Genomic DNA, 57,671 nt, shown 5'->3' on the forward strand with positions numbered 1-57,671 from the left:
CATTGTAATCATGCACCGCGAACTGGAAGACATAGCTGTCATCCAGGAAATTACGTGGATCCATAAAATAGGCGACGATTTCCCGCGATGCGCCGACCCAGGTCGCGCCATCGAAGCCAGGCCAGGTCGAGCTCGTCCAGTCAAACTTCCCGGCGTCGGTCGACTTCCAGGAGGATTTCGATCCGGTTTCGACCAGACTCGAGGTACCCTGCAGCTCGGAAGCGACGGCGGTATTCCAGTCGAGACCGGTCTGTACGGCATTGAAGATCCAGGTCGGATGCTGTGCATGCAGCGTCCGAAGTCCAGCCTTGTAGCTTTCCGGGAAGCCCTGCTGTGCGAGGTACGCCTCGAAATTTGCATCCGTGGTATAGGCCACGCTCTGCGTAGACACGAGATCCGAACGAACGTAACCGGTCACTCCGCCGGCTGAAATCTGATACCAGGCCTTGCCATCACTGCCCGTCGTCTGATTCAGAATCGAGACCGTTGTGTTGTTTCCGAGGGAGGTCAGCAGCTGGCTCGAGGTACTGGCGGACGCACGGACATTGACGTTCGTCCCGCGGATGACCGCCGACTGTGCCGCATAGGCAGAAGGAAGTGCATTCAGCGCAGTGCCGGCCGGTGTCAGCAGAAGGCAGAGCGAAAGCAGTGCCGTACCGACGCTGTGCTGAAGGGATTTCGTTTTATGTTTTTTCATGAATATATGCTCCATTACTATAGATTACGTAAAAAGAAGTGCTAGGCGGATGTTCTTCTGTCCGCACGTAGGCATCACTTCCAGGCTTTTCGATCCAGTCTCGTACTTCGAGGCGTTCGAAAAACGGACGAAAACGCCCAAAATCACCTCTACAGTATATCGATTTCTGCAGCATGCTTCAATCGCAAAACGAATTATTAATATAAGCGATCAGTTTTTGTAAAGAATTTGTCAGGAAATCCGGACCCCTACGCCAGAATGATAGACAAAAGAAGCCCCGGACCTTTCGGCCCAGGGCTTCGATATGGAAAGGATAAATCAGTTCAGATTAAACTGGATACGCCTTGTTCTCCTTGTCACCAGCGGTTGCGGCGAAGCCGGTCTGCTGTGCGTCACGGTAAGCAAAGAAATCCTTCGCTACAGCCGGGAACAGAGCATAATCAAGTACGTCCTCCGGTGTCGGGTTCTTCACGAGCTTCTTGGTCTCCTCGGTGAACTGAGCCATCTGCGGAGCGATATGATCTGCAGGACGGTCGGTCATCTGGGTCTCACCTGGCTTCAGAACCTTCTTCATCATCTCCGGATCCATCGGCTTTACGGTACGGCCGAACTCACCGGCAACGAGCTTATGAGACTCCTTCGGAACCATCTTATAGCGCTCGCCGGTCAGGACGTTCATCACCGCCTGTGTACCCACGATCTGAGAAGACGGGGTTACGAGAGGTGGCTCACCGAAGTCCTTACGAACTCTCGGAACTTCCTCGAGAACGGCGTTCAGCTTATCGATCTGGCCAGCCTTGTCAAGCTGAGAGATGAGGTTACTGAGCATACCGCCCGGAACCTGATAACGAAGGGTGTTGACATTAACGCCAAGCACCTTCGTGGACATAAGCCCAGACTTCAGGCACTCCTCACGATACGGCTCGAAGTACTTGGAAACCTCGATGAGCTTGTTTACATCGATACCAGTATCGTACTCTGTACCCTCAAACGCCTTTACCATAACGTCGGTAGAAGGCTGAGAAGTACCAAGAGCGAACGGAGTGGAAGCGGTATCGATGATATCTGCACCCGCCTCTACGCACTTGAGGTAGGTCATGGAAGCCATACCGGAGGTGTAATGGGTGTGGATCTCGATCGGAAGGGAGGTTCCCTTCTTGAGTGCCTTCACGAGGTCATAGCCTGCCTGCGGAAGCAGAAGGCCTGCCATATCCTTGATGCAGAGGGAATCTGCGCCGAGAGACTCAACATCACGTGCGAGGTTCTCCCAGTACTCGAGGGTATACGCATCACCCAGTGTATAGCAGAGTGCGATCTGCGCGTGACCGCCCTCCTTCTTGGTTGCCTTTACAGCCGTCTCGAGGTTACGAATATCGTTTAAGCAGTCGAAGATACGGATGATATCGATACCGTTTGCGATGGAACGCTCTACGAAGTTCTCTACGACATCATCTGCATAGTGATTGTAGCCGAGGATGTTCTGACCTCTGAAGAGCATCTGAAGCTTCGTGTTCTTGAAGTGCTTACGAAGCATACGAAGTCTCTCCCATGGATCCTCCTTCAGGAAACGAAGGCAGGAATCGAAGGTCGCACCGCCCCAGCACTCTACGGCGTTGTAACCGATCTGATCCATGGTGTCCAGAATCGGCTCCATCTCGGAGCTCGGCATACGGGTTGCAATTAATGACTGATGTGCATCACGCAACACAGTCTCAGTGATTTTTACTTTAGCCATTTTATCTCCTCTTTCATTACTTCACGCCGTAAACAGCCATGAAGGTACCGGCTGCTACAGCAGTACCGATAACACCTGCTACGTTCGGGCCCATGGCCTGCATAAGCAGGAAGTTTGTAGGATCCGCCTCAGAAGCCACCTTCTGGGATACACGCGCTGCCATCGGGACGGCAGATACACCGGCAGAACCGATGAGCGGGTTGATCTTATGACCGGAAACGACATACATGATCTTACCGAGCACAACACCGGCAGCGGTACCGAATGCGAAGGCAATCAGTCCGAGTGCAACGATCTTCAGGGTATCCAGGTTCAGGAAGGCCTCCGCAGAAGTTGCACCGCCGACAGACGTACCGAGCATGATAACGACGATATACATCATCGCGTTCGATGCGGTCTCTGTAAGCTGCTTTACGACACCGGACTCCTTGAACAGGTTACCGAGCATCAGCATACCTACGAGCGGAGCCGTGGTCGGAAGAAGGATACATACGATGGTCGTAACGATGATCGGGAAGAGAATACGCTCGAGCTTCGATACCGGACGAAGCTGTGGCATTCTGGTCTTTCTCTCCTCCTCGGTGGTCAGCGCCTTCATGATCGGCGGCTGAATGATCGGAACGAGGGACATATAGGAATATGCCGCTACGGCGATCGGTCCGAGCAGAGAGGTCTGTCCGAGCTTGTTGCACAGGAAGATGGAGGTAGGTCCATCGGCTCCACCGATGATGGAGATGGCTGCCGCAGCGGCTCCGTTGAAGCCCATGAAAATCGCCATGAAATAAGCGGCATAAATACCAAACTGAGCAGCAGCACCGAGCAGGAAGGTGATCGGGTTTGCAATCAGCGGGGAGAAGTCGGTCTGTGCGCCTACACCCATGAAGATCAGGGACGGAAGAATCGTCCACTCATCCAGATGGAAGAAGTACCAAAGCAGTCCGCCTGTTCCATTGATCGAATCCTCCGGGCTCAGCATGATGTCCGGATAGATATTGACGAGCAGCATACCGAAGGCGATCGGAACCAGAAGAAGTGGCTCGAAGCCCTTAGCGATGGCAAGATACAGGAAGACGAATGCGACGATGATCATCAGCACATTTCCCCATGTCATGCTTACGAATGCTGTCTGCTGGAGCAGGTTTGTTAAGGTTTCTAATATATTCATATGTTTTTATAACCTCCAGTACAGCAAAATCAAATCAACACTTGACACGATCTGATCAAAGATCAGTTCAGAGTTGCAAGGGTTGCACCTGACTCTACTGAATCACCAACAGAAACGTTGATGGAAGCTACGGTGCCATCCTGAGGTGCTACGATATCGTTCTCCATCTTCATCGCCTCAAGAACGAGGATCACATCACCGCTCTTTACAACATCGCCGACGTTCTTCTTAACTGCGAGGATCTTACCTGGCATCGGGGACTCTACCTTTACGGATCCCTGTGCGCCTGCAGGTGCTGCGGCTGGAGCCGGAGCGGCTGCTGGTGCTGCTGGAGCAGCTGCCTTCGGTGCAGATGCTACGCTGCCACCCTCTTCTACGGTTACGTCATAAGCGACGCCATTTACGGTAATAGTATATTTCTTCATCTTAATACCTCTCGAATTCTAAAGGGCTATCGCCCATCTCAGTTTAATGTTGCAAGTGTTGCGCCGGACTCTACGGAATCACCGACGGAAACATTGATCGATGCTACGGTACCATCCTGTGGAGCCACGATCTCGTTCTCCATCTTCATCGCCTCAAGGATGAGGATGACGTCACCGCTCTTCACCGTGTCGCCGACACTCTTCTTTACTGCGAGGATCTTACCTGGCATCGGGGACTCCACCTTTACGGATCCCTGTGCGCCTGCAGGTGCTGCGGCCGGAGCCGGAGCGGCAGCTGCGACTGGTGCAGCCACTGGAGCCACGGAAGTGACAACCGGTGCGGAAGCTGCGGCTTCGGAAGCGGCTGGTGCGAAGCTGCGTGAACGAAGCGGACGTACGAAGAGACCATTCTGAAGTGTCGGTCCTGGTACGAAGCCGTTCTCATTCTGCGCGCCGGCGGTATCTGCCTCATAAGCGGCGATCGCTGCGGCGATAACCGCCTGCATCACATCGTCCTGCTTTGCAGCCGGAGCTGGAGCTGCGGCCTTCGGTGCCGGTGCGGCAGCCTTTGGTGCCTCTGCCGGTGCCTTCTTGCCCTTCATCTTCTTCTCAAATACACTGATGTACTTGAACATGGAGATCACCCAGGCGATGAAAATGAGAACTACGAAGACGGTACCCATACCTACCGCAAGGTTCGCGCCTGCATCCTCCATCTGCTCAGCGAGTGAGTAGTACGGCTCGAAGGTCATCTCCGTCGTCTTACCGGTCAGCTCGTTGAGACCGAGGGTAAGCTTCAGGGTTCTCTTCTCAAAAGTTGAATTAATTACGATGGAATAGCCATCTTCTGTCTTGGATGCAACTGCATCGTCTACACTGACGAAAGCACCGAGACGATCCTTGTCATTTAGATAATTGGTAAGGCCGTTATAGGTGATTTCATCCTTTGTCTTGTATGCGGACTTGATCTGAGACTCGATCTCAGCATCGCTCAGAGCATAGATGCTCTGCTCCGCATACTGCTTTGCCTGCTCCTCAAGTGCGGACTTTACGGATGGCTCGATCGGCTCAACCGTGTCCTTCGATGAGTTTCCGCAAGCTGCCAGTGTAAGAACGGAAAGTGCAAGAGCAAAACAGAGAGCAGCTTTTCTAAACCACTGTTTCATTCTGTCTCCTCTCATTAAACGGTGCCACTCTTCTTGTCAGGTCTGTATACACTCTTATAGCCGAGCATCTGAAGAGCAGCTGCGATTCTCTGTCTGGTCTCCTCCGGAGCGATGATCTCATCGACATAACCACGCTTTGCAGCAGCGAGTGCCGTATTCTCAGAGGCGAACTTCTTCTCTGCCTCTGCATCGCCGTCAGCGACTACCTTTGCAGCCTGTGCAGCGTCCATAACACCGATCTTTGAGCTGTTAAATGCATAAACCACGTCCGCGCCGAGTGCCTTTGCACCGAAGCTGAGGCCCGCTGTACCGAGTGCGTTCTTTACAACGGTGATCATCGGAACATCTGCATTTGCATATGCATATGCAAGCTTGGCAGCAGAGGTCGGCATATGGCTCTCTGTGCACTCTGTATTCTTATAGGAAGTCACGTCAACGACCGTGATGACCGGAAGGTCATAAGCATTGGCGAAAGTAACCAGCTTGGCTGCCTTCTCTGCGCCCTTCCATGTAAGTGCCTTCTCCTTGTTTGCAACGATCGCAACGGTCTCGCCACCGATCTGTGCAAAGCCGGTTACGACATCATGGGAATAGCCCTTCTTGGTCTCGATAAATACACCGTTATCTGCGAGCTGCTGTACAGCCTCGTCTGCAGACAGGGTATCGAAGCCGGTTACGGCACGGTTCAGATCATCGGTGCACTCGTCGAGTACGCCGCCGTCCTCACAGTTGCCCGGAAGTACGGAAACGACCTTACGGATCTGAGCGAATACCTCATCCTCTGTGCCATCGAAGTCTACGAGACCATACTCCTCGCGCTTTGCAGCCTGTGCGATCGCGTCGTCCTTGTTACCAAGAACGGCATCCGGAGCATTGACATATGCCTTTGCGCCCTCTGCCATCAGTACGTAATCGGAAAGACCAGCGAGAATCGTAAGTCCGCCACCACAGTTTCCGAAGATGGCTGTGATCTGTGGGATCTGACCACTGGCGAGCGTCTGCTTCTTGTAGATACGGCCGAGACCGAAAAGTGCGTCGTTTGCCTCCTCGAGACGTACGCCGGTGCAATCGAGAAGAGCGATGACCGGAGCCTGATTCTTCATGGCCATAGAATAGATGCTGGCGATCTTTCTCGCATGCATCTCACCGATCGAACCACCCAGAACTGCAGCGTCCTGTGCATATACATACACGAGGTTGCCGTCGATGGTTCCATAACCGGTAACAACACCGTCAGATGGTGCCTTCTTCTCAGCCATGTTAAAGTCTGTTGATCTTGCTTCTACAAGACGGCCAACTTCAACGAAGCTGAATTCATCGAGCAGTGACTGAATTCTCGTCAGAGCGGATGATGTTGACTGATTATCCATTTTTTATCCTCCATTTCGTATCTAAACAAGGGGAAAAATCCCCGGTTTATGACGTTTATATTGTATATGAAGCACATTTATAATTCAACCCGAAATGGGTGCTTTTTTCAAACTTCGTGAAAGTAATATCAGGTATAATGCTGACATTATAAGCCCGAGAATATAGGGTTTATAAGGATTTCCTTATACAATTATGGCTTTTCGCAAAACACAGGCACATATTTTTGACGTTTTGAAATGGAATTTATTTTCATTTTCAGCGGCTTTTACCGTTCTATTTTTTATCCTGAATCCCAGGCAGAAAGGAAGCAGCAAGATGCCGCTTCCTTTCTGCCCGCTGTGTCTTTTTATACGAAGCGCAGTCCCTTCGGGAAATGATTCTTCACCTGTCCGTTCACCAGCTTCCCGAGTCCGAGGGCAACGCCGTCTGCACAGACGATGCACCAGCCCTTTCCGTCGACGCCCTCCGGTGCCGTGATCTGCAGTCCGCGAAGATACTGGTCGATGCGCGGATCGGTCGCCGGATAGCTGCAACGCTCGAGATCAAACTGCCGAAGCCCGGCGACATCCGCCGGATTCAGCACATGGCTCAGCGCATGCGCCGGCTCTGTTCGGTTTTTCAGACTCATTTCCGACTGGATGCCGGCACGGAGACAGCGCAGGCCACGAAGCTCCGGCAGCATCGATGGTACGAGGTACCCCTGATCCTTCACCTGCTGCCTTCGGTAGTCCTTCTCCTCGAATGCTCGATCCGGTCCCGAAATGCACGTACCATACGTCTTCTCCAGTGCGGCCAGCGGATCGCTGCCGGACTTACGGAAGATCGCCATATAGTGTCCCTCCCCAGGCTCACGGTGCGGCCACACACGCTTCTCGTAGAGAAGGCTCAACTCCGGGAAGGAGCTGAGGAGGTAATCCCGTATATCCTCATCCTCTTCCTTTTCGAAGGTACAGGTACTGTAGGCGAGGATACCGCCCGGTGCCAGCATGCGATATGCATTAGCCGTGATCTCCCGCTGACGCTCAGCACACATGTGGACATTCTCCGGTGACCACTCTGTGATCGCCGTATCATCCTTTCGGAACATACCTTCTCCGGAGCACGGCGCATCCACGAGCACCCTCGTGAAAAACTCAGGAAAATGATCTGCAATTTTCCCTGTATCCTCGTTCAGTACGACCGCATTGCGTATACCCATACGTTCGATGTTTGAGCTCAGTGTCCGGGCGCGCAGGGCGACGTATTCGTTGGAAATCAGGAAGCCACCGGCATCACCCGACAGCAGATCCGCAGCCTGGGTTGATTTTCCGCCAGGGCTCGCACAGAGGTCAATCACCCGGTCGAAGGGACGGATCTGCATGTGCTGTACGACCTGCATCGCCTCCGGTCCCTGGATATAGTAGAGTCCGGCCTCATGATAGGGATGCTTTCCCGGACGGATACCGATGGACTCGAGATAATGGTCGTCGAGATAGAAGGACGCATACATCGTCTGTCCACGGAAGGAGATACGGCTGCTCTCCGGCATGGGCTCGAGATGCCAGTCCGCGACGAGCTTCGCGTAGCGGATCGCCTCCGGATTCCCGCTCTCCTCGAGCTCCATCAGCTTATGAAGATTTAGCCTCAGCCCGCGGACGGCCGGCTTTTCGAAGCTCTCGAGAAATGCGTCATATTCCCCTTCGGAAAGAAGGGCTTTCATGCGGGTACAGAACTCCGCCGGTAATTGCTTCATATTCACCTCTCACTCATGATTCGTTCCTGTGATCACAGCCTGTTGCAACGCTCGTATTTTATCAGATAACGGCATCCTGTGTATATAAAAAAGAACGATTCACCCTTCGATGAATCGTTCTCTATGATCGAAATGCTGAATTACAGGTTTACTCTGTACTCCGGCTTACCCTCACCATCGACGGTGAAGTATGCAGCCTGATCGTTTACATTGATGTAGATATGTACATCCTTGACATCCTTCTTGATCTTCTCAGCCGCCTTCTGTGCGTCTGCAACGATCTTTGCAGGATCGAAATCTCTGCCATCGATCTGTAATGTAACAGCTGTCTTCACTTCTGCCTTCGCCGGAGCGGTCTTCTCTGCCGGCTTCTTCTCTTCTGTCTTCTTTGCTGGAGCTGTCTTCTTCACTGGAGCGGTCTTCTTCGGAGCGGCTTCCTTCTTCGGAGCCTCTTCCTTAACTGCTTCCTTTGCAGGAGCGGCCTTCTTCTCAGCAGCCTTCGCAGTCTCTGCTACAGCCTTCTTGATCTCAGTGAAAGACTCCTTCAGAGCTGCGTCCTTCTTTGCTTCTGTAGCCTTTGTCTTCTTCTCCATTTGATTATCTCCTTCTAAAATAACTATAAAAAAATATTTAATTTTTAAGAATTATATTTCGTACCATCTGATTTGTCAATGTATTCGCCGGGAAGCGTGTATGAATCCCGCGATCTGCCTGTAAAACTTCTCTCACGTTTTCCATGAATAAATCACTGCACACGGATACCCGGAGATGCGTTTACAGGAAGGAGATCAGGTCCCGATAGAGTGCCTGGATCGAGGCCGTCATCTTCTTAAAGGCGCCATAGCGGTAAAAGCACATCACGAGCATACCGACCGGAACCGCGAAAATCAGCCCGACGAAGCCATAGAAGCGGTAACCGAGGTACATGAACAAAATCGTCAGGAACGGGGAGAGCCCCATCGTATCACCCATGATCTTCGGCTGCATGAACTGGCGCACGATCTGGGTCGCGACATAGATCACGACGAGCCAGAGCGCCTGCACCAGATTCCCGCTGAAGAGGTCGAGCACGATCCATGGCCACAAGATGAAGCCGACCCCAAGCATCGGCAGGAAGTCCAGAAAAGCGGTCAATGCAGCAAGCGGAAGTGCATAGCGCACACGCAGCAGGAGGAAGCCGATCGCCAGCACGAGGAAGACGACAAACATGATCTTAAACTGTGCCAGCAGCCAGCCCTGGATGATCCTCCGTATATCTGCCTTCAGCAGCTCATAGTAACGGAACAGCTCCTTCGGAATCCACGCCTTCACCCGCTCGACATAGTGTTCGCCATCCTTACAGAAGCAGTACGCAGAAAAAATCGTTACGACCGAATATACAAGGACATTCGGAATCGAGCGAACCGCACCGATGGAGACATTGGCGATCGGCGCAGAGATATTCGTTACGAAGCCGAGCAGCGATTCCTCGATGCTGCTGTTCAGCTTATTGAGATCCAGTATAACCGCAGCGCCATCCGCTCCCGTCCCCGGCAGATTCAGCGACAGGTGCTGCAGCAGACTCTGGTGCGAAAGCAGAAACTCCCTGAGAAGCTGTGCGAGGTCCCGCACCATATCCGGCAGATCCTTTGCGAAGCCGACGCAGAAACGGACAGCTACGCTGAGGACGAGATACAGGATCGCGCCGATCAGTACGAGCATGAAGATGATGATGACAACCGACGCATGCTGCCGTTCCATCAGCTTCGTTTTCGTATTCAGAAAACGAATCAGCGGATTGGCGATCCATGCGATGACGGCCCCGATGATAAACGGGATAAAAAAGATGATCAGCTTCGGAACGAAGATGACGACCGCCGCCATCATCAGGATCGGTACCAGGATATTTAAGATCAGCTGCGTATAACGCTTCATTCTCTTCTCCTTTTTCGCACAGTACATGCATACGCGAGGTACAGCAGGAAACTGATGCCCAGATAAAACCAGGTGGCCGGGTTACTGAACCAGGTGGTAAAAAACGAAACCAGATAATAGAAAGCGAGCTGTGCATACAGAAGCACGGAGAACGGGTTCTGATCCTTTCGACAGGTACGTGTGACCCGCCCTGAAACGAGGCCGAGCACGAGTGCGAACACAGCGATCCCGCTGAGACCGAAGTCATACCATGCGTCATAGAGCATCGTGACGGTCGTGAGCTCTTCCTTCGTCACGAAGAGCGGAAAGCCCTGCGCCAGTGACGGGACGAAGAACTTGATCCCGCACAGCGTCACAAACGGATAGAGCATGCGGAGTCCATGCGCGTGGACCGTCAGCTCACGGGTCATGACATTAAAATTATCATAGTTGTTTGCGATGTACATGTACGGCTGGGTGATAAAGATCGGGGTCGACGGATCCTTCATCTCGAAGATGCCGTTCAGGTACTCGACGGAATGCGCACGCTCGATCGTGATGAAGACATAGGCAGCGATCATCAGCGCGAGGAGCAGCAGAAGCTGCCACAGCTTATAACGGCGGCCTGAAAGCAAGGCCACGAAAACAGCCAGAATCACCGAAATCATAAACTGAAAACGGGACACCATCAGGATCGTCAGGATGATCGGAAGCAGCAGTCCGAGGAGTGTCAGCACATCCGGGCGAAGTCCGTGTTTCCGCCGCGCACCGAGATACAGCATCGAGACCGCCGGAGTAAGCACAGCCAGCGTCGTAAAGTAGTGCACACCCTTTACATGGAAGTAGCTGTAGGCATGTGGCGTATCGACCGTAAAGAGCGGTACGAAGCCGAGCCGTCGCGCCTCAAAAAGAAACGCCGCCCAGGAAATACCGAGCAGACCGAGGATCGCATACCGAAAGAAACGAAGATCCGGTCCTGCGCTCTCTCCTGTCGCCAAGCGACCGGGCACCCCACCGACATCCCGGACATCTATAGAAGCTGTGGACGCCAGCGGATCCGGTACCACGCTGCAGGATGCACTACGATCCGCATCGTCTCCAGATCGGGCGGATCGGATGGCTCCTGCATGATCGGCGAGCTGTGCCGAAAGATCAAAAATCAGATAAAAAAGATAGAACGAAAGCCAGGTTTCCAGCGTCCAGTCGGTGCTCAGCCGGCTCAGCTGAAAACGGGCGATGCCTTCCCCGCCGAGGAGACCGAGGGCGAGCAGGCCCCGAAGATTCAGCAGATACGCCGTTCTCCGGTACTCTGAAAGATATAAAAAAGCAGCAGCGAAGATCAGGCACAGACCGGAAGGGGCGGAAAGACCCGCCTCTCCCAGCACGAAGCTCATGACATACGCTGCTGTATAGATACCAAGTTTAAACCATTCTGTTTTCATGAAATTTATGCATTCTCCGATCAGTGTCCGGACTGGCTGAGCAGTGTTTCTTCATGTGTACTGCCCGACTCATGCGAAGCGCCCGTCACCTCCGGCTCGGTATCTCTGTCCTGGGCACTGCTCTCCGGCAGCTTCGCTTCTGCCGCCGTAGTCTCACTGGTATGCGCACTCTGTGATCCGGAGATGAGTGCCGTCGTCGCAGCGGTCTCGTCGCTGTCGGTCGACGTCTCCTCTGTCTCCGGTATCTTTTCGATGCGGACCGTCACATTGACCTCGGCGTCCTGATCCTCCGCCAGCATAACACCGGCCGGGAGATAGTCTGCCAGATTAAAGGTGATGGTCTTCGTTCCGCTGGCACCGCTGATATCGATCTTCGGAAGCTCGAACACCGTCATGCCATCAATGATGTAGGTCGACGCCGCCAGATTCACGGTCGCTGGTGAAACCGCGGTCGACTCATACTGATACCCCGCGGCCGGTGTGCCTCTGACACTGGATAGAAGGTTGATGGACTTCTCCTTATACAGGGTCACGGCATAGTGGATCGAGCTCGTCGACGCACTGACGTTCTTCAGGTCAAAGAGCTGATTTCCATTTGCATCATAGTATACGAGCTCAGCAACCCCATCCTCATTCTGTGCGATGCCTTCTACATTCACATCGATTCCGACACTGGACACGCGGCCGATTTCAGATTGCGGACCACTCAGATAGACATATTCCGGACTGACGATCACATTCGCGACCTTGTAGCCGCTCTTCGGTGTACCATGCACGGTATTTTTGATTTCAAATTTCTTTTCCTGGATATCCTCGATGATGACCCGGGTGACCGTCGGACGGACCGTCACATCTCCGATCAGCTCGTCCTTGTCATTCAGTACATCCACATAGATCGGGACGGCTCCGGTGATGCTGTAATCCTTCAGATCCACGTAGGCATGAAAATCCGACGCACTGATGAGGGAGCGGCTGTTCGTGCGGACACTGTAGCTGATGGTCACACTCGTGCGATCGATTTCCCAGGATTTATTCTGCGCCGCAAAGGTCGACTGATTCTCGACCTCGAGCGGCACCGTTTTCGTATCCGTGACCTCCGGATGCGAGACATTGACCACCAGCAGCCAGAGGAGCAGCGCGATCAGGAGACTCAGCACCTTGAGCGGCAGATTTTCCGTAAAGAAATGTTTCATCATGCTTTGCCTTCCTTTCGTGTATTACGGAAGATACGGAAGCGTGTATTCTTATCCATCTCCTTCTGCTCTCTCGTCGGAAGCATCGAGCGCAGAGCTTCAGCATCCTGTGCACGGCAGAGCTTCCCGTTTGCAGCGACTGACACACGACCGGTCTCCTCCGAGACCACGATCGTAACGGCATCACTCGTCTCAGACATGCCGAGCGCAGCACGATGACGTGTACCGAAGTCCTTCGAGATATCGGTATCGGACAGCGGCAGATAGCAGGTCGCGGCCGTAACCTTATCACCGACGATCGTGACAGCACCGTCATGCAGCGGTGTGTTCTTCTCGAAGATGTTGATCAGCAGTGCCGACGACACGATACCGTTGATACGGATACCGGTCTCTTCGATTTCCTTCAGTGGCTGATTCTGCTGGATCACGATGAGTGCTCCGGTCTTCTTCTTCGCCATCTCGAAGGTCGCACGGATGATTTCGTTGATCGTCGTCACACTGGCGTCATCGATCCCGTCATCCGGAATCAGATTGGCGATGAAGTTCCGGCTGCCGAGCTGTTCCAGCGCTTTTCGGAGCTCCGGCTGGAAGATGACGACGGTCGCGATGATGGCCGCCGTCGAGATCCGTTCGATCAGCCACATGATGGTCGTGAGATGAAGGATCGCCGCTGCAGTGATGAAGGCGGCGATGACCAGCAGACCCTTGAGCAGCTCCCAGGCTCTCGTATTTTTGATCCAGAGAAGGATCTCATATACGAGCACCGCGAGGATGATGATCTCGAGGATGTTGGTATAGCCGATCGGTGGCAGGAGGCTCACCCAGCTTTTCATTTTTTCAATCATTCCTGTCATTCGATTTATGCCTCATTTCCTGATTTCAGCTTCGGAATCGCCTTTACAAAATAGAAATAGTCATCATCTTCGAAACGTAAGCGCTCCGTCCCCTTATAGTCTGCACCATGGAAGGCCAGTGCATACAGAAGGGCGAGGATGCCGGAAAGTATCACGCCGATCAGTGCCGTGCTGAAAGAGAAGGTGGCTCCGAGCCGCGCGGATCCGATGGCAGAAACCACCAGGATCGAGAGGAGTCCGACGATGACCGCGACTCCCCAGTTATACGAAAACACCATCTGATGAAGGATAAACACCAGCACGATGCAGATGGCGAAGGCCATGATGGACACGATCATCGTACGGTTCTGAAAGTAGCCCTGAAAGATGCTGGCATACTGGCTCGCCATCTCCATCGGATCCTTCGTCGATACACTGAGCTTAGATGCGTTCTCCGAGATATACTCGATAAAATAATACATCATCACACCGATGGATACCGGTACGATGGACATCAGTCCGAGGCTGAGCCCTGCGATGACCGGGAGTACATAGGGTACATGCAGATAAAACAGCAGGGGAACCAGGACGATCAGAATCGCATTTCCTGCACGGAAGGCCGACTGTGCGAGCGCCATCAGCAAGAGGATGAAGGCCGCCAGAAGGGCGAGCTCCATCGACGTGCCATAGGCATTGCCCAGCACAAAAACCGCCGACATGACCGTCACGGCCGTCCACGGAAGGAACGAGCACAGCGCAGCAGCGGCGATCGCGATCAGCAGACTGCCGAACATGCTGTCGGAGCCTATGCGAATCCGGATCATGAAAAAGCACAGGAACGCGGTCAGCGCCTTCAGTACAGGTGTGAGCCAGTATTCATTTTTGATGTAAAACTTCTGTAATTCATCCTTCATATCGACCAGCTGTGTCATCTTTATCTTCCTTCGTGATGTTTTCTGAAATCCATGAGCTGTATGCCATCCATAGAGGCTCTGCCCGTGTCACTATGCGGCTTCGGATCGACCGGATCGTCCAGCCAGTCACCATCGTCGCCTGTGGTTACTGTATCGTTTCCGTCGTCCAGCCAGCCGTCTTCCGGTTCAACCGGATCATCCAGCCAGCCGTTCTCTGGCTCGATCGGATCATCGAGCCACGCCTCTTCCTGCCGGTCCGTGTCCTGCACCGCACTCTTTCGCTTCACAGGCTGTGCTTCTACCTGTTTCGGAGCCGCGCTCGCGCTGCCCCTTCTGTCCGGCGCTGTCTTCGAACACTTCGTCTGCCGCAGAGGCGCATCCTCCATGACGCGGATCTTCCCGCCCTTCTCCTTATAAAACTCGGAGCCGGCGCTCTCGATGTCAAGTTTCGTATCCGGTGCCTCCTCGATCTGCAGAAGCTTGTCGAGCTTCGCCATATAATAGAGACTCTTCCGGTGAAGATCATCGTAGGCCCGTGCATAGCGCACATAGGAAAAGGCCATCATCCCGACGAAGCCGAGCACATAAATGAAAAGAAGGACCCGGACCGCTGCCACGATAAACGGGATGTTCAGATGCATCAGAAGCTCTTCGATATTGATCAGCATCAGCAGCATAGACACCAGAATAAAGCACAGTGTATAGTGCACGAGTGCCATGAACATCCTCCGGGAGAGATAGTCTCCCTTGAAATATCTGCTTACATCCCGTATCGCCTTCCCCTCTTTCCTGTCATAAATCGAAAGCTGGGTCATCAGGCGGATCTTCTCAACATTCAGCATGGATCAGTACCCTCTTGCCTGTCTCGCGCGCTCGGCATAATTTGAATCCGGGTGTGCGCCGATGATTTTATCAAACAGTGTATTTGCTTCCTCCGTTCGTCCCATACTCTGGTAGAGACGTCCGAGGAGATACATATTTTCCGGTTCCTCGCGGATCGCCAGGCTCAGATTATACAGCTCGGCTGCCTGATCCTGGTTTCCGCTGTTCCAGGCGTTGGTCGCCTGGTCGGCGAGCTCCTGATAGATCGAGCCCTCCATCTCCACCTTGATGCTCTGAAGCTGCTGCAGCATCGTCGCATCACTGATCTGCGTCTGATCGAGGTCCGTATAGAGCTTCGCCGCCTGAAGGACATCGCCATTTGCAAGCGCTGTCCGGATCTCGTTCAGTGCCTGGTACTGCCCCATGAAGGAGGCATTGGCATTCTCAAACTGTGAAACCTGCTGAGCTGCCTCGGCGTACTGCGACTCCAGCGTATCATATGAGTCCTTCAGCTCTGCATATTCACGGTTCGAGGCATCGAGTTTCTCGGTATAGGAAATCAGCTCACGGTTGTTCTCCGCATTGAGCGCCTTCGTCTTCGCCGGCATGATCAGCAGATAAAATGCGAAGAGTGCCAGGATGACGCCGACGAAGATGTAGCCGACGACCATCCACGGGGACACCTGCTTCACCTCCTGGGGAATCAGCACATCATCATCCGTCATCTTGCGGTGGGAAAATGCATTCTTCAGGCGGCTCTGCTCGACCTCCTTCCGGCCGGTGTTATGCTTGACCTCATCCATCAGCACGAGGGCCTTCGGGTTGTTGCGATCGATTTTCAGCACGAGGTAGAGGCTGCGTCCCGCCTTCACCCAGTCCTCTCTCTTCATATACAAAAGAGCGAGCAGGATGTGTGCCTTGATATAGTTCGGACTGTCCTCGATGACCTGATTAAGCTGCATGATGGCGAGGTCCTCGTTGTTGTTCTGCGCGTAGTCCAGCGCCTGATTGTAGCGCTTGACATTGTCCGAACAGATTCGGAGGATCGCCGGCTTGCGCTGGACCTCATCGAGATAATGATCCGCGATGTTATCCTGTGGGAGCAGGTTCATACTGATGACCCACTGCACGAGCGCATCCGCGGTCTCACCACACTCGAAAAAGATCAGCCCCAGCAGATTTCGCGCATCCTTCTGATACTTATCGAAGGTCAGCGACTTCTTCAGCAGCTCGGCGGCGCCACTCAGATCGCGCAGACGTGCACGCTCGAGTCCCAGATTATAGTAGCAGTTTGCGATCTGCTCCAGCATTACGTCATACTTCATTTAACGCTCTCATCCTTTTTATGCTTGATGGCCTCCTCGATGAGACTGGTCATGATGTCGTTCATATCGGTGAGATCCACCTTCGCGATCGCATCCTCGATCTGATCGACATCGAGACTCGGCTTAAAACGTTTGATTTCTTCTTCGTAACTGATCATACTATTCTTTCTACAGCTGTTCGGGGACCTGTGGTACCGCGTCAACGCCCGTGATTCCCGGATGGCAGACATCGGTTAGACCGTCTCCCGGCTTACATTTCCTTGTTTCAGTGAGCTGAAATCTGCGCATAGCTTGACACTGTGGGACGCAGTCGATAGAATCGGCATTGTGCCTTTTATGGCGTCGGACAATGCAGGCGACCAGAACTGCCAGCACGCCGCGGGAGACCTCGTTATCTTCCAGATGACGTGTGCGCGCACTTTCAAATCATCTGTTTAGTCTATCACATTCCATAGGGGCATTCAAGAAAACTGAATTACGATATTATTAGGAAATTGAGGTCAAAAATGGAAGCACTTGTAAGCTTTGTCACTACTCACCTGACGGGACTCCTCTCGAAGGACGCCATCGTCTTCATCATTTCCTTGATGCCGATCCTGGAGCTCCGTGGCGGACTCCTCGCATCCTCGCTGCTGGGCGTGCCATATCTGCGTGCACTGATCCTCTGCATCGTTGGAAATCTCCTGCCGATCCCGCTGATCCTTCTCTTCATCGAGAAGATCGTACTGGCCTGTGAGCATTTCGGACCGACACAGGGGATCGCGCGAAAGCTCCGTGAGAAGGTCGAGAAGAACCAGGCATCGATTCAGAAGTATGATTTCTGGGGCCTCGTGCTCTTCGTCGGCATCCCGCTCCCGGGCACCGGCGCATGGACCGGCTCCCTCGTCGCAGGCCTCCTGCACATGCCGCGGAAGAAGTCCTTCCTCGCCATCATCGTCGGCGTACTGCTCGCCTCCGCCATCATGTCGATCGTCTCCTACGGCGTGCTCGGCGCGTTCCTCCACTGAATTCAAATGTGGTGGCCCGGCAGTGGACTCCGTGACCGATCCCACCGCAAAGTCCAATCAAAAAAAGTGAAAATTAGTTGTTGACGAACCCATCTCACCATGCTATTATATACGAGTTCGCGGAAGTGGCGGAACGGCAGACGCGCACGGTTCAGGTCCGTGTGAGGTTACACTCTTGAGGGTTCAAATCCCTTCTTCCGCATCAAAGAATCGATTCATAAGAATCGGTTCTTTTTTATGTGTTTTTCCGAGTTAGATATTTGATTTTTCATCGGGAAACGGAAATCGGCCAGTGCCCATGAGGACCGGCAACAGAAGCCATACGTAGAGGACGTGTAAAATCAAGCCAGGTCCCCTTAGCGGCACTTGGTGCTATCTCTCCTTGGAACCCTCTGCAACGCTGAGTTTTCCTCAAGAAAACTCAGTGATTGCAGAGGGCCTAGTGCCGCTTAGGGTCCCTGGCTTAGAGTTTACCGGCCTCGGAGTACTGTGCTTCTGTTGCCGGCCCTCCTGGGTGCTGGCCGGATTGTCATCGAAATGCGTGTTCGGCCACAGAGTCCATCGCCGGCCTCTTCACGTCCGCACGGCAAACGAGCATTAAAAAACCGACAGGACGAATCCTGTCGGTCGAACATTACTTTGCGAGGTTAGCCTTTGCAGTCTCAGCGAGCTTTGCAAATCCCTCCGGATCAGCGATTGCGATCTCGGAAAGCATCTTACGGTTCATATCGATGCCGGCATTCTTGAGGCCGAACATGAACTTGCTGTAAGAAAGACCATTCAGTCTTGCAGCTGCGTTGATACGAGCGATCCAGAGCTGTCTGAACTGTCTCTTTCTCTCCTTACGGCCTCTGTAGGACTCCGTAAGTGCTCTCATTACGCTCTGCTTCGCTACTCTGTAGTGCTTGGAGCGAGATCCTCTGTAGCCTTTAGCAAGCTTGAGTACTCTATTATGCTTCTTCTTAGCGTTTAATCCGCCCTTAATTCTCATTTTAATTTCCTCCTCTAAAGTCTACAAATCAAAGGTATGGAAGAATCTTCTTCATCGTCTTAACGTTGGTCTGATCAAGGACAGTATCCTTGCGCAGGCCTCTCTTACGCTTCGTTGTCTTCTTGGTGAGAATGTGAGACTTGTAAGCCTTATTTCTTACAAGCTTTCCTGTGCCAGTAACTTTAAAGCGCTTAGCAGCAGCTCTCTTTGTCTTCAGCTTTAACTTTGCCATAACAGCCTCCTGTGATTTTACTTTTTCGGGCTTATTACAATCGCCATGTTTCTGCCTTCTACCTTCGCCGGCTTATCGAGGACAGCGATGTCCTTCAGCTGCTCGGCGAACTCGTCAAGGATGTACTTGGACTGATTCATACGAGACATCTCACGGCCTCTGAATCGAAGAGCGACCTTGACCTTATTGCCCTTCTCGAGGAACTTACGTGCAGCGGATAACTTTGTGTTGAGATCGTTCTGATCGATGTTCGGTGTCATACGGATCTCCTTCAGCTCAGTTACGCGCTGATTACGCTTGGCTTCCTTTTCCTTACGCATCATCTCGTAACGATACTTACCGAAGTCGGCGATCTTTACAACAGGCGGCGTTGCAGTCGGCGCGATCTTAATAAGATCCAGGTCCTTCTCCTTCGCCATCATATAAGCGTCCTTGGAAGACATGATACCGAGCTGCTCGCCCTCTGCACCAATGACTCTTACCTCTCTGTCACGGATCTGCTCGTTAATTTCGATGCTTGCGTTTTTCTTAATAGCCATAAACTCCTCTCCACATACACTGGTCGAATTCAAAAAAATGGCGGATTGTAAGCCAATCCACCATAATGAAAATACACGAAGTAATAATCAAATATGAACCCGGGTCAGCTACAACTGCCAAGGTGAGGTGGATACCTACTTTCCTTTGTCTTTACGACCTTTATAGACTAGCACCAGTCCGCACCGATGTCAAGCCCGTTTTCGGAATTTTGCAATTCCCGGTTTACATCAGATGTAACAGTTCAGACAGGTAAGGGGCCCGGAGGGTCCACTACCTGAGCCCTTACTACATCCAGGCTCACACCTGTGTCTCTGGAGTTTCCGGGGCATCCATAATCTCGTCGATGATCGCATAGATGCTCTCGAGTCCCTGCTTTGATTGGGAGGAGAACGGGATCATCGTACAGTTTTCCGTCGCGTGCAGAGCCTTGCGGATCGCAGCGGTCTGCTTTTTGATCTGTGAGCGATTGATCTTATCCATCTTCGTCAGGATGACGATCGGCTCGAAGCCGGTGACCTGGGTCACGTAGTCGAACATCTGGATGTCGAGCTTCGATGGATCGTGGCGGATGTCTACGAAGAGGATCACCTCCTCGATGTCGTCCGAGGTTTCGAGATAGCGGTTGATCATCCGACCCCACTTCTCCTGCTCGACCGCACCGGTGGATGCATAGCCGTAGCCAGGGAGGTCGACGAGATAAAACCGTTCGTTGATGTTATAAAAGTTGATCGTGCGCGTCTTACCCGGTGTCGAGCTCGTACGGGCGAAGTTCTTTCGATTGACGAAGGCATTGATAAAGGAGGACTTTCCGACATTGGATCGTCCCGCCATGACAAATTCAGGTTTTCCGGTCTTCGGAAGCTCGGATTTTACGCCCAGCACTCTCTCCAGCTCTACAGAAGTGATCTTCATGGAATCTCCTTTTCTTAGTGATGATTGATACCTGACGGATCCAGCTGGTTCAGGATCAGGAAACCCGGTCGGCACATAACCGATCGGGTTTCGTCAAACTCATACAGCCGTATCTGCTGCATCTGCACGAGGGGCTGTTTTCTTCTCTTTACGGGTGATGATCGGTTCGCCCGTGCCCTTCACCACATCCTCCGTGATCTCCACGCTCTGGATGTCCGGCTCGGACGGAATCTCATACATGATGTCCATCATCATATCTTCCATGATGGAGCGGAGTCCTCTGGCACCGGTCTTGCGCTCGGCTGCCTTCTCGGCGATGGCGCTGACTGCCTCATCCGTAAATCGGAGCTCGACACCGTCGATCTCAAACAGCTTCTGATACTGCTTCACGAGCGCGTTCTTCGGGGTCGTCAGAATACGCTTCAGGGTCGCCGCATCATGTGACTGCAGGGTGACATCAACCGGTACTCGTCCGATAAACTCCGGGATCAGACCGAAGCGTACGAGATCCTCCGGCTGTACCTGACGAAGGATGTCATCGTAGTTGTCGCGATTCTTCTCGACGATGTCCGCACCGAAGCCCATCGATCCGGAAGCGACACGCTTCTCGATGATGTGCTCGAGGCCGTCAAATGCACCGCCGCAGATGAACAGGATATTCGTCGTATCGATCTGGATGAGCTCCTGCTGCGGATGCTTCCGTCCGCCCTGAGGTGGTACGGAAGCGACGGTCCCCTCGAGGATCTTCAGCAGTGCCTGCTGAACGCCCTCGCCGGAGACATCACGGGTGATGGAGACATTCTCCGACTTCTTCGTGATCTTATCGATCTCATCGATATAGATGATACCGATCTCCGCACGCTTGATATCATAGTCTGCCGCCTGAATCAGCTTCAGGAGGATGTTCTCGACATCCTCGCCGACATAGCCGGCTTCGGTGAGCGCCGTAGCATCTGCGATTGCGAACGGAACGCCGAGGATGCGGGCCAGGGTCTGTGCCAGGTAGGTCTTACCGGTACCGGTCGGTCCGATCATCAGGATGTTCGACTTTTGAACGTCGATGTCCTTGATTTTAGAGGTGATGCGCTTGTAGTGGTTATAAACCGCTACAGACAGCACCTTCTTCGCCTCATCCTGTCCGATGACATACTCATCGAGGAAATCATGGATCTCCTTCGGCTTCAGAAGATGGATGTCTGAGGTGTCGCTGTCCTCTCTGAAATCACCATCCTGCTCGTTCAGGATCTCCTCGCAGAGCTCGACACACTCGTCACAGATATAATTATTATTTAAACCGGCGATGAGCTTATGTACCTGCTTCGCCGATTTACCGCAGAAAGAACAGCGGATTTTATCGTCTGGTTTCATTTGCATGAATGCAGTCCTCTCGTTCTGGTTAGTCTGATGATGCTGCTACCGGTACTAAGTTCCGTACCTCAGCTGCTTCGCGTGATTCGAAGATATGATCGACGATGCCGTACTCCAGCGCCTGCTGTGCCGTCATCCAGTGATCACGCTCCGTATCCTCCATCACCTTCTCCACCGGCTGTCCGCAGTTCGCTGCGAGGATCTCCGCCATGTGCTTCTTCGTACGAAGGATCCACTCTGCCGTGATCTGGATCTCCGTGGCCTGGCCCTGTGCACCGCCCGACGGCTGGTGAATCATGACCTCAGCATTCGGAAGGATCATACGCTTGCCCTTCGTACCGCCGGCCAGGAGGAAGGCACCCATCGATGCAGCCATGCCGACACAGATGGTGGATACATCGCACTTGATGTAACGCATGGTATCGTAGATCGCCATACCGTCCGTGATCACGCCACCCGGGCTGTTGATGTACAGGCTGATGTCCTTATCCGGATCCTCGGACTCGAGGTACAGAAGCTGTGCGACGACGAGGGAAGCGGTATCATGATTCACTTCATCTCCGAGGAAGATGATACGCTCATTCAGAAGACGGGAGAAGATGTCATAGGAACGCTCTCCTCTGGATGTCGACTGAATGACATACGGAATCGTTGTAATATCTCTAGGTGTTAAATTCATAATGAAACCTCCCTATGAATCTTAAAAAAGGCGGTGCAGTTACCTGCACCGCTAAAAATCTTTAAATCTTCGATGAAGCGATACAGGAATTACTCCTCAGTCTTCTCCTCGTCCTCAGCAGCCTTCTTGGACTTCTTCTCTGCCTTTACAAGGTTCGCCTCAGCTACGAGCATATCGATGGTCTCCTGGAAAGCGATCTCTCTCTTCATGCTCTCCTTCTGCTCCTCGGAAACCGTCTTCTTGAGGTCATCATACTCCATCTTGTACTGCTCTGCGATCTTCTTGAACTCCTCATCTACACGCTCTTCAGCGACGGTGATGTTCTCCTTCTCCATGATGGCTTCGATCACAAGGGACGTCTTGAGATTCTTCTCAGCGCTCTCCTTCATCTGGTCCTTGATCTGCTCTACAGTCTGGCCGGTGATCTTGAGATACTGATCCATCGGGATGCCCTGCTGAGCAAGTCTGGTCTGGTAATCATAGAGCATGTTGTCCAGCTGTGCCTCAAGCATCGGTGCCGGGATCTCTACGGAAGCGTTCTCAACGACCTTTGCGATGACATTTCTCTCATTGGTCGTGGTTGCAGCCTTCTCCTTCTCCTCCTTCAGGGTCTTCTTCAGATCCTTCTTATACTCATCGAGGGTGTCGAACTCAGAAACCTCGGATGCGAACTCGTCGTCAGCAGCCGGAACCTGCTTCTCCTTAACCGTCTTGATGGTGGTTACGAAAAGTGCTTCCTTACCTGCGAGATCCTTTGCGCCGTAGTTCTCCGGGAAGGTAACCTTTACATCGACGGTCTCACCAGCCTTGTGGCCGATCAGCTGATCCTCGAAGCCCGGGATGAAGGTGCCAGAGCCGATGGTCAGCGGGTAATCCTCGCCCTTGCCACCTTCGAACTCAACACCGTCTACGGAGCCCACGAAATCGATGTTTGCGATATCATCCTTCTTGATCTCACGATCAACCTCAACGACACGTGCATTCTTCTCAAGCTCAGCAGCCAGCTTCTCGTTGACTTCCTTTGCGCTTACCGTGGTCTCTGCCTTCTCTACCGTAACGCCCTTATACTCACCGAGGGTAACCTCCGGCTTTACAGCAACGGTTGCTGTGTAGATCACGTTCTGATCCATACCGATCTGTTCTACGCCGATCTCCGGTCTGGAAACGATCTCGAGGCCGGACTCCTTCGCAGCCTCCGGATAGGTCTTATCAAGAATCTCATTGAGCGCATCCTCGAAGAATACCTGTGGTCCGTACATCTTCATGATCATCTCCTTCGGTGCCTTGCCCTTACGGAAACCAGGAAGATTGAACTTGTTACGGTTCTTCTTGTATGCTACATCGATGGCCTTTAAAAACTCAGCATTGTCCACCTCAACGGTCAGCTTAGCCATATTCTTCTCAAGATTTTCAACTTTAACGCTCATTAAGAGTACCTCCGAAACTTTCGTTTTATATATTATGCAAACGCACAGGGGAAATGCGCATACTTCTCCCATGAGTCAACATATCCGAATCAAGAGTATAGCACGTAAAAAAGTCCCACGCAAGGATTTTAAAAAAAGAGAGCCGGACATTTCTGTCCGACCCTCTGTCTATGCGGATTACTCCTCGTCTACGCGCTCAGCCTCAGCCTTGCCTACAGCCTCGATGTCAACGTCTGCAACATCGAGATCCTCCTTGCGCTCCGGCTCAGAAAGAGCCTTCATGCTCAGGGAAATCTTGTGACTGTCTACGTCGAGATCGACGATCTTCGCCTCGATCTCCTGGCCAACCTCGAGAACGTCTGACGGCTTGTTCACATGCTCTCTGGAAATCTGAGATACGTGAAGAAGTGCATCGATGCCCTTCTCAAGCTCTACGAATGCGCCAAAGTCGGTCATACGTGCAACCTTGCCGCTTACAACCGTACCAACAGCGAACTTGGTCTCTGCATCCTTCCACGGGTTCTCATCCGGGAACTTACGTGTAAGAGCGATTCTCTCACCGTTGATCTCCTTAACAAGTACCTTAACCTCCTGGCCGGACTTGAAAAGCTTCTTCGGGTTCTCGATACGGCCCCAGGACATCTCGGAGATATGAAGGAGACCATCAGCGCCACCGAGATCGATGAATGCACCGAAATCAGTAAGGTTCTTAACAACACCGGTACGAACATCGCCGACCTGAAGCTCACTGAAGAGCTTGTCGTGCTGCTCCTTCTTCGTAGCTGCCATAAGCTGCTTACGATCACCGATGACTCTGCGCTTCATCGGATTGAACTCAGTGATCACAAACTGGATATCCTGACCCTGATACTTGGTGAGATCTCTCTCGAAGGTATCAGATACGAGGGATGCAGGGATAAATACACGTGCACCATTTACCTCAACATTCAGGCCGCCCTTGACAACCTGAACAACCTTGCCGGTAAGAACGGTCTGGTTCTCAAATGCATCCTTGAGCTCCTCGGAAGCCTTGGAAGCAAGAGCCTCTCTGTGAGAAAGAACAACCTGTCCCTCTCCATCGTTTACCTTCTTTACCTTGCACTCGATTTCATCGCCGACATTGACTACTGTGGTGAGGTCTACAGTGTTATCTGCGCTGTAATCACTTCTGGTCATGATACCATCGGACTTGTACCCAATGTTGAGTGCAATCTCGTCAGGCTTTACACTAATAACCTTACCAGTAACAATCTCCCCTGCATGAATAGACTTTAATGATGCGTCAAGCATCTGTTCAAAACTCATCTCTGACATAATTTTGAACCTCCTCAATAATTTCTTTCGGGGTGCTTGCCCCAGCTGTAATACCTACGTTTTGAACCGCTTCATCCTGAACGAAGTTAAGATCTCCAACCGTTTGTATCAACTGGGTGTTACGACACTGGTCTTTACAAATCTCAAAAAGTTTCTTCGTGTTGGAGGAACTGCGTCCCCCAATGACAATCATGGCGTCGGACTGTTTCGCCAGTTCCTTCGCCTCCGACTGTCGCTCAAACGTTGCGTTGCAAATCGTATTAATAGCATTAACATAATAATGCTTTTTTTTCAAAATATCAATAATCAGTTTGAATTTATCGATATTAAACGTGGTTTGTGACACAACGACCACGCTTCTGCCCTCTCCGTTTGGTAATTTTTCAGCGGTTTCGATGTCCGGAATCGCAGAAATGCCGCCTTCCGCCCAGCCCATGATGCCGATCACCTCCGGATGCTCCGGGTTTCCGGTCACGAAGACCTCTTCACCGGCTGCTGTGTGCTGCTGCACGAGGCGCTGGATCTTCTGGACGAAGGGGCACGAAGCATCGACGGCTTCGACCTTCTGCTTTTCAAGCAGCTCATAGATGTGCTTCGGCACCCCATGTGCACGGATGATGACGATGCCGTCGTGAAGCGTCGCAAGCTCCTCCTCGGATTCGAGTACCTCCACGCCCTCTGCGGCGAGCTTCTGGATCACGGTTTCATTATGCACGATCGGTCCGTACGTATAGATCGAACGCTGTTCATCGAGCGGTTTTTCATGCTCCTCCTCGAGTACGCGGTACACGGTATCAACCGCGCGCTGCACGCCGAAGCAGAAGCCGGCGGTTTTTGCAAGTGTTACCTTCATATCGCGCCGACCTCAATGCTGCATACAGATCTCGAGGATACGGTCGATCGTCTCATCGATGGTCAGTGTCGAGCTGTCGACGAGCACCGCCTCCGGCACCTGGATGAGTGGGGAATGCTGACGATGCATATCGCGGTCATCCCGCGCACGGATCTCCGCCTCAACCTCTGCGATGTCACAGGTCTCTCCCTTTTCACGGAGTTCGTTCGCACGACGATGTGCGCGTTCCTCGACGGATGCAGTGAGATAGATCTTCGTATCCGCATGCGGAAGCACCTTCGATGCGATATCCCGGCCATCCATCACGACCGAGGTATGCTCCGCGAGGCTCTGCTGCAGCTTCACCATCTTCTCCCGCACGGCCGGATACTGGGACACCGTGGATGCGGCATCACCGACCTGCTGGGTACGAATCCGGGTGGAGACATTGGCGCCGTTCAGGAAGACCTGCTGAGCTCCTTCCTCATCATAGGCGATCGTGATGTCGATGTCGCGCACCGCCTCCGACACGCGCGCCTCATCCGTGAGGGCGATAGCCTGATCGAGACAGAACAGACCGACGGCACGATACATGGCACCGGTATCGATATAAACATAGCCGAGTTCTCGCGCTACGGCCTTCGCAATCGTCGACTTGCCGGCACCCGCCGGCCCATCGATGGCAATACTATATGGCATAACAGCCTCCTTCATATTTCACATTGTTACAATTCAGGTCAGTGCTCGCAGGGGCGGTGACCTGAATTGTTCCATTTATCTAATATTTATAATTGAGTGCTTCAGCGGCAGACTTACCGGCGAGGTGGCCGGTGGAGAAGGCCATCTGCATATTGAAGCCGCCGGTATAGCCGTCGACGTCGATGACCTCGCCGGCGAAGTACAGTCCCTTCACCTTCTTCGCTTCCATCGTTTTCGGATTCAGCTCCTTCACAGCGACGCCACCCTGGGTGACGATGGCCTCCTTGAAGCTGCCGGTACCGCGGATCGTGAAGCTGAAATCCCGGATGAGGCCCGCGATCTTCTTCCGTGTCTCGCGATCGACCTCGGTGACCTTTCGATTGATATCGACCCCCTGCGCGGCGAGTCGTGCCGTGAAGACCGGAATCAGCTGCGATGGGAGGAGCTCGGAAAACGCATTGCGGAGCTCCTTATTCCGATAGGTATCAAAATCACGGAGCAGGCGACGGTCGAGCTCTGCATCCTCCAGCGCCGGCTTCAGGTCGATGTGCACGGTGAGGAGCTTCCACTTTTTATGGTCGGAAGCATTGACGAGCTTCGTTACGACCGCCGATGCCGAGATGATCACCGGGCCACGCAGTCCGCTCTCCATAAACTCGAGCTCACCGAAGTCCCGGTAGTAGCTTTTTCCATCCTCGTCCCGGATATCGATCGCGATGTTTCGGAGGCTTAAGCCCTTCAGACGGTAGGCATCCGGTTCATGCACCTCGAGGGCGACGAGGGACGGATAGGTTTCCGTCACCTGGAGGCCAGCCTCCTCGGCGAAGCGATAGCCATCACCGGTAGAGCCGGTCGACGGATAGCTGCGGCCGCCGGTCGCGACGATCACCGCATCCGCCGGCAGGAAGCCACGATCCGTCACCACACCACGGACCTGCCCGTCCCGAAGCTCGATCTTCTTCACCTCGGTCTTATAGCGGATCTCGACGCCCAGTTTCTTGATAGAGTGCTTAAGTGCATCCGTGATACTGTAGGCATGATCCGATACCGGGAAGACTCGGTCGCCACGCTCAACCTTCGTCCGGCAGCCGTGCGCCTCCAGCAGCTCGATCGTATCCTGATTCGTGAAGTCATACAGTGCCGAGTACAGAAAACGCGGATTCGTCACATACTGCGGAAAGAAATCCTCGATGGCCACCGCATTCGTCAGATTGCCGCGCCCCTTTCCCGTGATGAAGATCTTTTTTCCGAGTTTATCATTCTTTTCTATTAAAACCACATCGGCGTCCGCCGCGGTTTCCTTCGCCGCGATCGCCGCCATCAGTCCGGCAGCTCCGCCGCCGATCACAATTATTCTCATCGTTTTATCCTCGCTTCGCGCATTATATCATATGTCCGGGCATGATAAAAGTCCCGGGGCGGCCATTGAAAGCCTGCCCCCGGGACTTATGTCAAACATTCATATTATTTAGCGCTCATGACGAACATCTTGTAGATGGCACGGATGGCTTTTTCGAAATCCTCGTTCCGTACACCGATGATGATGTTGTACTCGCTGGAGCCCTGGTCGATCATCTTGATGTTGATGTACTCATGGGCGAGTGCAGAGAATACACGACCGGCCACACCACGGGATGACTTCATGCCACGTCCGACGACCGCGATCAGAGCGATGTCCGACTCGAGCTCGATGAGGTCCGGATTCACGGCACGCTGGATGCCGTTCAGGATCTTCTGCTCACAGTGCTCGAGCTCCTCCTGATGGATGACGAGGGTCATCGTATCGATACCGGACGGGATGTGCTCGAAGGAGATGTTGTTGTCCTCGAGGACGGAAAGAAGCTTCCGGGCGAAGCCGATCTCCGAGTTCATCATCGCCTTTTCGATGTTGATCGCACAGAAATCCTTCTTTCCGCTGACACCGGTGATGATGAAACGCGGCTTCTTCAACGTATTCTGCACGATGAGGGTACCATGATCCTCCGGACGGTTCGTGTTCTTGATCTGGATCGGGATACCCTCACGGCGTACCGGGAAGATCGCGTCCTCATGCAGTACACCGGCACCCATGTAACTCAGCTCACGAAGCTCACGGTAGGTGATGTAATCGATGACCTCCGGATTCGGCACGATGCGTGGATCCGCAACGAGGAAGCCGGATACATCCGTCCAGTTCTCATAGAGATCGACATGCTCCGCCGCTGCGATCAGGGAGCCGGTCACGTCTGAGCCGCCACGGCTGAAGGTAACGACCTCACCCTTCTCGTTCGCACCATAGAAGCCCGGGAATACCGCATAATCGATATCCTTCAGTGCTGCGCGGATGCCCTCTTCCGTCTTCTGGTAATCACAGCACCGGTCCTCCTTGAAGACAAAGCAGCTTGCAGAATCGATGAAGCTGAAGCCGAGATAGGCCGCCATCAGCTTCGCATTCAGAAACTCACCGCGGGAAGCCGCATAATCACGATCTGCACCAGCCTTGAGATCCTGCTCGATCCGATCGAAGTCCGCTGCCAGACTGAAATCGAGCCCGAGGCCGTCAATGATCTCCTGATAACGATCCTTGATCGTCTGAAGCGTCTCCTGGAACTTCTTCTCATCTTCGACTGCATCCTGGAGACGATAGAGAAGATCGGTCACCTTCGTATCGCCGGAAGCCCGCTTACCTGGTGCCGAAACCACGATATAGTGTCTCGACTTATCAGAAAGAACGATGTCCTTTACTTTTCTGAACTGTTCCGCGGAGGCGCAGGAGCTTCCGCCAAATTTTGCAACCTTGATCATTTCGTACTCCCTCCAAATTTGGCATTTTGCCGCATTATATCATCGTGCTTCAAAATACTCAATATAATTAATAATCATGAGAAGTATAGAAGGGCGTCGGAAGACCGGCTATAGAATCATTCATTTCGGATCGCTGCCAGCGGACTCAGCTTCATCGCACGCGCCGCCGGAACATAGCCGGCGATCGTGCCGACCGCGATGGCGAAGCCGATCGCGAAGGCCGCGAGCCAGAGCGGAATGCTGGACAGCCCGCCCGTCGAGCCGGAGCCGAACATCATCGAACCGGCATTTTTCGTAAAGGAATTGATGATATAGGAAATCAGATAGCTGACAGCGAGTCCCGCGATACCACCCATGAGCCCGATCATACCGGATTCACAGAGGAACATGTTCCGGATATCCGGCATCGCACAGCCCAGCACCTTCATAACACCGATTTCCTTCGTCCGCTCATAGATCGACATCATCATGGTATTCATGATACCGATCGCCGCGACGAGAAGCGATACACCGCCGATACCGCCGAGCACGAGCTGCACCATATTGAGCTGCTGCTGCGCCTGCTTCAGCCACTCCATACTGGAACTCACACTGAAGCCCATGTCCGAGATCTGCTTCTGTACTGCACTGACGTTATCCATGTCATCGACGAAAACATAGACATTATTGTATACATAGTACGGATACGGCTTCCCGTTTTTATTCGTCCTCGGATTCGGCACCAGCGCCTTCTTATAGATTTTCTTCAGAAAACGCTTCAGACTGTCGATGTCCGTGTAGACATTATACGAGCCATCCGACCAGTCCTCAGCGCCGCCCTTCATGATCCCGGCCACCGGGAAGATGTACTTCTTCTGCTTCGGCTCCTGCGTACTGCCCTCACTGCTTTGTGTTCCCTGCGAGGTGCTCGGCTGCGGGAAGGTGATGAATACCGTATCCTTCTCCGGGTCGATCTCGACATTCTCCCAGGTTTTCTGCTTATAGAAGCTGCTGTACAGAATCTGATTACCATACAGGAGCTCCAGCGTATCCGAGTTCGCCGCCGGCAGATGTCCGCCGTCCCGGAGCTCAAGCTGCTGAAGATAATCCTGGGTGACACCCACAATGCTGAAGGAGCCGCTGACGCCCTTGCACTTCGCCTCGATATTCACCTCGATGGACGGACTCACGCCGGTCACATGGGGGATATGCTTAAAGCTCTCCACGGTCTCGTCGGTCAGCATCATGGACTGATCGCCATTCGTGCCGCCGCCATAACCACCCTCGTATACGTCGATCCGGGTCAGCGAGCCCATGCTCTGGTAGGACTTCAGCATCATCGCACTCATCCCGATGCCGAGACTCACCATGACCACGATGGACGCCGTACCGATAGCGACACCGAGGACCGTAAGTACGGTTCGCATCTTTCGTCGCTTCAGGTTACTCGTTGCGAGCTTGATAAGATCAAATAGTCTCATCGTTTTCCTTTTCCTGCTTCTTCTTATCCTTATGCTTCTTCACGAAAACCGCAGCTGCCGCCAGCAGAACGACGCCCCCACCGATGATCGGGAGTCGGAAGCGCTGGAAAAATCCAGGCGTTTCTTCCGGCATCATATCCATGCCGTTCATGTCATCCGTGCTTTCCATCGGCTCGTTCACCATGAGGTTCACCGTCTGCTCGGAGGTATGCACCTCTCCGTTCACATCCTCGTAGCTGATGATGACCTGGATCGTACCATCATCCATGGTCGGAGCCGCACCCGTGATCATCGCATCCACGGAGCCCGACTCACCCGGCTTGATGTTGCCGACGTAGCTGCTGGTATCATTGATGGAATCCGCCTTAAACTCCGCAGTGACATTATAGAGAATCACCTTGCCGGTGTTGTTGATATTGAACATCACGTTAGATTCACTGCCGACGTCAATGCTTTCGGGCATCACATCGTAGTTGGAAACCGAAAGTCGTGCCTCCTGATTGACCATGATATTCAGCGTCACCTTCTCCTCGGCATTTTTGAAATCCGGGGAGTCATACTTTTCATTGATGGTCAGCGCATAGGACCGCGGGTCGACCCCCGGTTCCGCCACCATATTCCAGGCGATTTCCTTCGTCTCCCCGGCCGCGAGGCTGTTGATGACATAGGAGTTCGCGCCGTTCTCCGTCGACAGTGCCGAGGACTCATTCACCTTTTCCGACTCGAGGGAAAGCAGGATGTTGCTGGCACTGATGCCGGTACTTGCGTTCTGCATCTGCACCACCAGCTTAAACGGCTGACCGGCAAACACCTTCTCCGGTTCGGTATGATAGCCCGCCACGACGAGTCGTGCCTTCGAACGGTCGTTAGCATTGAAATCACGCTGACTGTCGGTTTCATCCGTGGTCGGGTTGCTGATATGTACGTAGTAGGTATACTGCTCTGTCTTCGTGATGGTCGCGTTCGGCGTCTCCTTATAGCTCACCGTGAAGCCGATGGCATGGTCACCGCTCTTCGAATCCTTCGCGATGGCCATCGAGTACGGAGCCGAGATCGTCTGATCCGCCTCGACACTGGCGAAGCTGCGGTCATAGTTCTCCTCCGTCACACGGAACGGGAAGCTGCTGTAGTCGACCTTTCCAGCGGCCGCCGTCGAAGACGAATCACCCGAGGCTGCACCACCGTTTCCCTTATTCATCTTCACGACGACATCATAGAGGGCCCGTCCCTTCTTATTCCGAAGGTTCACGGCGAACTGTACGGTTCCCGGATAGGTACCGCTCGGTGTCGACTGTCCCTCGCCGAGCACGAAGGCCTGATCCTTCGTCGCGCTGGTCGGATTCGAAATCGTTCCGAGGTCCTGCACATAGATATTGATGAACTCGGCGCGGCTGAGACTGCCGTACTGCCCCGTCGAGTTGTACGGCACATCATAGTTCATCGAAATCGGGATCGCATAGTAGCCTTCCTTGATATCGTTCCGGATCTTTACATTGAAGGTCACCTCCTTGTACTCGCCCTTCTGCAGCGAGCCAAGGTTCTTCTCCTGGTTCATCGTCGATGTGCCGATCTCGAGCGGATAGGTACCACCGTCCACCGGATAGGTAAGGCCCAGCGACGCATTATAGGCACGCTGCGCCCCCGCCTGGTAGCCTTCATTGTACGCATCATGCTGCAGGGACTCCTGCTCGTTGTCCGAGTCTTCATCATACGGATTCGACTTTTTTGAATTCGGCACGATGCCCTTCGTATTTAAGAGATTCTGGTCCTGACTCAGGCGCACGCGCACGTTGTTGATGACGTCACCGGTCGGATTATAGAGACCGTTCACGCCGTTGAAGCCGACCTTCACGGTCAGCTGGAAATCCTGCCCGATCCCCGCAACCGGTGTGTCTGCCGCATCATGGATGAAGGTGTTCATATTCGTATCGACGTAGGACGCCTGGGCCTCCATCGGCTGTACGAAGGTCAATGCCGGCGACAGGAGCGCGAGCACCATCGCGCCGCACAGAAAACGCCGAAGGATCGTATGCTTTTGTGTGTGAAAATGATTCATGATTTTATACCCCTCTATATACACCGTACTCAGCCGAGTGGCGTCACCTGCGCAAAAGGCGGATTTCCGGTTTCTGTTTCTATTTTCTGTTCGATCGGGCTATCCGGACGGATCACGGTCTCGACGATCTTTCCATCGACGACACGCAGCTGCCGATCCGCCCAGGAAGCGATGTGTGCATCATGGGTGACCATGATCAGCGTGCGGTCCTCCTCACGTACGATTTTCCGAAGAAGGCTCAGCACATCCTCCGTCGTATGTGAATCAAGATTACCCGTCGGCTCATCGGCGAAGATGATCTTCGGGTCGATGACGAGCGCACGAGCGATCCCGACACGCTGCTGCTGTCCACCGGACATCTGGTTCGGCATATGCTCTCCCTGATCCCCGATGCCGATCAGCTTCATATACTTCTCTGCTTCCCGGATACGCTTCTCATACGGCACCCCGCGGAACATCAGCGGCATCGCGACATTCTCGACCGCATTCATCGAGCCGATCAGATTATAGCTCTGAAAGATGAAGCCGACATTCTGACGCCGGAAGCTGACGAGCTCCGCTTCGCTCATCCTATCGATGCGCTTCCCCGCGATCTGAATCGCCCCTCGACTCGGCGCTTCCAGACCGGCCAGCATATTGAGACAGGTCGATTTACCGGAGCCGGAGGTGCCGACGATCGCGACGAACTCCCCCTGGTAGACATCGAAGGACACACCATTCAGCGCATAGACCTTATTGTCTCCGATTTTGAAAATCTTATATAAATCCCGCACCTTGATGATCGGTTCCACTACATCTCTCCCACAACTTGTCAAATCATAAACTGGCTTCATGGCCTTCATTATATGATAGCTGCCATCTATAAACAATAAACGAATTCATTAACAACTTCGTCAATAATATTAAGACTTTCAGCTCGGGCAGTGACCGCGGAGTACTGTACCTCCATTGCCACCCCTCCGCGGCCCCTGCCTGAATGTACATAAAAAGACCTGTGCTACTGCACAGGTCTTCGATCATCAAGCGTTTGCCGGCTTGCCTTCGATGGAGTTCCACTTCGGGATGAGCACCTTGGTACCACCCATGTATGGCTGAAGCACCTCCGGGATGGTGATGCTGCCATCGGCCTGAAGACGATTCTCGAGGAACGCGATCAGCATACGAGGTGGAGCGACACAGGTGTTGTTCAGGGTGTTTGCGAGATGGATCTTTCCATCCTTGCCCTTGATACGGATGTGCAGACGTCTCGCCTGTGCATCGCCGAGGTTCGAGCAGGAGCCGACCTCGAAGTACTTCTTCTGACGTGGTGACCACGCCTCGACATCGCAGGACTTCACCTTGAGGTCTGCGAGATCACCGGAGCAGCACTCCAGTGTTCTGACCGGGATTTCCATCGAACGGAAGAAATCAACGGTGTTCTTCCAGAGCTTCTCGTACCAGTCCATGGCATCCTCCGGCTCACAGACGACGATCATCTCCTGCTTCTCGAACTGGTGGATACGGTACACGCCTCTCTCCTCGATACCGTGTGCACCCTTCTCCTTACGGAAGCAAGGAGAATAGGAAGTAAGGGTAAGCGGAAGGGTATCTGCCGGAAGGATCTCATCGATGAAGCGACCGATCATCGAGTGCTCCGAGGTACCGATGAGGTAGAGGTCCTCGCCCTCGATCTTATACATCATGGCATCCATCTCTGCGAAGGACATAACACCATCTACAACCTTGGAACGAATCATATATGGCGGAATCACATAGGTAAAACCACGGTTGATCATGAAATCGCGCGCATAGCTGAGCACCGCAGAGTGCAGTCTCGCGATGTCGCCGATCAGGTAGTAGAAGCCGTTACCTGCGACACGTCCGGCTGCATCGAGATCGATACCGCCGAAGGACTCCATGATATCGGTATGATACGGTACCTCAAATGCCGGAACGACCGGCTCACCGAAGCGCTCATTCTCGACGTTGTGAGAATCATCCGGACCGATCGGAACGGATGCATCGATCATGTTCGGGATGATCATCATGCGCTTCGTCACCTCCGCCTGAAGCTTCGGCTCCTGCTCCTCGAGCTCCTTGAGACGTGCGGTAAATGCGCCGACCTCGGCCTTGACCTCTTCGGCCTCCGCCTTCTTCCCCTGCGCCATCAGCGCACCGATCTGCTTCGAAACCGCATTCTTCTTCGCACGAAGCTCATCGGCCTCCTGCTGGCACTTTCTCGCCTCGAGATCATACTTGATGACCTCATCGACTAACGGAAGCTTCTCATCCTGAAACTTTTTCTTGATGTTTTCCTTGACAAGCTCCGGGTTTTCTCTGACAAATTTAATATCTAACATAGGATCCTCTCCACTTCTGCGAAATCTTTCTGGCGATAAACCACCATTTACTATAGCCTTATTTACGTCTGTTTTCAAGTCATTCCGTCACAGTTGACGGACGGGTCGCAACCGATCAGACAGGTGGGGACCCGGAGGGACAGTTGCGTCCGAACATCTACAGCGCTCCGAGGACATCCTCAAACTGTACGCCGTAAACGATCGGGACCTTCTCCTCCTCGCTGTGTCGGATGCAGAGCGCGACGAAGTCGGCGGCGCGACGCGTGGCGTTCTCGAGCTCCTCACCGCGAAGACAGAGACTCGCGACGATGGCACTGAAGAGGTCGCCGGTCCCCGGACGGGCATCGCCGGACCGGGCATGCTCGACGAAACGGAGATCGCCATCCGCTTCCGAGACGACATTGATCAGGGCTTCCGGCGTCGTGGCTCTATCCTCCGCTGTCTCCGGATAGGCCTCGACACCAGTCACGACGATCTGTCCCTCCGTCAGATGATGCAGCTCCGAAAGCAGAGCGTGCATCACCATCCCGCGTGTCGCAGCGCTCGTACAGCGGTCGAGTGTCTCCTTCAGTCCCGCATAATCGAAGTCGGCGAGGAAGGCCGCTTCCGTCAGGTTCGGGCAGATGAGATCCGCCTTCCGACAGAGGGCCCGCATCGCCTCGATATGCTCCTCCGTCATCCCGCGATACAGACGGCCATGATCCGCCATCGCCGGATCGAGGAAGATGCGCAGCGCCGGATTCCGCAGCTTCTCCGCCTCGAGATACGCGTCGAGGGCCCGGAGATCCGTACAGTCACCGAGGTAGCCGATCAGGATCCCATCGAAATGGATGTCATTTTCGCTCAATGTCTCGAGCCGCTCTTCCATCACCGCCCCAAGTCCTGTGCTGGATACGTGCGGGAAGGCCGTATGGTTGCTGAGCACCGCGGTCGGAATCGGGCAGGCGCTGAGCTTAAGTGCTGTAACCACTGGAATCTGGATGGAAAGTGAGCAGCGTCCGACGCTGCATAAATCATTGATGAGCGCAAGTTTCTTTATCACGGAAAACTCCTTTATGCGTGCAGGATGGCGTTAAATGCCTTCACATTCTCCACCATACGCTCACGTGGCTTGAAGACGGCAGAGCCGGCGATGAAGAAGTTCGCACCGGCATCCTTGATTTCCTGCACGTTGTCGAGGGTAACACCACCATCGATGCCGATATTCAGCTCGAGGCCGAGCGCGTCCGTCTGCTTCCGCAGGGCACGGATCTTCTCGATCGTATACGGGATCAGCTTCTGCCCACCGAAGCCCGGGTTGACCGACATGATGAGCACCAGGTCCAGCATCGGAAGGACACAGTCCAGGGTGCTGATCGGGGTTGCCGGATTCAGGGCTACACCGGCCTTGAGGCCACGCTCCCGAATCTGCTGAAGGGTACGGTCGAGATGTGTGCAGGCCTCCTGGTGTACGGTGATGCCGTCCGCACCGGCATCGGCGACTGCGTCGATGTAGCGGCCCGGCTCAGTTACCATCATATGGACATCGAAGAAGCAGTGGTTATCCTTACGTACCGACTGGATCACCGGCATGCCGAAGGAAATATTCGGCACAAAATCGCCATCCATCATATCGAAATGCAGGTACTTCGTGCCCGCCTCCTCGAGTACACGGAGGTCGTCACGCAGGGTTCCGAAATCAGCGGATAAAATCGATGGGGACAGATCATAATTCATAGTAGTATTCTCCTCTGCCGTCTTAAGACGACGTTTCATAATCAGTATCGCTTCTGCTCCTTCAGCTCCTGATAGAGCATGACATAGCTTTCATAGCGCTCGCGAGCGATCTTTCCTTCCGCGACGGCACGCTTCACCGCACAGTCCTTTTCACCGACGTGCACGCAGGTGTTGAAGCGGCACGCGCTGCGGTAGTCCTCAAACTCCGGGAAGTAGTACATCAGCCGCTCCGGTTCGATATCCGTCACATAGAGCGAGGTAAAGCCCGGTGTATCGAGCACATAGGTCTCGTCATCGATATAAAAGAACTCCGAGTGACGGGTCGTATTCTTCCCACGCTCGATCTTCTTACTGAGCTCCCCGGTTTCCATGTTTGCAGCCGGATGGATGAGGTTCGTGAGCGAAGACTTGCCGACCCCGCTCGGCCCGGAAAGAACGGTGGTCTTTCCGCGCAGTACCTCCATGATCTTCGGCAGACTGTCCTCGTTCCGGGTGCTGATTTCGAGCACCGGATAGCCCGCCGCGCGGTAGATCTCCGGAATCATCTCCGGGTGCTCCGCATGGATCTCCGGGATCGTTTTCGCCCGTGACTTTTTCTTCTTCCAGGCATCGCGCTCCTCCGGCATCGTTTCTTCTTCCTCTGTCGGATCCTCGCCTGGCTGCACGAGGTCCACCTTATTAAAGAAGATCACCACCGGGATCTCCCGCTGCTCCATATGGATGAGGAAGCGGTCGAGCAGGTTCAGATTCGGATCCGGATGGCGGAGTGCGAAGATGACGACCGCCTGGTCGACGTTCGCGACGGCCGGCCGGATCAGCTGATTTTTCCGCGGAAGGATGCGGATGACGGAGCCCTCATGCTCCTTCTCTGAATCCTGTACCGCTTCGATCTCCGCATCATCACCGACGAGCGGCTTCTCGTTCCGGTTTCGGAAGATACCCTTCGCGCGGCACTCATAGTCGCCCTCCGGGGTATGGACATAGTAGAAGCCACCGATGCCCTTGTAAATTTTACCTTTTAAAGCCATGCATTACCTCTCTAGGAACGTGGTGCGAAATTCACAGTATAGGATGCGATGACGGTATCGTTCGATGCATCGACGATTTCGACGGTGCCCTTTCCGATGCCGGCTGCACCCCGGATGTTCGGGATCACGACCTGAAGCTCGGTGCCGGCTTCATAGCTTCGCGCTTCCTGAAGCGTCGTATAGCGCTCCGCACCATCGATTTCCTGACAGAGACGGATCAGGATGATCCGCCGTGTATCTGCCGCCGGACTGGTCTCACCGCCGATCTTTACGGCCGTGTTGATCGAGCCGTACCAGTCACCCTGACCGTCGGTCGTGGTGCTCTTCTGACTCGTCTCTCCGTCGGAGCCGGAGGAAACCGTGAGCGAGATCGTCGTCCCCTTCAGGACCACGGATCCAGGTGTCAGACTCTGGTCGATGACCGTATTCTCCTCATGCTCAGCATCCGGCACAGAGTCGATGCCCTCAAGTGTGAGTCCTGCATCCTCCAGCGTGCTCAGCGCATCGTCCTCACTAAGCGTACGCAGCTCCGGGACCAGCGCCATGCCATTCTCGCTCGCAGACCCGGCGGAACGCGTGATGATCAGCATCGATGTTCCGCTGGTATCCGGCTTGTTCGTGCTGATGACATAGCCCAGCGGCACCGTGTCGGAGAACGCGTCCTGGATCTTATAATTGATTTTTCGTTTTTCCAGCGCCTCGACCAGGGTGTCACACTTCACGGCATGAAGTGCATCCAGTTTATCCGGCGTTGCCGGATCATAGAAGCGGATGGTCTCTGCGCCCTTCGACACGGTCACATCGAGGGTGCTGCCGTTCTGGATCTTCTTCTGGTAAGCGATGATCGTGCCCTCCGTCGGATACTGATCCGAGAAGCTTTCCTTCGCGCTCCGGAGATGGATATGATAGTCTCCGAGATAGTCCTCCGCCTCCGCCACCGTCTTTCCGAGGATGTTCGGAAGCAGGTTATCGAGCGCGGAGATCGTGATATTGATCGTCGCCGCCTCCGTCGTTTCGGTGGAGGCCTCGATCGGCTGACTCGTTTCCAGCGCCGTCCGGCTGTCCCGGAAGAAGGAGAACATATTGCGGCCGATGATCAGCACGAGCACGATGATCAGCAGGATACAGACACCGACGATCACACGGTAGATCTTCGTCATGTGGAAGCTGGTTTCATCTTCCTCCGTATCATCGAGCGGAAGTGCATCCGTATCATCGAGATGTGCGAGCTTCCTCCGAAGCTTCTGCCGGTGTTTCAGCTGATTCAGCTCCCGCGGAGAGAGCACCCGGGTCTCACTGAGGTCCTCCGGCATCTCCCCGGACATGAAGGAACCGCTCGGATCCTTCAGTGCCTTCCGGAGGTCCTCCATCAGCTCGCCGATGTGCTGGTAGCGAAGCTTTCCCTTCTTCTGCATGCACTTGTACACCGCCATATCGAGGGCAGGGTACACATCCGGCACCAGCTCCTTCACGTGCGGGATCGGATTCTCGAGGTGTGCGAAGACGACGGACACCGAGGTGTCGCCATCATACGGCACCTTGCCCGTCAACATCTCATACATCGTACAGCCGAAGCTGTAGATATCCGAACGCTCATCCGACTGCCCAGAGCGGGCCTGTTCCGGCGAAATATAGTGGACAGAGCCCATGACGGTCGCATTGACCGTCTGCTGCGTCGCGGCACGGGCGATCCCGAAATCCGCCACCTTCACATTTCCCTCACTGTCGACGATGATGTTCTGCGGCTTGATATCCCGGTGCACGATGCCCATCTTATGCGCGAGCTCGATACCGGCCGCCGCCTGCAGCGCGATGGCGATGGTCTCCTGCGAGTCCATGCGTCCCGCACGCTTGATATAGTTTTTCAGTGTGATACCCTCGACGAGCTCCATCACGATATAGTGCAGCTTCGTCTCCGGATTATCGACGATGTCATACACCGCGACGATGTTCGGATGATTCAGCTTCGCCGCTGCCTGGGCCTCATTCTGAAACTTCCGGATGAAATCCTCATCCTCGCAGTACTCCTCCTTCAGGACCTTGATCGCGACCACACGCCCCATCTTCCGGTCGTTGGCACGATAGACATAGCTCATGCCACCCTGTCCGATCAGCGTATCGATCTCATAACGTTCGTCGAGCACCTGTCCCTGCTCCAGCATCATATCGTCGCCTCCTCTCGGTAAGGGCCGGTCAGAACGATGCCGATATTGTCCTTCCCGCCGTTGATGTTTGCCATATCGATGAGCGCCTGTACCTTTTCCTGTACCGTGCTGTGCTCACGAATGATGTTTCGGATGCTTTCATTGTCCACCATGTTGGAGAGACCGTCCGAGCAGAGCAGCAGATAATCGCCCTCACTGAGCTCGATCTCGAAGAAATCAGCCTCCACCTGCGGCTCGATGCCCACGGCCCGCGTGATGATATTGCGGGACGCCATATACTCCTTCGAGCCACGCCGCATGAGACCACGCCGTACCATCTCCTCGACATAGGAGTGGTCCCGTGTGATCTGTCGGATGCTGTTCCCATGGATGAGGTATGCCCGGGAATCGCCGATATTACCGACGGTCAGATTCGGCCCCTCGATCAGCGCGATCACGAGCGTCGTGCCCATCCCGCTCAGATTCGGATTCTGCTGCGCCAGGCGGTAGAGCCGCTGGTTCACGTCACGTATTCCCTCCTGCAGCAGGCGGATCTCCGGCTGTGGCTGCGCAGCCTTCTCGATATAACGCCGGAGCTCATCGACCGCATAGCGGGAGGCATAGTCCCCCGCCTTATGTCCGCCCATCCCGTCTGCGAGCAGGAAAAGATTCGGTAGTGTTCCCACCGGCTGATCGCTCGCGAAGACGTAATCCTGGTTCATACGCCGCCGCTGTCCCTTATCGGTTTTCGCAAAAAAGTCCATCATGCTTCACCTGTCACTTCGTCACTTCATCATCGTGGTTCAATGCTGACGTCCTCGACATCGTCACTTCGCAGTCCCTCGTGGCATCCACGGCGATACGAGGCTTCGCGCATCCTCCAGCGCCTTAATTCGCTCCCTACGCCTTCGAATCGATGCCCTCCGTCTCGAGGTAATCCCGGCGGAGCTGACCGCAGGAGCCCGAGATGTCGGAGCCCATCTCCCGGCGGATCGTCGCCGCGATGCCGTTCCTCTCCAGAATATGCTGGAAGGCCTCGACCTTCGAGCGATCCGGTCGCTTCCAGTCCCGCTCCTTGATCGGATTCACCGGAATCAGGTTCACGTGGCACTGGAGCTTCCCGCCGTTCTTCATGCTGCGGATGAGCTTCACAAGCTCCATCGCTTCCGCCTTATTATCGTTGACACCCTCGACGACGGAATACTCGAAGGTCACCCGTCGACCGGTCTTCTCGAAGTAGTACTCGATGGCCGGCATGATCTCCGAGAGCGAATATTTGTTTGCGATCGGCATCAGGGTCTTCCGTGTCTCGTCGTTCGGCGCATGCAGGCTGAGTGCCAGCGTGATCCCGTAATTTTCATCCGCCAGCTGCCGGATCTTCGGCACCAGACCGCAGGTCGAGATCGTGATGTTCCGTCGCGAGATATGGAGTCCGTTTTCATCCGAGATCATGCGGATGAAACGGGTGAACTCATCGTAGTTGTCAAGCGGTTCGCCGGAGCCCATGATGACGATGTTATCGACCCGGGCACCGGTCGTACGCTGGATCTGGTAGATCTGTCCGAGCATCTCTCCGCTCGTCAGATTCCGTGCGAGGCCGTCGAGCGTCGATGCACAGAACTTGCAGCCCATGCGGCAGCCGACCTGGGAGGAGATACAGACACTGTGCCCGTGCTGGTACTCCATCCAGACGGACTCGATGACATGTCCGTCCTGCATACGGAAGATAAATTTCTTCGTACCATCGATCTTTGAGGTAAGCACCTCCACCGTTTCCGGCAGGGCCACACTGTACTCCGCACTCAGCCGATCGCGGAGTCCCTTCGAGATGTTCGTCATCTCGTCGTAGTGCTCCACCAGATTCTGGTGCAGCCAGGTATAGATCTGCTTCGCACGGAATGGCTTCTCGCCCATCTCCTCAAGCAGCTTTTTCAAATCGTTAATTTCTAAATCGCGTAAATTCTTCATTCTTTTCGAAATACCGTAAGATAAAACCCGTCGGATGGCGCACCCGGCAGGAACTTCCGCTCCTTCAGGAGGGTGAAGCCGCCCTTCGCGAGGATATACTCCCGGTTGTCTTCATTTTCTTCCTTCGTCAGTGTGCAGGTGGAGTACAGCAGCTTTCCGCCCGGCTTCACATAGGTACATACCGTATCGAGGATCTCGCGCTGCAGCTTCTGCAGCTCCCGGATGCCCTCACGGCTCGCGTTGAAGCGGATATCCGGCTTCTTCCCGAGGATACCGAGACCGGAGCACGGGAGATCGGCGATGACGATATCTGCCGTTCCCTGTCCGGCGTCATCCAGCAGCGTCGGGTCCGGCGTGCGTGCATCGTGCACTTGCGCCGTGATATTCGTAAGCTGCTGCCGTGCGATGTTCTGCTCGATGAGCGCCACCTTCGCTTCCGTGAGGTCCCGCGCATCGACATGGCCCGTTCCCTCGAGGAGGGCCGCGATATGGCAGCTCTTGCCACCCGGTGCCGCGCAGACATCGACGACCTGGTCGCCCGGCTGCGGATCGGCTTCGATGCCGACCTGCTGTGATGCGTAGTCCTGAATCGTGATCTCACCGCGCTGGAAGGCCTCGCTGTGCACGATGTCGCCCTCCATCTCCTCACAGTGTCCATCCTGGAAGCGGACGAAGTTCTTCTTTTCACCCTCGAGGAACCAGGCAAGCATGCGCTCCGTCTCCTCCCGTCCATAGACCTTCTTCAGTGCATCGTACATCCAGAGCGGCACACTGTAGCGGATATAGGCCGGTGTCTTTCCGGTATGGGCGAGGTTCTGGAAGATGATTTCCTTATCCCGGGAAACACTCCGAAGAACGCCATTCACGAAGCCGCTCAGGAAAAAGACCTTGTCCTCCTGGCTCTTCACGAGCTCGACCGCCTCGTTGATGGCCGCACTGTCCGGCACCTTATCCATGTAGAGAATCTGGTAGCTGCCCATGCGGAGCACCGTCCGAACCAGGGGCTCCATGTTTTTCGTATGGGTCTTACTGATCTGGTTCAGGATGAAGTCGATCTGGATCGTATACTCGAGGGTTCCCTCGACGAGTCGTGTCACGAAGGCACGGTCGCGCGGCGTCCAGTCCGGATACGCCGACAGTGCATCACGCAGCACGATATGCGAGAGCTTCTTCTCCTCAAGGATCTTCATAAGGCTAAGTACAGCAATAGACCGCGGCGTCGCTGCGGTCTTTTCTCTCGAAATCTCTGATATTTTTTTCTTTCCGGCATGCATAAATTTATGCAGCGGGCCCTCTGCCCGGGTCGTTTTTTTTCGCTGATTCTTATTCACCATAAATGATTCTTTGCAGTTTCCTCTCTTTAATATGCCGTGTAGCGTCAGTCGTCACTTCGCCGGCTGCCCCTCGTCAGGATCAGCAGTCGAAGGAGCTGCAGCAGAGACGATGTCGCCGCGGCGACATAGGTAAGTGCAGCCGCTGTCAGAACCGCCTTCACGCCGTCAAGCTCCTCTTCGGTCAGCACCTGATTCTCGCGCAGCGTCTTCACCGCGCGGCGGGATGCGTCGAACTCGACCGGAAGGGTCAGCAGCTGGATCGAGATCGCCACGATAAAGGCGATGATGCCGATTTTGATGAGCGGCGACCAGCTGATGAGGATCCCGAAAAAGATCATCGGAATCGAGATCTTCGAAGCGACGGCACAGGCCGGCGTGATCGTGCGCGTCAGCACCAGCGGCCCGTAGCAGACGTGATCCTGGATCGCATGCCCGCACTCATGGGCCGCGACACCGATCGCCGCGATCGAGTGACTGTTGATGGTTGATTCACTCAGGTTCAGAACTTTCTTACTCGGCACATAATTATCCGTCAGATTTCCGGCGATCCCCTGCACACGGACATTCGTGATGTCGTTCCGGCTCAGGATCAGGCGTGCGGCATCCGCACCGGTAATGCCGGCACGCGCGCCGATCTTCGCATATTTCTGAAAGGTCCGGTTGACATTGGCACTTGCCAGCATCGAGACGATGACGCCGATCAGTACCAGTACATAGGTCGGATCATAAAACATCGGATATCCATAGTAACCGTACATAGTATTTCCTCCTGCCATTAAATATCACGGGGGAGTGCCGCCCGTAGGGCGCGGGGGTCCCCGTGATGCCTTAGTGGCGAACGTATTCAAAGCTGTGCCTTATGCACAGCTTCTTTGTATATCACGGGGGAGTGCCGCCCGTAGGGCGCGGGGGTCCCCGTGATGCCTTAGTGGCGAACGTATTCAAAGCTGTGCCTTATGCACAGCTTCTTTGTATATCACGGGGGAGTGCCGCCCGTAGGGCGCGGGGGTCCCCGTGATGCCTTAGTGGCGAACGTATTCAAAGCTGTGCCCTACAGTGTACGACATATTCGTGATCAGTGTATGTAAAAAGTCTAAACTTTATCTGAAGAATCAGAAACGATGTCCGCGCAGGAAATCCTCAGCCTTCATGCGCTTCTTGCCTTCGAGCTGCAGCTCCCGGATAAGAAGTGCACCCCGACCACAGCGCACCACCAGCATCTTCTGGTCGGCATATACATGCCCTGCCTTCGTTCCCTCCGGCATCGTTCTGTCCTGCTCCGGCATCATCACGGCCACCTCCGGCAGCGGATACTGCTTACACTCCGCGTCCGTCAGTACGTCGGCATCCCAGAGCTTCAGCTGCTTCCCGCCGAGGAAGCTGTAGGCGGATGGCCATGGATTCAGACCGCGGATCTTCCGCTCGATGACCACCGCATCCTCCGTCCAGTCGATGCGACCGGAGGTCTTCGTGAAAAGACCGACCTTCGTCGCCTGGGATGCATCCTGTGGCACCGGCGTGATGCTGCCGGCCTCGAGACCCTCGAGGGTCTCCACGATCAGCTCCCCGCCGAGCTTCGCCAGCTTATCGAAGAGCGTGCCGCCGGTTTCCTTCGCCTCAAGCGGAATCCGCTTCATCATCAGGATATCACCGGTATCGAGGCCCTCATCCATCTGCATGGTCGTGACGCCCGACTCGGCATCGCCGTTCAGCACGGCCCACTGCACCGGCGCCGCGCCACGGTACTTCGGTAGCAGCGAGGCATGCACATTGACACAGCCATACTTCGGTATCTCAAGGATATCCTTCGGCAGGATCTGTCCGAATGCCGTCACGACGATCACATCCGGTGCGAGCGCACGCATCTCTGCCTTCAGCGCCTCATCCTTCCGGATCCGCTCCGGCGTCGCTACACGGATTCCGTAGCCCTCCGCCGCGATACGCACATCACTCTTCTGTGCCTCACCATGCCGTCCCTTCGGACGATCCGGCTGTGTAATCACGAGCGGGATCTCATAGCCCGCCTTCACCAGTGCATCGAGCGTCGCCACCGCAAAATCCGGTGTTCCCATGAAAATAACCTTCACCTCTTACCTCCATCCAAGGGCATTTACAACATCATAAGTGTACAAAATCCGTCAGGGGTTCCCGGAGGACCGTCAACAGAAGCCATACGAAGGGACCGTGTGAAATCAATCCAGGTCCCCTTAGCGGCACTTGGTGTCATCTCTCCCTGGAACCCTCTGCAACGCTGAGTTTTCATAAAGAAAACTCAGTGATTGCAGAGGGCCTAGTGCCGCTTAGGGTCCCTGGGTTAGATTTCACCGGTCTCGTAGTACTGTGCTTCTGTTGAAGGCCCTCCGGGGCCCTGGATGATCACTCGAAGTCCTCGAACTCCTCCTCGTCGAGGCTCTCGTAGTTCACGTCCTCGAGCTCTCCCTCGACCTTCGAGGTGTAGAGGATGCCGTGCAGGTGGTCGTTCTCATGCGCCATCGCACGTGCGAGCAGACCCTCACAGTCGAAGGCATACGGCTGCATGTTCGCATCGAGTGCCTCGACATGCACCTTCATCGCTCTCGTCACCACGCCCTGCTTGCCCGGTACGGACAGACAGCCCTCGTCACCGGTCTGGGTCTCGTCGCCGATCGGGGTCACCGTCGGATTGATGCAGATATAGCGCTGGCCATCACCGATGTCGATGACGAACAGCTGGCGAAGGATGCCGACCTGCGGTGCAGCGAGTCCGACACCGTTCGCCGCATACATGGTTTCAAACATGTCGTTGATGAGGTCGATGGTACGATCCGACACCGCCTTCAGCGGCTTGCACTCCTTCTCCAGAATCGGGTCTCCAATTTCACGAATGGTTCTTAATGCCATAATACTCTCCTAACTACTGTAAATCAAAATTCAACAGCACGAGGCCGCGACGGTCGTGCTGACGTACACGTTCGGTAAAACGATCCCGTAACCTGATGATTATATCATGGGACGGGTGTTTGATATAGACGATTTTTCGATAGACGTCGTTGATCCGGTAGACCGAGGCCTCGAGCGGTCCGATCAGCTCGGCACCCTCGGCACTGCAGTCGAGCTGGAAGCCCTCCGCCGCAGCGGAACTCACCATGGAGAGAAAATCCTCATCCTTGCTGGCGAGCTGGATCGTCATGAGGCGCTCCGTCGGCGGATACCCCATCAGCTTCCGGAAGCGGAACTCCTTTTCATAGAAGGCCCTGTAGTCCTGCCGCTTTGACAGCACGATCGCATAGTGATCCGGCTGATAGGTCTGGATGATGACCGTACCGGCCTGCGCACCACGACCTGCCCGCCCGGCTGCCTGGGTCAGCAGCTGGAAGGTGCGCTCCGAGGCCTTGAAGTCTGGTGCCGAGAGATTGAGGTCCGCCGCGATGAGCCCGACGAGGGTCACATCCGGGAAGTCATGTCCCTTGACGATCATCTGGGTACCGATCAGGATGTCGGCCTGGTGCTTCCGGAACTTCTCGAGGATACGCTCGTGGTCCCCCTTCCGCTTCGTCGTATCCGCATCCATACGGAGCACCGACGCCGTCGGGAAGATCTTCTTCACATAGCTCTCAAGCTTCTCCGTACCGAAGCCGAAGGGCGCGAGGTAGGGGCTGCCGCAGCTCGGGCAGAGCTTCATGAGCCGTGTCTGGTAGCCGCAGTAGTGGCAACGCAGAGAGCCATCCCGGTGCAGGGTCAGAGTGATGTCGCAGTGCGGGCACTTCAGCGCCTCACCGCAGCTCCGGCAGGACACGAAATTCGAGTAGCCGCGCCGGTTCATGAAGAGCATGATCTGCTCCTTCTTCTCGAGCTTCTCCTGCATGAGCGTATAGAGCCGCTCCGAGAGGATGCTCCGGTTTCCCTTCGCCAGCTCCTCCCGCAGGTCGATGATCTCGGTCTCCGCGAGCTTCGCACCGGCGTGGGCCCGCTCCAGCAGCTCGAGCAGCTGCACCTCGCCCCGGAGAGCGGCGCTGTAGATCGTGAGGGACGGCGTCGCTGATCCATAGAGCACCGGACAGCCTGCAAGACGCGCCCGCTCATACGCGACATCCCGCGTCTCGTAGCGGGGTGCCGTCTCCGACTTGTACGCCGACTCATGCTCCTCATCCATGATGATGAGGCCGAGTCGCTCGAACGGCGCAAATACGGCTGAACGTGGGCCGATGAGGACATTGACCTCGCCACGCTCACATTTCGTATACTGCTCGAAGCGCTCGCCGATGCTCATCCGGGAATTCAGGATCGCGACCCGGCCCTGAAAGCGGGTCGATACGCGGCGCACCGTCTGGTAGGTGAGCGAGATCTCTGGAATCAGCAGGATCACCTGATCCCCGCGCCGGATCACCTCCTCCATGATGTGGAGGTAGACCTCGGTCTTTCCAGAGCCCGTGATCCCGTGCAGCAGATAGCGCGGCACAGGATGTCCATCCGCCGGAGCTGCTTCGCCCGCTGCCTTCGCTTCGGCCAATGCAGACGTCCCGGTGCTCTCCGGTTCCGCGGTTTCCGTATCTCCCGGCACACTCGTGACCGGCGAAGCCGTGCGCTTCGCCACACAGGCCTGGTACCCCGCGATGACGGCAGCGGCTGCCTGGGCCTGTGCCGGATTCAGATCGTGGTACTCATCCTGCTCGTTCTGATACATGCGGACCGGATCGATGCGGCGGGCATTCTTTCGCACGGTCCGGCGCACCGGCAGGACCGTCTTCAGGCACTGGTTCATCGTCGTCCCGTATTCGGTCGACATCCAGGCGGCGAGGTGGATGAGCTGCTCCTGTACGGAGATGGCATCCGGGATCACCGCGACGATGTCCTTCACCTTCGACGGATCATAGTCGAAGTTTTCCCGAAGACCGACGACATAGCCGGTTTTCTCTGCATTGGACGCACCAAAGGGGATCGTGACACGATCCCCTACGTGAAGGTCCATGCCCTCCGGAATGTGATAGGTATAGGCACGGTCCAGTGCTTCATTTGTGATGTCAATGATGATTTCTGCGTACATCAGCACTGTTTCTGTCTGAAGTCACGCACGATTTCGGACAGCTTCATGCTGTTCGAGCCCTTGAAGAGGAGGACATCCCCGCTGCAGGCGATGGCGTGAAGGGTGTTGCGGAGCTCCTCGAGATCCGTGAAGTATTCGATCGTCGGCACGCGGCGTGCGGCCTCGTCCCCGATCGGCTTGTGCGGCTCGGCGACCGCGTTCTGTATTCCCTCGCCGATGGCAGCGGCCCGCTCTCCGTACAGGAAGACCGCATCGATCGGCAGGGTCGCGAGGTAGCTTCCCACCTCGCGGTGGTAATCCAGCGTCTTCTCACCGAGCTCGAGCATATCGGCGAGAACCGCGATGTGACGTTTTCCCTCGAGGGCGGCGAGGGCCTCCAGCCCTGCCTTCATGGACGCCGGTGATGCGTTATAGGCATCATCGATGACGAGGACCCCCTCCTTCGTACGGAAGGTCTCTCCACGGCCGGCGAGCCCGGAGAAGTTCTCGAGCGCATGCTGCGCCGACGCTTCATCGACACCGAGCGCCGTCGCGATATGCATCGCGGCCGACGCATTCTGAAGCATGTGGCTGCCCTTCACCATGAGGTGAAGATCATAATCTTTCATTTCATACGACCGGAGCTCGATCGTCTGCTCCGTCGCGATCCCGAAGGCATGGATCTCCTCGAGCGTCAGCTTCGAAAGGATCGCGTCGTCCATGTTCAGGTAGAGTGCGCCACCCTCCCGCATGCCGTCGAGGATGTGCAGTTTCTCCCGGAGGATGTTTTCCTGGGTCTTCAGCTGCTCGATGTGGGCGATGCCGATGTTCGTCATCACCGCCATATCGACACAGGCGATCTGCGCGATCCGGGTCATCTCTCCCGGCTCCGACATGCCGAGCTCGATCACCGCCGCCTCCGCACCGGAGCGGGCCATCTGAAACATGGTGATCGGAACACCCACCTGGGAGTTCGCATTGCCCGCCGTCTGAAAGACCTTCTTTCCTGCCGCGATCGCGGTCGCGATCATGCTGCGGGTCGTGGTCTTCCCGACCGAGCCGGTGACACCGATGACGGTGCCGTGGAACTTCTTCCGCTCCATGTAGCCGATCTCCTGCAGCGCCTTCGTCGTGTCCGTAACCTGATAGAAGCGGACCGCCGGATGCTTCGCCTGCAGCGCTTCGATCGGACGGGAGCTGAGCACGGCGACCGCGCCGTTCGCGATGGCCATATCGATATAATCATGTCCATCGCTGTGCTCACCGATGATCGGCACGAAGAGGGCATGCTGCATTTTCTTCCGCGAGTCGAGCACGATCTCCTCGATGCCCTCGTCACTGAATCCGAAACTGATATCCGCTGTATTCATACTGTTCTCCATCAAAGCTTATACTTCGCTGCTGTCTCGAGGATGACCTCCCGGTCGAGGAAGTGGGTACGCACGCCCTTCACCTCCTGGTAGTCCTCATGTCCCTTTCCGATCACGGCGATCATGTCGCCCTTCTCGGCGTGGGTCATCGCATATTCGATGGCCTCACGGCGATCCGGAATCTCGACATACTGTCCGCCGGCCGGCACGAGAGTGGACTTGATATCCGCGATGATGTCCGTCGTCTCCTCATCACGGGAATTATCCGCCGTGAGAATGCTGAAATCCGCGAACGCGGCCGCCGCCTTGCCCATGCCGTAGCGACGGTCCTTCGCACGGTTGCCGCCGCAGCCGAAGACAACGACGAGACGCTTCGGATGAAGCTCCCGTAAGGTACTGAGCAGATTTTCCATCGCCATCTCGTTGTGCGCATAGTCGACGAGCACCGACATCGTGTCGTTTTTAAAGACGATCTGCGTACGTCCGTCGACGTGCACACGCCGGAAGGCGCTCATGATCGCGCGATGCGGGATCCCGATCAGGGACAGAACGGAAATCGCGGCCATCGCATTGTAGACATTGTACTTCCCCGGCATATCCATCTTAATCTCGAGCTCCGTGTGGCCACTCACATCGAAGCGGATCCCGACGAAGTCCGGACGGTTCACGTGTTCGATGTTGTCAGCCATAAAGTCGGCCGCACGGTCGATCGCATAGGTGAACATCTTGCACGGCGCACCGGCAAGGAGCTCATCCGCATAATCCGCATCGAGGTTGATGATGCCGACACGGGACTGTTTGAAGATGCAGCTCTTATAGTACTTGTACTCCTCAAAATCCGCATGCTCGTTCGGTCCGATGTGATCCGGCTCGATGTTCGTGAAGATGCCGTAGTCGAAGGTGATAGCGTCGACACGGTGGAGCTTGAAGGCCTGGCTGGAGGCCTCCATCACAACATAATCACAGCCCTCATCCCGCATCATACGGAAGTAGTGCTGGAGGTCATAGGACTCCGGGGTCGTGTTCTTCGTCGGAAGGTGATGCCCGCAATACTCGACACCGGTCGTACCGATGCAGCCGACCTTCTCGCCGGCGTCCTCGAGGATCTGCTGGATCATGTGGGCGGTGGTCGTCTTGCCCTTCGTTCCGGTGATAGCGATGACCGTCATCTCCCGGCTCGGATGATCGAAGCGTGCCGCACTGAGCGCCGCGAGGGACGCCCGCGCATTCTCCACACGGATGATCGCAACCTCCGCCGGCACGGTCTCAAGCGCGAGACCAAACGCAGAAGGATCCTCCTCGATCACGATCGCCTGACAGCCCTGCGCGATGACCGCCGGGATGAAGCGATGCGCATCGACATTGGCACCCTTCATCGCATTAAAGACGGTTCCCTGCACTGCTTTTCTCGAATCAAACACGACCTCCCGGACATCCGGCACCGAAGTGTCACCATGGACGGTCTCATACTGTATGTCATTCAGCCAGTCTGCAAATTTTGCCATAATCTTTCTCTTTTCGTCTTAAAAGTAGATCGGCCCTCCAGGGATACCAGAGGGCCGCAACAGAGATCATCAGAAGAGTCCGGTGATCTTTCCGTCCTTTACATCGATGCCGAACGCCGCCGGCTTCTTCGGGAGACCCGGCATGGTCATGATGTCACCGGTGAGGCAGACCACGAAACCGGCACCCGCCGATACATAGGCATCACGAACCGTGATACGGAAGCCGGTCGGACGGCCGAGCTTCTTCGCATCATCGCTCAGACTGTACTGCGTCTTCGCCATGCAGACCGGAACCTGACCGAAGCCGAGCTCGGTGAGCTTATCGAGGGCCTTCCGTGCCTTCGGCTCGTAGTTTACACCATCCGCACCGTAAATCTTTGTCGCCACGGCCTCGATCTTCTGATAGAGATTATCCTCAAGCTTCTGTACCGGCGTGAAGTGCGCCTCCTTCTTCTCGAGGGTCTCCAGCAGGGTCTTTGCCAGCTCGACGCCGCCCTTGCCGCCTTCCCCATGTACCTTGGAGAGTGCGAACTCTGCACCACGCTCACGGCAGAAGTTCTCGACGAACTGAAGCTCCGCCTCGGTATCCGTCGCGAACTGATTGATGGCTACCACAACCGGGATACCATAGCTCTGCAGGTTCTCGATGTGCTTCTCGAGGTTCACGATGCCCTTTGCGAGTGCATCGAGGTTTTCCCCGGCAAGCTCTGTCTTCGGCACACCGCCGTTGTACTTCAGTGCGCGTACGGTGGCAACCAGTACCGCTGCATCCGGCTGGAAGCCGGCCATCTGGCACTTGATGTCGAAGAACTTCTCAGCACCGAGATCGGCACCGAAGCCGGCCTCCGTCACCGCGATCTCACCGAGCTTCAGTGCGAAGCGGGTCGCCTGGACGGAGTTGCAGCCATGCGCGATGTTCGCGAACGGGCCGCCATGCACGAGGGCCATGTTGTGTTCGAGGGTCTGGATGATGTTCGGCTTGATGGCATCCTTCAGCAGTGCAGCCATGGAGCCGACCGCCTGCAGATCCGCTGCGGTGACCGGTTTCCCATCGACATCGTAGGCCACGATGATGCGGGCGAGACGCTTCTTGAGATCCTCCATATCGTCTGCGAGGCAGAGGATTGCCATGATTTCGGACGCCACGGTGATGACGAAATGATCCTCACGTACGACGCCGTCGGCCTTTCCGCCGAGTCCGATCACGATGTTTCGGAGCTGACGATCGTTCATATCGACGCAGCGCTTCCAGTTTATGGCCTTCAGGTCGATGCGAAGCTCGTTGCCCTGCTTGATATGATTATCGAGGAGTGCGGCGAGCAGGTTGTTTGCGCTCGTGATGGCATGGAAGTCACCGGTGAAATGAAGGTTCAGATCCTCCATCGGAACGACCTGCGCATATCCGCCGCCGGCCGCGCCACCCTTGATGCCGAAGCACGGTCCGAGGGACGGCTCACGCAGTGCGACCACGGTCTTCTTTCCGAGCAGATTCAGTGCGTCGGCGAGACCGATCGATGTGGTGGTCTTCCCCTCCCCGGCCGGTGTCGGATTAATCGCGGTGACCAGAACGAGCTTTCCATTCGGACGATCCTTGATCTTATCCCAGAGATCGTCGCTCAGCTTCGCCTTGTACTTTCCGTACTGCTCGAGTTCATCCGCCTCGATACCATACGCAGCCGCTACGTCTGTGATGCGATTCATCGTAGATTCCTGTGCAATCTCAATATCAGACTTCATCTCTTACCTCTTTCTCTCATAGCTTCTAAGTGTTGTATTTTCAGGGACGCGCCCTCGAAAACTGTGGCAAAGCGGTCATTTACGCCTCCGGTGCTTTTTCAGGAGAACAATGCATCCGACGGCGCATCGTCACATCCCAACCGGAGCACGAACGACCTGTGACGTCATCCGTTCGAGATCAGTTCGTCGAACTCGGCGAGCGTCATGATGATCTTCCGTGGCTTCGTGCCCTCCTCCGGACCGACCACGCCGGCCTCGGCGAGCTGGTCCATGATGCGGGCTGCACGGTTAAAGCCGATGCGGAACTTTCGCTGGAGCATACCGATCGAGGCCTTCTCGGTCTCGATGATCAGCTGGCCGGCCTCGACGAAAAGCTCGTCCTGGTTTCCGGCACCGCCGAGACTGCCCTCGCCGCCACCACCGGCCTGTACCTGCTGCTGTATGCGTTCACTGTACTCGACCTCGCCCATCTCCTGCTTGATGAAATCGACGACATCGGATACCTCCTGATCGGAGACGAAGGCACCCTGCACACGCACCGGCTTCGGGATGCCCTGCGGGAAGAAGAGCATATCGCCCTTTCCGAGCAGCTTCTCGGCACCGTTCATGTCGATGATGGTACGGCTGTCGGTACCGGACGAGACGGCGAAGGCGATACGGCTCGGAACATTGGCCTTAATCAGACCCGTGATGACATCCACCGTCGGACGCTGGGTCGCGATGACGAGGTGCATGCCGGCGGCACGTGCAAGCTGCGCGATACGGCAGATGGCGTCCTCTACCTCCTGGCTCGACACCATCATAAGGTCGGCGAGCTCATCGATGATGATGACGATCTGCGGCAGCTTCTCCGGCTTCTGATCCTCTGGGATCTCCGGATCATTCCGCACGGCCATGATTTTCTCGTTGTATCCCTTGAGATCACGGGAGCCGCTCTCAGCGAACTTCTTATATCGATCCGTCATCTCGGCGACCGCCCAGTTCAGCGCGGAGGCTGCCTTCTTCGGATCGGTCACGACCGGAATCAGCAGGTGCGGGATGCCGTTGTAGACGGAGAGCTCCACGACCTTCGGATCAACCATGATCATGCGGACATCCTCCGGCTTATACTTGAAGAGGAGGGACATGATCAGGGTGTTGATGCAGACCGACTTACCGGAGCCGGTGGCACCTGCGATGAGCAGATGCGGCATCTTCGCGATGTCGGTGACGATGGTCTTACCGGCGATGTCCTTACCGACACCGAACGCGAGCTTCGCCTTCGCTCCCTGGAACTCACTGCTGCCGAGCACATCCCCGAGGTAGACGGTCGCACCGTGCTTGTTCGGCACCTCGATGCCGACTGCCGACTTGCCCGGGATCGGCGCCTCGATACGGATATCCGCCGCGGCGAGACGCATCTTGATATCGTTTGTGAGCGACACGATCTTCGACACCTTCACACCGATCTCCGGCTGCAGCTCATACCGCGTGACGGCCGGGCCGATCGAGATGTTCGTGATCGTGACATTGACACCGAAGCTCTTCAGGGTTTCCTGGAGGGTCAGCGCGTTCTGGCGGATTTCCTCTCTCGTATCGAAGTCCTGACGTGCCGGCTTCTGCAGGAGGCTGAGCGGCGGGATCACGTAAGGCTTCTTAGGCTTCTTTTTCTCGAGAATCTCCTGCTGGACCTTCGCGTTATCCGCATCCGTCGGTGTATTTTCCTTCTTCTCACGGTCGAGCTGTGACTCGATTTTCTTTTTGATCGGCTCAACATCCGCGTCAATCACCTGACCGTTCGAGGCCACGATGCGCCGTGTTCCCTGCTCCATATCACCGCGGCCGATGGTGGCCACGCCGTTGCGAGCGACGCTTACCTCATCATCACCCGCATAGGCCGCGGCCGACTCTGTATCATCGCTGTCCGCGAGCGGGTGCAGCTCTGCATCCATCGCGTCCTCAGCTTCGGAATGCAACTCATCATCCACCTGCACCACGTCCGCCTCATCGTCCATGTAGCTGTCCATGAGGTTCTGGTCATCCCAGATGTCCGGACTGCCCGGCATCGTCGCGCGGTCGTCCCGTGTCACCGGGGTATGACGGACGTTCAGCGGCAGCTCGACACTGTTCGCTGCATTTTCATCCGGACCGAGGATCGCACCCATGCCGGTGATCGTCGGCTCGGCGTTCAGCTTCGGCTCAACCGAGACAGGCTGCTTCACATCAGCACCCGCCCCGAGGGCTGCCTCATAGGCGGTCGTGTCGTCGAGTGCCGGGATCGTAAACGGATCCTCCGGCACCGCTGTCTGCCGGGCGGTGGTCTGATCGGCAGCATTGGCCTCCGCAGACACCGTCGCCCCTGCACTCATCTCGGAGAGGGACTGATGTGCAGAAAGATCGATCGCCTGCATATCAACACCGGCCCGACGTGCACGCAGCTCCTCCTCCCGGGCGAGACGACGCTCCTCCCGGTGGAGACGTGCAGACTCCGCCACCTGTGAGAAGTCCTCCCGCGCACGATCACGGGCATGGGAAGCGGCACGTGCGGAATGCTTCGCGATGATACGTGCGAGTGGCTTTCCGGTGGTATAGATGAGGCACACGAAGCTGGCCACGATGAGGATCAGGGCCGCGCCGACCGTACCGGCGATCGTATGCAGCACCATCGCGAGGGCACCGCCGACGATACCGCCGCCGATGCCGAGCTCCGCGCCCTCACTGTAAAAATCCATCAGGCTCATGTCCTGCACGCCACCTGCGGTAAACAGCTGGAAAAGCGCCGACAGGAACACCAGCATGAACAGCGCCGAGCTCATACGGAGCGTTGCGTGCGGGTTATCGATGTTCGAGAGGATGAAGGCCACCACGAAGCACAGCACGATCGGAAAGAGATAGCCGACCACGCCGAAAAGTCCGAGCTGCACAGCCTTCAGTGCTGCGCCGATCGGACCACAGAGACCCAGATTCGACAGAAACAGAAAAAGCGAGACGGCGAAGGTGATGATGATCGCGGCCTCGTCCCCCATCAAGGGTGCATCATACTCCTGTGCCTTACTGCTGGAGCGCGCCCTGGTATTTGCTGTCGTCTTCGGTTTATTCTTGCTGCCCTTCGGTCTACCCATATCACCTCACCTGGTCGTAATATCTGAATGTAACTTTAGTATTATACTCCAAAACTCCAGCAAAATCTATATCTAAAACAGGCGTTTGCGTCTATATCGATACTTGTGCGTGCTCGTTCAGAGCAGCGCTTCCTTGAACGCAGACGGATTAAAGTGATAATAATGCGACGGTCGACCCTGACGCGGCGTTTTGGTATCCGGAGCGGTATCACGGAAGCGGATCATATCGAGATCGTAGAGCTTCGCGAGGATACGGCTCGCGGAACGCATCGTGATGCCAAGCTTCTCGGAGAGCGCATGGGAGCTGATCAGCTGCGCCTCATTCTGCTCGAAGATGCTGATCAGCTTCAGGATATTGGTCTCGTTGATCCCGTTCTCTCTTGCAAACGCAAGTGCCTTTTCATTCGAGTAGTTGTACATCAGCTGATTATCCGCACTGAGCGGTCCGGTGATCTTATCCTCTTCGTCCATGAAGAAGGCATCATTGCGGCCATAGCGATCCGCCTCCATGAGGGCGTGCTCCGCGAAGTAACGTGAGCGCTCATAGGACGGACTGACACCGGCACCGATGCGGAACGGGAAGTTCAGCTCCTTCTTCAGGATCAGCAGCAGTGTACGGATCGTATCGAGCTGTGGCGCACCGGACGGGACCTGCACATGGATCTCGAACTGGTTGAAGCCCTGGGAGATACGGAAGTGCAGATGATTCGCCTTCCGGTAGTCCGCCAGCAGCTTGTAGACCGTCGCCTCACGGTACTCCTGCTCCTCCTGCTCGACATCCTCGTCAAACGGCAGACGCATCAGGATGCTGAGCTCATCCTTCAGATTGATCGAGTCCAGACGGAGCTCGTTCAGTGCGGAGCGGATCGACTTCACGATCATATCCTCCGAAGGGAACACGGCAACATACGGGATATGCAGCTCATCGAGGCGGGTCAGGTTATTGATGGACCGGGACAGGATCAGATCGATCTTTCCTTCATCCCAGAGCTTCTTCGCATACGCGGTGATATGCCGGTAGTCGTAGTGCGTGTCCTCGAAAAAGTACGGACAGTTCTCCTTCTTTACATACTGCGGCACTTCCATATAGTTGTTTGTCGTCGTCAGGAAATCACAGAAAACACGATTCAGCTTCGTCTCCGGATGGTCGATCTGAAACTGCAGCAGGATCGACAGCACATCGATCGGCTCATATGCCGTGAAAGTACATGGGATGCGGTTATCCGGAAACTTGTTCTTGATATAGTGATAGCCCAGCTCGCCAGAGAAGAAAATGACATCGCACTTTCCCTTCACATCCTGGTAGATGGCATCGATGTCACTCATCTTTCGATAGATATACTGAAAAAACTGACAGCCGAAATCATGCTCTGCGATGACCTTCTCTACAGGCTCCAGCGAATGATCCGGGCT

At 55.1% G+C, this 57,671-nt stretch carries 49 protein-coding genes, 1 tRNA gene and 1 pseudogene (2 of these 51 cut by a window edge); 2 read left to right on the forward strand and 49 right to left on the reverse strand.

The features are described from left to right. The 17 genes and pseudogenes from ACK8P7_RS04335 to ACK8P7_RS04415 all read right to left on the reverse strand — a co-directional run. Positions 1 to 697, reverse strand: partial view of an SH3 domain-containing protein gene (locus ACK8P7_RS04335; protein WP_410043004.1) — the 5' end (the start) only. It extends 1,379 nt beyond the left edge of the window; only the first 697 of its 2,076 coding nucleotides appear in the window; it begins with the start codon at positions 695 to 697; its stop codon lies beyond the left edge, outside the window. Positions 698 to 1,025: 328 nt separating this feature from the next. Then, the gene (locus ACK8P7_RS04340) at positions 1,026 to 2,432 is read right to left on the reverse strand and encodes a pyruvate carboxylase subunit B (RefSeq protein ID WP_410043005.1); all 1,407 of its coding nucleotides are present in this window, start codon (positions 2,430 to 2,432) and stop codon (positions 1,026 to 1,028) included. A gap of 16 nt (positions 2,433 to 2,448) precedes the next feature. Further along, the gene (locus ACK8P7_RS04345; RefSeq protein ID WP_410043006.1) at positions 2,449 to 3,597 is read right to left on the reverse strand and encodes a sodium ion-translocating decarboxylase subunit beta; all 1,149 of its coding nucleotides are present in this window, start codon (positions 3,595 to 3,597) and stop codon (positions 2,449 to 2,451) included. Between the two features lie 62 nt (positions 3,598 to 3,659). After that, the gene (locus ACK8P7_RS04350) at positions 3,660 to 4,022 is read right to left on the reverse strand and encodes a biotin/lipoyl-containing protein (protein ID WP_410043007.1); all 363 of its coding nucleotides are present in this window, start codon (positions 4,020 to 4,022) and stop codon (positions 3,660 to 3,662) included. A gap of 38 nt (positions 4,023 to 4,060) precedes the next feature. Continuing rightward, positions 4,061 to 4,504 carry an acetyl-CoA carboxylase biotin carboxyl carrier protein subunit gene (locus ACK8P7_RS04355; RefSeq protein ID WP_410043075.1) on the reverse strand — a complete coding sequence of 148 codons (444 nt, stop codon included), beginning with the start codon at positions 4,502 to 4,504 and terminating at the stop codon, positions 4,061 to 4,063. Then, positions 4,496 to 5,203, reverse strand: a pseudogene (locus tag ACK8P7_RS04360) (OadG family protein); the annotation flags it as partial. The pseudogene ACK8P7_RS04360 and the gene ACK8P7_RS04355, both read right to left, overlap by 9 nt. After that, positions 5,203 to 6,558, reverse strand: a complete 1,356-nt coding sequence (locus ACK8P7_RS04365) for a carboxyl transferase domain-containing protein (RefSeq protein ID WP_410043008.1) — start codon at positions 6,556 to 6,558, stop codon at positions 5,203 to 5,205. The gene ACK8P7_RS04365 and the pseudogene ACK8P7_RS04360, both read right to left, overlap by 1 nt. Positions 6,559 to 6,905: 347 nt before the next feature. After that, entirely contained in the window at positions 6,906 to 8,291 is a 1,386-nt protein-coding gene (locus tag ACK8P7_RS04370; RefSeq protein ID WP_410043009.1) for an RsmF rRNA methyltransferase first C-terminal domain-containing protein, read from the reverse strand. Positions 8,292 to 8,431: 140 nt separating this feature from the next. Further along, entirely contained in the window at positions 8,432 to 8,884 is a 453-nt protein-coding gene (locus ACK8P7_RS04375) for a DUF6465 family protein (protein WP_410043010.1), read from the reverse strand. Positions 8,885 to 9,065: 181 nt separating this feature from the next. Beyond that, entirely contained in the window at positions 9,066 to 10,205 is a 1,140-nt protein-coding gene (ytvI, locus tag ACK8P7_RS04380) for a sporulation integral membrane protein YtvI (RefSeq protein ID WP_410043011.1), read from the reverse strand. Beyond that, complete coding sequence (locus tag ACK8P7_RS04385; protein ID WP_410043012.1) at positions 10,202 to 11,626, reverse strand: O-antigen polymerase; 1,425 nt, start codon at positions 11,624 to 11,626, stop codon at positions 10,202 to 10,204. Before ACK8P7_RS04385 ends, ytvI begins: the two co-directional genes overlap by 4 nt. A gap of 20 nt (positions 11,627 to 11,646) precedes the next feature. Further along, the gene (locus tag ACK8P7_RS04390) at positions 11,647 to 12,822 is read right to left on the reverse strand and encodes a YbbR-like domain-containing protein (protein WP_410043013.1); all 1,176 of its coding nucleotides are present in this window, start codon (positions 12,820 to 12,822) and stop codon (positions 11,647 to 11,649) included. Continuing rightward, entirely contained in the window at positions 12,819 to 13,673 is an 855-nt protein-coding gene (cdaA, locus tag ACK8P7_RS04395) for a diadenylate cyclase CdaA (protein ID WP_410043014.1), read from the reverse strand. The genes ACK8P7_RS04390 and cdaA overlap by 4 nt, the downstream gene beginning before the upstream one ends. A gap of 5 nt (positions 13,674 to 13,678) precedes the next feature. After that, positions 13,679 to 14,566, reverse strand: coding sequence for a hypothetical protein (locus ACK8P7_RS04400; RefSeq protein WP_410043015.1), 888 nt, complete (start codon positions 14,564 to 14,566; stop codon positions 13,679 to 13,681). Between the two features lie 20 nt (positions 14,567 to 14,586). Continuing rightward, the gene (locus tag ACK8P7_RS04405; RefSeq protein WP_410043016.1) at positions 14,587 to 15,408 is read right to left on the reverse strand and encodes a hypothetical protein; all 822 of its coding nucleotides are present in this window, start codon (positions 15,406 to 15,408) and stop codon (positions 14,587 to 14,589) included. A 3-nt stretch (positions 15,409 to 15,411) separates the two neighbouring features. Continuing rightward, the gene (locus tag ACK8P7_RS04410) at positions 15,412 to 16,713 is read right to left on the reverse strand and encodes a tetratricopeptide repeat protein (protein WP_410043017.1); all 1,302 of its coding nucleotides are present in this window, start codon (positions 16,711 to 16,713) and stop codon (positions 15,412 to 15,414) included. Continuing rightward, positions 16,710 to 16,871: a hypothetical protein gene (locus ACK8P7_RS04415; RefSeq protein ID WP_410043018.1), complete on the reverse strand. Its 162-nt coding sequence runs from the start codon at positions 16,869 to 16,871 to the stop codon at positions 16,710 to 16,712. Before ACK8P7_RS04415 ends, ACK8P7_RS04410 begins: the two co-directional genes overlap by 4 nt. A 348-nt stretch (positions 16,872 to 17,219) precedes the next feature. On the opposite strand from ACK8P7_RS04415, the gene ACK8P7_RS04420 reads away from it, so the two are divergent. Both ACK8P7_RS04420 and ACK8P7_RS04425 read left to right on the forward strand, forming a co-directional pair. Continuing rightward, on the forward strand, positions 17,220 to 17,720 hold the full coding sequence (locus ACK8P7_RS04420) for a COG2426 family protein (RefSeq protein WP_410043019.1): 501 nt from the start codon (positions 17,220 to 17,222) through the stop codon (positions 17,718 to 17,720). Positions 17,721 to 17,839: 119 nt separating this feature from the next. Continuing rightward, positions 17,840 to 17,922: transfer RNA gene (locus ACK8P7_RS04425), tRNA-Leu, on the forward strand. Between the two features lie 432 nt (positions 17,923 to 18,354). On the opposite strand, the gene rplT is transcribed toward ACK8P7_RS04425, so the two are convergent. The 32 genes from rplT to ACK8P7_RS04585 form a co-directional block, all read right to left on the reverse strand. Continuing rightward, on the reverse strand, positions 18,355 to 18,711 hold the full coding sequence (gene rplT, locus ACK8P7_RS04430) for a 50S ribosomal protein L20 (protein WP_410043020.1): 357 nt from the start codon (positions 18,709 to 18,711) through the stop codon (positions 18,355 to 18,357). Positions 18,712 to 18,739: 28 nt separating this feature from the next. Beyond that, entirely contained in the window at positions 18,740 to 18,943 is a 204-nt protein-coding gene (gene rpmI, locus ACK8P7_RS04435) for a 50S ribosomal protein L35 (protein ID WP_410043021.1), read from the reverse strand. Between the two features lie 17 nt (positions 18,944 to 18,960). Continuing rightward, positions 18,961 to 19,482, reverse strand: coding sequence for a translation initiation factor IF-3 (gene infC, locus ACK8P7_RS04440; RefSeq protein WP_410043022.1), 522 nt, complete (start codon positions 19,480 to 19,482; stop codon positions 18,961 to 18,963). Between the two features lie 298 nt (positions 19,483 to 19,780). Next, on the reverse strand, positions 19,781 to 20,395 hold the full coding sequence (gene yihA / locus ACK8P7_RS04445) for a ribosome biogenesis GTP-binding protein YihA/YsxC (protein WP_410043023.1): 615 nt from the start codon (positions 20,393 to 20,395) through the stop codon (positions 19,781 to 19,783). Between the two features lie 99 nt (positions 20,396 to 20,494). Beyond that, complete coding sequence (clpX, locus tag ACK8P7_RS04450) at positions 20,495 to 21,769, reverse strand: ATP-dependent Clp protease ATP-binding subunit ClpX (protein WP_410043024.1); 1,275 nt, start codon at positions 21,767 to 21,769, stop codon at positions 20,495 to 20,497. Between the two features lie 22 nt (positions 21,770 to 21,791). Then, a complete protein-coding gene (gene clpP, locus ACK8P7_RS04455; RefSeq protein WP_410043025.1) occupies positions 21,792 to 22,442 on the reverse strand; it encodes an ATP-dependent Clp endopeptidase proteolytic subunit ClpP in 651 nt (216 codons plus the stop codon). 89 nt (positions 22,443 to 22,531) lie between these two features. Next, positions 22,532 to 23,869: a trigger factor gene (gene tig / locus ACK8P7_RS04460; protein ID WP_410043026.1), complete on the reverse strand. Its 1,338-nt coding sequence runs from the start codon at positions 23,867 to 23,869 to the stop codon at positions 22,532 to 22,534. A gap of 177 nt (positions 23,870 to 24,046) precedes the next feature. Next, a complete protein-coding gene (gene rpsA, locus ACK8P7_RS04465; protein ID WP_410043027.1) occupies positions 24,047 to 25,183 on the reverse strand; it encodes a 30S ribosomal protein S1 in 1,137 nt (378 codons plus the stop codon). Then, positions 25,164 to 26,036 carry a 4-hydroxy-3-methylbut-2-enyl diphosphate reductase gene (gene ispH / locus ACK8P7_RS04470; protein WP_410043028.1) on the reverse strand — a complete coding sequence of 291 codons (873 nt, stop codon included), beginning with the start codon at positions 26,034 to 26,036 and terminating at the stop codon, positions 25,164 to 25,166. The genes rpsA and ispH overlap by 20 nt, the downstream gene beginning before the upstream one ends. Positions 26,037 to 26,048: 12 nt before the next feature. Further along, positions 26,049 to 26,714, reverse strand: a complete 666-nt coding sequence (gene cmk / locus ACK8P7_RS04475) for a (d)CMP kinase (RefSeq protein ID WP_410043029.1) — start codon at positions 26,712 to 26,714, stop codon at positions 26,049 to 26,051. A 79-nt stretch (positions 26,715 to 26,793) separates the two neighbouring features. Further along, on the reverse strand, positions 26,794 to 28,074 hold the full coding sequence (locus tag ACK8P7_RS04480; protein WP_410043030.1) for an NAD(P)/FAD-dependent oxidoreductase: 1,281 nt from the start codon (positions 28,072 to 28,074) through the stop codon (positions 26,794 to 26,796). Between the two features lie 104 nt (positions 28,075 to 28,178). Further along, on the reverse strand, positions 28,179 to 29,498 hold the full coding sequence (locus ACK8P7_RS04485) for an aspartate kinase (RefSeq protein WP_410043031.1): 1,320 nt from the start codon (positions 29,496 to 29,498) through the stop codon (positions 28,179 to 28,181). Positions 29,499 to 29,614: 116 nt separating this feature from the next. Continuing rightward, the gene (locus ACK8P7_RS04490; RefSeq protein ID WP_410043032.1) at positions 29,615 to 30,958 is read right to left on the reverse strand and encodes an ABC transporter permease; all 1,344 of its coding nucleotides are present in this window, start codon (positions 30,956 to 30,958) and stop codon (positions 29,615 to 29,617) included. Further along, the gene (locus ACK8P7_RS04495; protein ID WP_410043033.1) at positions 30,945 to 33,014 is read right to left on the reverse strand and encodes a COG1361 S-layer family protein; all 2,070 of its coding nucleotides are present in this window, start codon (positions 33,012 to 33,014) and stop codon (positions 30,945 to 30,947) included. Before ACK8P7_RS04495 ends, ACK8P7_RS04490 begins: the two co-directional genes overlap by 14 nt. 29 nt (positions 33,015 to 33,043) lie before the next feature. Beyond that, positions 33,044 to 33,847, reverse strand: a complete 804-nt coding sequence (locus ACK8P7_RS04500; protein ID WP_410043034.1) for an ABC transporter ATP-binding protein — start codon at positions 33,845 to 33,847, stop codon at positions 33,044 to 33,046. Positions 33,848 to 34,033: 186 nt separating this feature from the next. Beyond that, a complete protein-coding gene (gene serS, locus ACK8P7_RS04505; protein ID WP_410043035.1) occupies positions 34,034 to 35,353 on the reverse strand; it encodes a serine--tRNA ligase in 1,320 nt (439 codons plus the stop codon). Positions 35,354 to 35,510: 157 nt separating this feature from the next. Next, positions 35,511 to 36,395, reverse strand: a complete 885-nt coding sequence (locus ACK8P7_RS04510) for a bifunctional hydroxymethylpyrimidine kinase/phosphomethylpyrimidine kinase (protein WP_410043036.1) — start codon at positions 36,393 to 36,395, stop codon at positions 35,511 to 35,513. An 11-nt stretch (positions 36,396 to 36,406) separates the two neighbouring features. Then, complete coding sequence (rpe, locus tag ACK8P7_RS04515; RefSeq protein ID WP_410043037.1) at positions 36,407 to 37,108, reverse strand: ribulose-phosphate 3-epimerase; 702 nt, start codon at positions 37,106 to 37,108, stop codon at positions 36,407 to 36,409. A gap of 2 nt (positions 37,109 to 37,110) precedes the next feature. Further along, positions 37,111 to 38,097 carry a ribosome small subunit-dependent GTPase A gene (rsgA, locus tag ACK8P7_RS04520; protein WP_410043038.1) on the reverse strand — a complete coding sequence of 329 codons (987 nt, stop codon included), beginning with the start codon at positions 38,095 to 38,097 and terminating at the stop codon, positions 37,111 to 37,113. Between the two features lie 11 nt (positions 38,098 to 38,108). Continuing rightward, positions 38,109 to 40,262: a Stk1 family PASTA domain-containing Ser/Thr kinase gene (gene pknB, locus ACK8P7_RS04525; protein ID WP_410043039.1), complete on the reverse strand. Its 2,154-nt coding sequence runs from the start codon at positions 40,260 to 40,262 to the stop codon at positions 38,109 to 38,111. Continuing rightward, complete coding sequence (locus tag ACK8P7_RS04530; RefSeq protein ID WP_410043076.1) at positions 40,259 to 41,005, reverse strand: Stp1/IreP family PP2C-type Ser/Thr phosphatase; 747 nt, start codon at positions 41,003 to 41,005, stop codon at positions 40,259 to 40,261. The genes pknB and ACK8P7_RS04530 overlap by 4 nt, the downstream gene beginning before the upstream one ends. Before the next feature lie 136 nt (positions 41,006 to 41,141). Then, positions 41,142 to 42,209, reverse strand: coding sequence for a 23S rRNA (adenine(2503)-C(2))-methyltransferase RlmN (gene rlmN, locus ACK8P7_RS04535; protein WP_410043040.1), 1,068 nt, complete (start codon positions 42,207 to 42,209; stop codon positions 41,142 to 41,144). Then, a complete protein-coding gene (locus ACK8P7_RS04540) occupies positions 42,206 to 43,483 on the reverse strand; it encodes a transcription antitermination factor NusB (RefSeq protein ID WP_410043077.1) in 1,278 nt (425 codons plus the stop codon). Before ACK8P7_RS04540 ends, rlmN begins: the two co-directional genes overlap by 4 nt. A gap of 104 nt (positions 43,484 to 43,587) precedes the next feature. Further along, the gene (locus ACK8P7_RS04545; protein WP_410043041.1) at positions 43,588 to 44,301 is read right to left on the reverse strand and encodes a zinc metallopeptidase; all 714 of its coding nucleotides are present in this window, start codon (positions 44,299 to 44,301) and stop codon (positions 43,588 to 43,590) included. A 354-nt stretch (positions 44,302 to 44,655) separates the two neighbouring features. Beyond that, a complete protein-coding gene (gene fmt, locus ACK8P7_RS04550) occupies positions 44,656 to 45,630 on the reverse strand; it encodes a methionyl-tRNA formyltransferase (protein ID WP_410043042.1) in 975 nt (324 codons plus the stop codon). A 289-nt stretch (positions 45,631 to 45,919) separates the two neighbouring features. Continuing rightward, positions 45,920 to 46,423: a peptide deformylase gene (def, locus tag ACK8P7_RS04555; RefSeq protein ID WP_410043043.1), complete on the reverse strand. Its 504-nt coding sequence runs from the start codon at positions 46,421 to 46,423 to the stop codon at positions 45,920 to 45,922. Positions 46,424 to 46,436: 13 nt separating this feature from the next. Then, complete coding sequence (gene priA, locus ACK8P7_RS04560) at positions 46,437 to 48,566, reverse strand: primosomal protein N' (RefSeq protein WP_410043044.1); 2,130 nt, start codon at positions 48,564 to 48,566, stop codon at positions 46,437 to 46,439. After that, entirely contained in the window at positions 48,566 to 49,915 is a 1,350-nt protein-coding gene (gene murF / locus ACK8P7_RS04565) for a UDP-N-acetylmuramoyl-tripeptide--D-alanyl-D-alanine ligase (RefSeq protein ID WP_410043045.1), read from the reverse strand. The genes priA and murF overlap by 1 nt, the downstream gene beginning before the upstream one ends. 11 nt (positions 49,916 to 49,926) lie before the next feature. Further along, complete coding sequence (locus tag ACK8P7_RS04570; protein ID WP_410043046.1) at positions 49,927 to 51,420, reverse strand: UDP-N-acetylmuramoyl-L-alanyl-D-glutamate--2,6-diaminopimelate ligase; 1,494 nt, start codon at positions 51,418 to 51,420, stop codon at positions 49,927 to 49,929. Positions 51,421 to 51,489: 69 nt separating this feature from the next. Beyond that, entirely contained in the window at positions 51,490 to 53,157 is a 1,668-nt protein-coding gene (locus ACK8P7_RS04575) for a formate--tetrahydrofolate ligase (RefSeq protein ID WP_410043047.1), read from the reverse strand. A 164-nt stretch (positions 53,158 to 53,321) separates the two neighbouring features. Continuing rightward, on the reverse strand, positions 53,322 to 56,258 hold the full coding sequence (locus tag ACK8P7_RS04580) for a DNA translocase FtsK 4TM domain-containing protein (RefSeq protein WP_410043048.1): 2,937 nt from the start codon (positions 56,256 to 56,258) through the stop codon (positions 53,322 to 53,324). A gap of 117 nt (positions 56,259 to 56,375) precedes the next feature. Then, positions 56,376 to 57,671, reverse strand: the 3' portion of a protein-coding gene (locus tag ACK8P7_RS04585) for a MarR family transcriptional regulator (RefSeq protein WP_410043049.1). It continues 21 nt past the right edge of the window; 1,296 of the gene's 1,317 nt are visible here — the last part of the coding sequence; its start codon lies off the right edge, out of view; its stop codon occupies positions 56,376 to 56,378.

Origin of the sequence: Oribacterium sp. P9, from assembly GCF_046365365.1 — a bacterium.
In the GTDB taxonomy this organism is placed as follows: domain Bacteria; phylum Bacillota; class Clostridia; order Lachnospirales; family Lachnospiraceae; genus Oribacterium.

What these genes read in the sequence shown, in the direction of transcription:
- ACK8P7_RS04340 (WP_410043005.1), bottom strand. Translation starts at nt 2,432, where the DNA reads ATGGCTAAAGTAAAAATCACTGAGACTGTGTTGCGTGATGCACATCAG.
- ACK8P7_RS04345 (WP_410043006.1), bottom strand. Translation starts at nt 3,597, where the DNA reads ATGAATATATTAGAAACCTTAACAAACCTGCTCCAGCAGACAGCATTC.
- ACK8P7_RS04350 (WP_410043007.1), bottom strand. Translation starts at nt 4,022, where the DNA reads ATGAAGAAATATACTATTACCGTAAATGGCGTCGCTTATGACGTAACC.
- ACK8P7_RS04365 (WP_410043008.1), bottom strand. Translation starts at nt 6,558, where the DNA reads ATGGATAATCAGTCAACATCATCCGCTCTGACGAGAATTCAGTCACTG.
- ACK8P7_RS04370 (WP_410043009.1), bottom strand. Translation starts at nt 8,291, where the DNA reads ATGAAGCAATTACCGGCGGAGTTCTGTACCCGCATGAAAGCCCTTCTT.
- ACK8P7_RS04375 (WP_410043010.1), bottom strand. Translation starts at nt 8,884, where the DNA reads ATGGAGAAGAAGACAAAGGCTACAGAAGCAAAGAAGGACGCAGCTCTG.
- ytvI (WP_410043011.1), bottom strand. Translation starts at nt 10,205, where the DNA reads ATGAAGCGTTATACGCAGCTGATCTTAAATATCCTGGTACCGATCCTG.
- ACK8P7_RS04385 (WP_410043012.1), bottom strand. Translation starts at nt 11,626, where the DNA reads ATGAAAACAGAATGGTTTAAACTTGGTATCTATACAGCAGCGTATGTC.
- ACK8P7_RS04390 (WP_410043013.1), bottom strand. Translation starts at nt 12,822, where the DNA reads ATGATGAAACATTTCTTTACGGAAAATCTGCCGCTCAAGGTGCTGAGT.
- cdaA (WP_410043014.1), bottom strand. Translation starts at nt 13,673, where the DNA reads ATGACAGGAATGATTGAAAAAATGAAAAGCTGGGTGAGCCTCCTGCCA.
- ACK8P7_RS04400 (WP_410043015.1), bottom strand. Translation starts at nt 14,566, where the DNA reads ATGAAGGATGAATTACAGAAGTTTTACATCAAAAATGAATACTGGCTC.
- ACK8P7_RS04405 (WP_410043016.1), bottom strand. Translation starts at nt 15,408, where the DNA reads ATGCTGAATGTTGAGAAGATCCGCCTGATGACCCAGCTTTCGATTTAT.
- ACK8P7_RS04410 (WP_410043017.1), bottom strand. Translation starts at nt 16,713, where the DNA reads ATGAAGTATGACGTAATGCTGGAGCAGATCGCAAACTGCTACTATAAT.
- ACK8P7_RS04415 (WP_410043018.1), bottom strand. Translation starts at nt 16,871, where the DNA reads ATGATCAGTTACGAAGAAGAAATCAAACGTTTTAAGCCGAGTCTCGAT.
- ACK8P7_RS04420 (WP_410043019.1), top strand. Translation starts at nt 17,220, where the DNA reads ATGGAAGCACTTGTAAGCTTTGTCACTACTCACCTGACGGGACTCCTC.
- rplT (WP_410043020.1), bottom strand. Translation starts at nt 18,711, where the DNA reads ATGAGAATTAAGGGCGGATTAAACGCTAAGAAGAAGCATAATAGAGTA.
- rpmI (WP_410043021.1), bottom strand. Translation starts at nt 18,943, where the DNA reads ATGGCAAAGTTAAAGCTGAAGACAAAGAGAGCTGCTGCTAAGCGCTTT.
- infC (WP_410043022.1), bottom strand. Translation starts at nt 19,482, where the DNA reads ATGGCTATTAAGAAAAACGCAAGCATCGAAATTAACGAGCAGATCCGT.
- yihA (WP_410043023.1), bottom strand. Translation starts at nt 20,395, where the DNA reads ATGAAGATCACTTCTGTAGAGCTGGAGAGAGTGCTGGGCGTAAAATCC.
- clpX (WP_410043024.1), bottom strand. Translation starts at nt 21,769, where the DNA reads ATGCAAATGAAACCAGACGATAAAATCCGCTGTTCTTTCTGCGGTAAA.
- clpP (WP_410043025.1), bottom strand. Translation starts at nt 22,442, where the DNA reads ATGAATTTAACACCTAGAGATATTACAACGATTCCGTATGTCATTCAG.
- tig (WP_410043026.1), bottom strand. Translation starts at nt 23,869, where the DNA reads ATGAGCGTTAAAGTTGAAAATCTTGAGAAGAATATGGCTAAGCTGACC.
- rpsA (WP_410043027.1), bottom strand. Translation starts at nt 25,183, where the DNA reads ATGTCAGAGATGAGTTTTGAACAGATGCTTGACGCATCATTAAAGTCT.
- ispH (WP_410043028.1), bottom strand. Translation starts at nt 26,036, where the DNA reads ATGAAGGTAACACTTGCAAAAACCGCCGGCTTCTGCTTCGGCGTGCAG.
- cmk (WP_410043029.1), bottom strand. Translation starts at nt 26,714, where the DNA reads ATGCCATATAGTATTGCCATCGATGGGCCGGCGGGTGCCGGCAAGTCG.
- ACK8P7_RS04480 (WP_410043030.1), bottom strand. Translation starts at nt 28,074, where the DNA reads ATGAGAATAATTGTGATCGGCGGCGGAGCTGCCGGACTGATGGCGGCG.
- ACK8P7_RS04485 (WP_410043031.1), bottom strand. Translation starts at nt 29,498, where the DNA reads ATGATCAAGGTTGCAAAATTTGGCGGAAGCTCCTGCGCCTCCGCGGAA.
- ACK8P7_RS04490 (WP_410043032.1), bottom strand. Translation starts at nt 30,958, where the DNA reads ATGAGACTATTTGATCTTATCAAGCTCGCAACGAGTAACCTGAAGCGA.
- ACK8P7_RS04495 (WP_410043033.1), bottom strand. Translation starts at nt 33,014, where the DNA reads ATGAATCATTTTCACACACAAAAGCATACGATCCTTCGGCGTTTTCTG.
- ACK8P7_RS04500 (WP_410043034.1), bottom strand. Translation starts at nt 33,847, where the DNA reads ATGAAGCCAGTTTATGATTTGACAAGTTGTGGGAGAGATGTAGTGGAA.
- serS (WP_410043035.1), bottom strand. Translation starts at nt 35,353, where the DNA reads ATGTTAGATATTAAATTTGTCAGAGAAAACCCGGAGCTTGTCAAGGAA.
- rpe (WP_410043037.1), bottom strand. Translation starts at nt 37,108, where the DNA reads ATGAAACGTCGTCTTAAGACGGCAGAGGAGAATACTACTATGAATTAT.
- rsgA (WP_410043038.1), bottom strand. Translation starts at nt 38,097, where the DNA reads ATGGCTTTAAAAGGTAAAATTTACAAGGGCATCGGTGGCTTCTACTAT.
- pknB (WP_410043039.1), bottom strand. Translation starts at nt 40,262, where the DNA reads ATGATGCTGGAGCAGGGACAGGTGCTCGACGAACGTTATGAGATCGAT.
- ACK8P7_RS04530 (WP_410043076.1), bottom strand. Translation starts at nt 41,005, where the DNA reads ATGGACTTTTTTGCGAAAACCGATAAGGGACAGCGGCGGCGTATGAAC.
- rlmN (WP_410043040.1), bottom strand. Translation starts at nt 42,209, where the DNA reads ATGAAGAATTTACGCGATTTAGAAATTAACGATTTGAAAAAGCTGCTT.
- ACK8P7_RS04540 (WP_410043077.1), bottom strand. Translation starts at nt 43,483, where the DNA reads ATGCATGCCGGAAAGAAAAAAATATCAGAGATTTCGAGAGAAAAGACC.
- ACK8P7_RS04545 (WP_410043041.1), bottom strand. Translation starts at nt 44,301, where the DNA reads ATGTACGGTTACTATGGATATCCGATGTTTTATGATCCGACCTATGTA.
- def (WP_410043043.1), bottom strand. Translation starts at nt 46,423, where the DNA reads ATGGCATTAAGAACCATTCGTGAAATTGGAGACCCGATTCTGGAGAAG.
- priA (WP_410043044.1), bottom strand. Translation starts at nt 48,566, where the DNA reads ATGTACGCAGAAATCATCATTGACATCACAAATGAAGCACTGGACCGT.
- murF (WP_410043045.1), bottom strand. Translation starts at nt 49,915, where the DNA reads ATGAATACAGCGGATATCAGTTTCGGATTCAGTGACGAGGGCATCGAG.
- ACK8P7_RS04570 (WP_410043046.1), bottom strand. Translation starts at nt 51,420, where the DNA reads ATGGCAAAATTTGCAGACTGGCTGAATGACATACAGTATGAGACCGTC.
- ACK8P7_RS04575 (WP_410043047.1), bottom strand. Translation starts at nt 53,157, where the DNA reads ATGAAGTCTGATATTGAGATTGCACAGGAATCTACGATGAATCGCATC.
- ACK8P7_RS04580 (WP_410043048.1), bottom strand. Translation starts at nt 56,258, where the DNA reads ATGGGTAGACCGAAGGGCAGCAAGAATAAACCGAAGACGACAGCAAAT.